Source organism: Ewingella allii (assembly GCF_044430645.1).
Taxonomy (GTDB): Bacteria; Pseudomonadota; Gammaproteobacteria; order Enterobacterales; family Enterobacteriaceae; genus Ewingella; species Ewingella allii.
Genome location: NZ_JAWUDN010000004.1, coordinates 1 through 57,671, shown reverse-complemented (window position 1 = coordinate 57,671; position 57,671 = coordinate 1). Strand labels below are relative to the sequence as shown.

Annotated in this window: 53 protein-coding genes and 1 other RNA gene (1 of these 54 running past the window's edge); 35 read left to right on the top strand and 19 right to left on the bottom strand. The window is 54.5% G+C overall.

Features of this window, described 5'->3' with window-relative positions:
* The 3 genes from gcl to SBO83_RS11020 form a co-directional block, all read left to right on the top strand.
* Positions 1-1,109, top strand: partial view of a glyoxylate carboligase gene (gene gcl, locus SBO83_RS11030; protein WP_396131542.1) — the 3' portion only. Its footprint begins 688 nt before the window's first position; only the last 1,109 of its 1,797 coding nucleotides appear in the window; its start codon lies beyond the left edge, outside the window; its stop codon occupies positions 1,107-1,109.
* Complete coding sequence (hyi, locus tag SBO83_RS11025) at positions 1,106-1,885, top strand: hydroxypyruvate isomerase (RefSeq protein WP_396131541.1); 780 nt, start codon at positions 1,106-1,108, stop codon at positions 1,883-1,885. Before gcl ends, hyi begins: the two co-directional genes overlap by 4 nt.
* 268 nt (positions 1,886-2,153) lie before the next feature.
* A complete protein-coding gene (locus SBO83_RS11020; RefSeq protein WP_396131540.1) occupies positions 2,154-3,422 on the top strand; it encodes an MFS transporter in 1,269 nt (422 codons plus the stop codon).
* A 100-nt stretch (positions 3,423-3,522) separates the two neighbouring features.
* On the opposite strand, the gene allE is transcribed toward SBO83_RS11020, so the two are convergent.
* The 4 genes from allE to allD all read right to left on the bottom strand — a co-directional run bounded on the left by allE (position 3,523) and on the right by allD (position 8,106).
* Positions 3,523-4,311 (bottom strand): (S)-ureidoglycine aminohydrolase, encoded by a 789-nt coding sequence (gene allE / locus SBO83_RS11015; protein ID WP_396131539.1) that lies wholly within the window; start codon positions 4,309-4,311, stop codon positions 3,523-3,525.
* A gap of 54 nt (positions 4,312-4,365) precedes the next feature.
* Positions 4,366-5,649 (bottom strand): MFS transporter, encoded by a 1,284-nt coding sequence (locus tag SBO83_RS11010; RefSeq protein WP_396131538.1) that lies wholly within the window; start codon positions 5,647-5,649, stop codon positions 4,366-4,368.
* Positions 5,646-6,893, bottom strand: coding sequence for an allantoate deiminase (gene allC / locus SBO83_RS11005; protein WP_396131537.1), 1,248 nt, complete (start codon positions 6,891-6,893; stop codon positions 5,646-5,648). Before allC ends, SBO83_RS11010 begins: the two co-directional genes overlap by 4 nt.
* 163 nt (positions 6,894-7,056) lie before the next feature.
* The gene (gene allD, locus SBO83_RS11000; protein ID WP_396131536.1) at positions 7,057-8,106 is read right to left on the bottom strand and encodes an ureidoglycolate dehydrogenase; all 1,050 of its coding nucleotides are present in this window, start codon (positions 8,104-8,106) and stop codon (positions 7,057-7,059) included.
* Positions 8,107-8,474: 368 nt separating this feature from the next.
* On the opposite strand from allD, the gene fdrA reads away from it, so the two are divergent.
* From fdrA to ampH, 6 genes are all read left to right on the top strand, one after another.
* On the top strand, positions 8,475-10,142 hold the full coding sequence (fdrA, locus tag SBO83_RS10995; protein ID WP_396131535.1) for an acyl-CoA synthetase FdrA: 1,668 nt from the start codon (positions 8,475-8,477) through the stop codon (positions 10,140-10,142).
* Between the two features lie 8 nt (positions 10,143-10,150).
* Positions 10,151-11,416, top strand: a complete 1,266-nt coding sequence (locus SBO83_RS10990) for an oxamate carbamoyltransferase subunit AllG family protein (RefSeq protein ID WP_396131534.1) — start codon at positions 10,151-10,153, stop codon at positions 11,414-11,416.
* Between the two features lie 50 nt (positions 11,417-11,466).
* Positions 11,467-12,318 (top strand): DUF2877 domain-containing protein, encoded by an 852-nt coding sequence (locus SBO83_RS10985; protein WP_396131533.1) that lies wholly within the window; start codon positions 11,467-11,469, stop codon positions 12,316-12,318.
* A 44-nt stretch (positions 12,319-12,362) separates the two neighbouring features.
* Positions 12,363-13,271 (top strand): carbamate kinase, encoded by a 909-nt coding sequence (locus tag SBO83_RS10980; protein ID WP_396131532.1) that lies wholly within the window; start codon positions 12,363-12,365, stop codon positions 13,269-13,271.
* A gap of 113 nt (positions 13,272-13,384) precedes the next feature.
* Positions 13,385-14,614, top strand: a complete 1,230-nt coding sequence (locus tag SBO83_RS10975; protein ID WP_396131531.1) for an MFS transporter — start codon at positions 13,385-13,387, stop codon at positions 14,612-14,614.
* A 112-nt stretch (positions 14,615-14,726) separates the two neighbouring features.
* Complete coding sequence (ampH, locus tag SBO83_RS10970; protein WP_396131530.1) at positions 14,727-15,872, top strand: D-alanyl-D-alanine-carboxypeptidase/endopeptidase AmpH; 1,146 nt, start codon at positions 14,727-14,729, stop codon at positions 15,870-15,872.
* 99 nt (positions 15,873-15,971) lie between these two features.
* Here the strand turns inward: ampH and rraB are convergent, their stop codons facing one another.
* The gene (gene rraB, locus SBO83_RS10965) at positions 15,972-16,400 is read right to left on the bottom strand and encodes a ribonuclease E inhibitor RraB (RefSeq protein ID WP_396131529.1); all 429 of its coding nucleotides are present in this window, start codon (positions 16,398-16,400) and stop codon (positions 15,972-15,974) included.
* 163 nt (positions 16,401-16,563) lie between these two features.
* Here rraB and argF point away from each other — a divergent pair, with 163 nt between their 5' ends.
* From argF to SBO83_RS10920, 9 genes are all read left to right on the top strand, one after another.
* Entirely contained in the window at positions 16,564-17,571 is a 1,008-nt protein-coding gene (argF, locus tag SBO83_RS10960) for an ornithine carbamoyltransferase (RefSeq protein ID WP_396131528.1), read from the top strand.
* Positions 17,572-17,761: 190 nt separating this feature from the next.
* Complete coding sequence (locus SBO83_RS10955; protein ID WP_396131527.1) at positions 17,762-19,525, top strand: alpha-amylase family glycosyl hydrolase; 1,764 nt, start codon at positions 17,762-17,764, stop codon at positions 19,523-19,525.
* A gap of 280 nt (positions 19,526-19,805) precedes the next feature.
* Complete coding sequence (gene pyrB, locus SBO83_RS10950; protein WP_353500811.1) at positions 19,806-20,741, top strand: aspartate carbamoyltransferase; 936 nt, start codon at positions 19,806-19,808, stop codon at positions 20,739-20,741.
* An 18-nt stretch (positions 20,742-20,759) separates the two neighbouring features.
* Positions 20,760-21,227 carry an aspartate carbamoyltransferase regulatory subunit gene (gene pyrI, locus SBO83_RS10945; protein WP_396131526.1) on the top strand — a complete coding sequence of 156 codons (468 nt, stop codon included), beginning with the start codon at positions 20,760-20,762 and terminating at the stop codon, positions 21,225-21,227.
* 92 nt (positions 21,228-21,319) lie between these two features.
* The gene (gene ridA / locus SBO83_RS10940; RefSeq protein ID WP_034786820.1) at positions 21,320-21,706 is read left to right on the top strand and encodes a 2-iminobutanoate/2-iminopropanoate deaminase; all 387 of its coding nucleotides are present in this window, start codon (positions 21,320-21,322) and stop codon (positions 21,704-21,706) included.
* A 290-nt stretch (positions 21,707-21,996) separates the two neighbouring features.
* Entirely contained in the window at positions 21,997-23,463 is a 1,467-nt protein-coding gene (locus SBO83_RS10935) for a circularly permuted type 2 ATP-grasp protein (protein ID WP_396131525.1), read from the top strand.
* On the top strand, positions 23,457-24,401 hold the full coding sequence (locus tag SBO83_RS10930) for an alpha-E domain-containing protein (RefSeq protein WP_396131524.1): 945 nt from the start codon (positions 23,457-23,459) through the stop codon (positions 24,399-24,401). The genes SBO83_RS10935 and SBO83_RS10930 overlap by 7 nt, the downstream gene beginning before the upstream one ends.
* Positions 24,401-25,195, top strand: coding sequence for a transglutaminase family protein (locus tag SBO83_RS10925; protein WP_034786809.1), 795 nt, complete (start codon positions 24,401-24,403; stop codon positions 25,193-25,195). The genes SBO83_RS10930 and SBO83_RS10925 overlap by 1 nt, the downstream gene beginning before the upstream one ends.
* Before the next feature lie 28 nt (positions 25,196-25,223).
* The gene (locus tag SBO83_RS10920; RefSeq protein ID WP_396131523.1) at positions 25,224-25,952 is read left to right on the top strand and encodes a peptidase; all 729 of its coding nucleotides are present in this window, start codon (positions 25,224-25,226) and stop codon (positions 25,950-25,952) included.
* A 51-nt stretch (positions 25,953-26,003) separates the two neighbouring features.
* Here SBO83_RS10920 and SBO83_RS10915 read toward each other — a convergent pair whose 3' ends face one another.
* Together SBO83_RS10915 and uxaC are read right to left on the bottom strand one after the other, a co-directional pair.
* Entirely contained in the window at positions 26,004-27,485 is a 1,482-nt protein-coding gene (locus SBO83_RS10915) for a UxaA family hydrolase (RefSeq protein ID WP_396131522.1), read from the bottom strand.
* 32 nt (positions 27,486-27,517) lie between these two features.
* Positions 27,518-28,930, bottom strand: coding sequence for a glucuronate isomerase (gene uxaC / locus SBO83_RS10910; RefSeq protein WP_396131521.1), 1,413 nt, complete (start codon positions 28,928-28,930; stop codon positions 27,518-27,520).
* Between the two features lie 453 nt (positions 28,931-29,383).
* On the opposite strand from uxaC, the gene SBO83_RS10905 reads away from it, so the two are divergent.
* The 10 genes from SBO83_RS10905 (at position 29,384) to SBO83_RS10860 (ending at position 36,812) form a co-directional block, all read left to right on the top strand.
* Complete coding sequence (locus SBO83_RS10905) at positions 29,384-30,676, top strand: D-galactonate transporter (protein WP_396131520.1); 1,293 nt, start codon at positions 29,384-29,386, stop codon at positions 30,674-30,676.
* Between the two features lie 154 nt (positions 30,677-30,830).
* Positions 30,831-31,634: a transcriptional regulator ExuR gene (gene exuR / locus SBO83_RS10900; protein ID WP_353500803.1), complete on the top strand. Its 804-nt coding sequence runs from the start codon at positions 30,831-30,833 to the stop codon at positions 31,632-31,634.
* Between the two features lie 541 nt (positions 31,635-32,175).
* Positions 32,176-32,859, top strand: a complete 684-nt coding sequence (locus SBO83_RS10895; RefSeq protein WP_353500802.1) for a DedA family protein — start codon at positions 32,176-32,178, stop codon at positions 32,857-32,859.
* Positions 32,856-33,242, top strand: a complete 387-nt coding sequence (gene mzrA / locus SBO83_RS10890; RefSeq protein ID WP_353500801.1) for an EnvZ/OmpR regulon moderator MzrA — start codon at positions 32,856-32,858, stop codon at positions 33,240-33,242. Before SBO83_RS10895 ends, mzrA begins: the two co-directional genes overlap by 4 nt.
* Positions 33,243-33,437: 195 nt before the next feature.
* Positions 33,438-33,815, top strand: coding sequence for a DUF1090 domain-containing protein (locus tag SBO83_RS10885; RefSeq protein ID WP_396131519.1), 378 nt, complete (start codon positions 33,438-33,440; stop codon positions 33,813-33,815).
* Between the two features lie 173 nt (positions 33,816-33,988).
* Positions 33,989-34,294 carry a DUF883 family protein gene (locus SBO83_RS10880; RefSeq protein ID WP_396131518.1) on the top strand — a complete coding sequence of 102 codons (306 nt, stop codon included), beginning with the start codon at positions 33,989-33,991 and terminating at the stop codon, positions 34,292-34,294.
* Between the two features lie 2 nt (positions 34,295-34,296).
* On the top strand, positions 34,297-34,701 hold the full coding sequence (locus SBO83_RS10875; protein WP_034786781.1) for a phage holin family protein: 405 nt from the start codon (positions 34,297-34,299) through the stop codon (positions 34,699-34,701).
* Entirely contained in the window at positions 34,698-34,982 is a 285-nt protein-coding gene (locus SBO83_RS10870) for a YqjK-like family protein (RefSeq protein WP_353500798.1), read from the top strand. Before SBO83_RS10875 ends, SBO83_RS10870 begins: the two co-directional genes overlap by 4 nt.
* Before the next feature lie 283 nt (positions 34,983-35,265).
* Entirely contained in the window at positions 35,266-35,658 is a 393-nt protein-coding gene (locus SBO83_RS10865) for a DoxX family membrane protein (protein ID WP_396131517.1), read from the top strand.
* Positions 35,659-35,825: 167 nt separating this feature from the next.
* Positions 35,826-36,812: a glutathione S-transferase C-terminal domain-containing protein gene (locus tag SBO83_RS10860; RefSeq protein ID WP_396131516.1), complete on the top strand. Its 987-nt coding sequence runs from the start codon at positions 35,826-35,828 to the stop codon at positions 36,810-36,812.
* 35 nt (positions 36,813-36,847) lie between these two features.
* Here SBO83_RS10860 and SBO83_RS10855 read toward each other — a convergent pair whose 3' ends face one another.
* On the bottom strand, positions 36,848-37,753 hold the full coding sequence (locus tag SBO83_RS10855; protein ID WP_396131515.1) for a LysR substrate-binding domain-containing protein: 906 nt from the start codon (positions 37,751-37,753) through the stop codon (positions 36,848-36,850).
* A gap of 112 nt (positions 37,754-37,865) precedes the next feature.
* Here SBO83_RS10855 and SBO83_RS10850 point away from each other — a divergent pair, with 112 nt between their 5' ends.
* Positions 37,866-38,570 carry a pirin family protein gene (locus SBO83_RS10850; RefSeq protein ID WP_396131514.1) on the top strand — a complete coding sequence of 235 codons (705 nt, stop codon included), beginning with the start codon at positions 37,866-37,868 and terminating at the stop codon, positions 38,568-38,570.
* 75 nt (positions 38,571-38,645) lie between these two features.
* Here the strand turns inward: SBO83_RS10850 and rnpB are convergent.
* Both rnpB and rsmI read right to left on the bottom strand, forming a co-directional pair.
* Positions 38,646-39,024: RNase P RNA component class A (gene rnpB / locus SBO83_RS10845), an RNA gene on the bottom strand.
* A gap of 25 nt (positions 39,025-39,049) precedes the next feature.
* Positions 39,050-39,919 (bottom strand): 16S rRNA (cytidine(1402)-2'-O)-methyltransferase, encoded by an 870-nt coding sequence (gene rsmI, locus SBO83_RS10840; RefSeq protein ID WP_396131513.1) that lies wholly within the window; start codon positions 39,917-39,919, stop codon positions 39,050-39,052.
* Between the two features lie 62 nt (positions 39,920-39,981).
* On the opposite strand from rsmI, the gene SBO83_RS10835 reads away from it, so the two are divergent.
* From SBO83_RS10835 to dolP, 4 genes are all read left to right on the top strand, one after another.
* Complete coding sequence (locus tag SBO83_RS10835; protein ID WP_396131512.1) at positions 39,982-42,030, top strand: penicillin-binding protein activator; 2,049 nt, start codon at positions 39,982-39,984, stop codon at positions 42,028-42,030.
* Positions 42,031-42,108: 78 nt separating this feature from the next.
* On the top strand, positions 42,109-42,477 hold the full coding sequence (locus SBO83_RS10830) for a YraN family protein (protein ID WP_396131511.1): 369 nt from the start codon (positions 42,109-42,111) through the stop codon (positions 42,475-42,477).
* 63 nt (positions 42,478-42,540) lie between these two features.
* The gene (diaA, locus tag SBO83_RS10825) at positions 42,541-43,131 is read left to right on the top strand and encodes a DnaA initiator-associating protein DiaA (RefSeq protein ID WP_034786756.1); all 591 of its coding nucleotides are present in this window, start codon (positions 42,541-42,543) and stop codon (positions 43,129-43,131) included.
* Between the two features lie 9 nt (positions 43,132-43,140).
* Positions 43,141-43,716, top strand: a complete 576-nt coding sequence (gene dolP / locus SBO83_RS10820; RefSeq protein WP_034786754.1) for a division/outer membrane stress-associated lipid-binding lipoprotein — start codon at positions 43,141-43,143, stop codon at positions 43,714-43,716.
* A 79-nt stretch (positions 43,717-43,795) separates the two neighbouring features.
* On the opposite strand, the gene SBO83_RS10815 is transcribed toward dolP, so the two are convergent.
* From SBO83_RS10815 to pepA, 7 genes are all read right to left on the bottom strand, one after another.
* Positions 43,796-45,235, bottom strand: coding sequence for a 6-phospho-beta-glucosidase (locus SBO83_RS10815; RefSeq protein WP_396131510.1), 1,440 nt, complete (start codon positions 45,233-45,235; stop codon positions 43,796-43,798).
* Between the two features lie 55 nt (positions 45,236-45,290).
* Positions 45,291-46,829, bottom strand: a complete 1,539-nt coding sequence (locus tag SBO83_RS10810; protein WP_396131509.1) for a PTS transporter subunit EIIC — start codon at positions 46,827-46,829, stop codon at positions 45,291-45,293.
* Positions 46,830-47,029: 200 nt separating this feature from the next.
* Positions 47,030-47,782 (bottom strand): SIS domain-containing protein, encoded by a 753-nt coding sequence (locus SBO83_RS10805; RefSeq protein ID WP_396131508.1) that lies wholly within the window; start codon positions 47,780-47,782, stop codon positions 47,030-47,032.
* Between the two features lie 48 nt (positions 47,783-47,830).
* Positions 47,831-48,334 carry a GNAT family N-acetyltransferase gene (locus tag SBO83_RS10800; RefSeq protein WP_353500790.1) on the bottom strand — a complete coding sequence of 168 codons (504 nt, stop codon included), beginning with the start codon at positions 48,332-48,334 and terminating at the stop codon, positions 47,831-47,833.
* A gap of 184 nt (positions 48,335-48,518) precedes the next feature.
* A complete protein-coding gene (locus tag SBO83_RS10795) occupies positions 48,519-51,374 on the bottom strand; it encodes a valine--tRNA ligase (RefSeq protein ID WP_396131507.1) in 2,856 nt (951 codons plus the stop codon).
* Positions 51,375-51,388: 14 nt separating this feature from the next.
* Complete coding sequence (locus SBO83_RS10790) at positions 51,389-51,853, bottom strand: DNA polymerase III subunit chi (RefSeq protein ID WP_034786742.1); 465 nt, start codon at positions 51,851-51,853, stop codon at positions 51,389-51,391.
* Positions 51,854-52,052: 199 nt separating this feature from the next.
* The gene (pepA, locus tag SBO83_RS10785; RefSeq protein WP_353500788.1) at positions 52,053-53,564 is read right to left on the bottom strand and encodes a leucyl aminopeptidase; all 1,512 of its coding nucleotides are present in this window, start codon (positions 53,562-53,564) and stop codon (positions 52,053-52,055) included.
* Positions 53,565-53,841: 277 nt separating this feature from the next.
* Here pepA and lptF point away from each other — a divergent pair, with 277 nt between their 5' ends.
* Both lptF and lptG read left to right on the top strand, forming a co-directional pair.
* Entirely contained in the window at positions 53,842-54,936 is a 1,095-nt protein-coding gene (gene lptF / locus SBO83_RS10780; protein ID WP_353500787.1) for an LPS export ABC transporter permease LptF, read from the top strand.
* Positions 54,936-56,006 carry an LPS export ABC transporter permease LptG gene (gene lptG, locus SBO83_RS10775; protein WP_034786737.1) on the top strand — a complete coding sequence of 357 codons (1,071 nt, stop codon included), beginning with the start codon at positions 54,936-54,938 and terminating at the stop codon, positions 56,004-56,006. The genes lptF and lptG overlap by 1 nt, the downstream gene beginning before the upstream one ends.
* Before the next feature lie 72 nt (positions 56,007-56,078).
* On the opposite strand, the gene mtgA is transcribed toward lptG, so the two are convergent.
* On the bottom strand, positions 56,079-56,810 hold the full coding sequence (gene mtgA, locus SBO83_RS10770) for a monofunctional biosynthetic peptidoglycan transglycosylase (protein ID WP_396131506.1): 732 nt from the start codon (positions 56,808-56,810) through the stop codon (positions 56,079-56,081).
* Entirely contained in the window at positions 56,807-57,460 is a 654-nt protein-coding gene (locus SBO83_RS10765) for a hypothetical protein (RefSeq protein ID WP_396131505.1), read from the bottom strand. Before SBO83_RS10765 ends, mtgA begins: the two co-directional genes overlap by 4 nt.
* Between the last annotated feature and the right edge of the window lie 211 nt (positions 57,461-57,671).

Genomic DNA, 57,671 nt, shown 5'->3' with positions numbered 1-57,671 from the left:
GCAATATTCCGGTGATCCCAACCCTGATGGGCTGGGGGTCGATCCCCGACGATCACCCGCTGATGGCGGGCATGGTCGGGCTGCAAACCTCGCATCGCTACGGCAATGCCACCCTGCTGGCGTCGGATCTGCTGTTCGGCATTGGCAATCGCTGGGCAAATCGCCATACCGGATCGGTGGAGAAATACGTCGCGGATCGCAAAGTGGTGCACATCGACATTGAAGCGACGCAGATTGGTCGGGTGATCTGCCCCGATCTGGGCATTGTGTCGGACGCCCGCGAAGCCCTGCTGATGCTGGTTGAATCGGCTAAACGCCTGTTCGCCAAGGGCGATTTGCCAAACCGCAACGACTGGGTCGCAGAGTGCAACCAGCGCAAAGCAACATTGCTGCGCAAAACCCATTTCGAGGAGATGCCGGTCAAACCGCACCGGGTGTATGAAGAGATGAACCGCGCGTTTGGTGCCGACGCCTGCTACGTGACCACCATCGGCCTGTCGCAAATCGCGGCGGCGCAGACTCTGCACGTGTTCAAACCACGGCACTGGATTAACTGCGGACAGGCTGGCCCGCTGGGCTGGACCCTGCCTGCGGCGCTGGGCGTTCGCGCCGCAGACCCTGCTCGCAAGGTGGTGGCGCTGTCCGGCGATTACGATTTTCAGTTCTTGATTGAGGAGCTGGCGGTCGGCGCACAGTTCAAACTCCCCTACATTCACGTGCTGGTCAATAACGCCTATCTGGGGCTGATTCGTCAGTCGCAGCGCGGCTTCGACATGGATTATTGCGTTCAGCTTTCTTTCGAAAATATCAATAGCAGCGAGCTGGGCGAATACGGCGTTGACCATGTGAAGGTGGTCGAAGGGCTGGGCTGTAAGGCCATTCGCGTATTCAAACCGGAAGAGATTGCCCCGGCGTTTAGGCAGGCTGAAAAGCTAATGAAAGAACATCAGGTGCCGGTTGTGGTAGAAATTATCCTCGAGCGGGTGACCAATATTGCGATGGGCACCGAGCTGGATAATGTCACTGAATTTGAATCGACCACGGCGCTTGCGGCTGAAGCCCCGACCGCCGTGGCGTTTTACGATTACCGCCAAGGAGAGAACTCATGAGTCGCTTTGCCGCCAACCTTTCCATGCTGTTCACCGACGTCGATTTTTTGGCTCGATTCGCTCAGGCCAGGGCCTGCGGGTTCAGCGCCGTGGAGTACATCTCTCCTTATGAATTTCCGCCCGAAGTGATACAGGCCGAGCTGACTCAACACGGCTTATCTCAGGTGCTGTTCAATTTGCCGGTAGGGAACTGGGCCGGGGGCGAGCGCGGCATTGCCTGCTTGCCAGATAGAGTGGACGAGTTCCGCCAAGGGGTAAGTCAGGCGATTCGCTACGCTAAAGCCCTGAACTGCCCGCAGGTGAACTGTCTGGCAGGTAAAGTCCCGGCGGGCAGTGACCCGCAAGTGATAGAAAAAACGCTGGTGACTAACCTGCGTTTTGCCGCCGACGCGCTGGCAAAAGAGAACATTCGGTTACTGATTGAGCCTATCAACAACCTTGATATGCCGGGGTTTTATCTCAACACCAGCCGTCAGGCGCTGGCGCTGATTGAGCAGGTCGGCAGCAAGAATCTCTGGTTGCAGTATGACATTTACCATATGCAAAGGATGGAAGGCGAGCTGATCCAGACCCTGCGCAACCACCTGTTGCAGATCGCGCACATTCAGGTGGCGGACAATCCGGGGCGTCACGAGCCGGGAACCGGCGAGATCAATTTCGACAATATTTTTAGCGCGCTGGATCAGATGGGCTATAGCGGCTGGATCGGCTGTGAATATAACCCGCAGAGCGACACGGCGGCCGGATTATCTTGGCTAAATCATCGACAACGTTAATCAACTCACAAAGAGGATCGCGGGAAAAATATATTATGGCGTTCTGATAGACTTTTAATCGGGACCGGGAATGAGAATTACCTCTCTCCGCTCAGGGTTATTCATTACCCTGAGCGGGAACTCTACAAATAAGACCAGCCTTAATAATAAATTATCAGGATCTTAATCCAAGGAGATAGGTATGGCTGTTTCAGAAACAATCAATGGATCTTCAATTTCACAACAAATTAATAAATCAAAATTGTATCGAAAAGTTGCATGGCGAATCATGCCCATTCTATTAATCAGTTATATTGTGGGTTATTTAGATCGCGTCGGCATCTCCTTCTCTAAATTCCAAATGATGCCGGACATTTTAAATGGCAACATGGCCTTAGCGGAATCGGTATATGGGCTGGGCGCCGGAGTGTTTTTCATCGGCTATATCATTGCCGGGGTGCCGAGCAATATGGTGTTGAGCAAGTACGGCGCGCGAAAAATCATTGCGCTACTGATGGTGATTTGGGGCGGCATCTCGATGCTCAGTGTGTTTATCACCTCTCCCATGCAGTTCTACATCGCTCGATTTTTCCTCGGAATTGCCGAAGCGGGCTTCTATCCCGGCGTCATTCTTTACCTCACTTTGTGGTTCCCCTCGGGCCAGCGCGCCAAAATGACCGCCCTGTTCGTCTGCGGCATTCCCATCAGTAATATCATCGGCGGCCCGCTGTGCGGCTGGATCATTGAGCATATGAATGGCCTGATGCAGATGTCCGGCTGGCAGTGGCTGTTCTTTATCAGCGGCCCGCGCGCGTTGCTGATTGCGCTGGTGATCTTCTTCTTCCTCGACAACACCTATCAAAACGCTAAGTGGCTGACAGATGAGGAGAAAGCCATGATCCACGAGGATATGGATCAGGCCAATCAGCAGCGATTGTTAAACGCTAAAAATGGCATTGTCGCCCACGAATGGACGATGAAAACCATGCTGAAATCCTCGGCGTTCACCAAAATGTGGCTGATCTGCTTCTGTACCGTGATGGGCCAAGGCGGGCTGGCGTTCTGGGTGCCAACCATTATCAAAGATACCGGCGTGAAGTCCGTTTTCGACGTCGGCCTGCTCAGCATGGTGCCTTATATGCTGGCGGTAGTAGCAATGCTGCTGGCGGCGCGCAGCTCCGATAAGCACCGCGAGCGCCGCTGGCACATCGTGGTTCCCTTCTGCATTGCCGCCGTGGCGATGGTGAGCATTGGCGTATTTCAGGACAACAAAAGCATCGTGATGTTCTCACTGTGCATCGCCGTGGCCGCCAGTCTGGTGCCTTCGCCGCTGTTCTGGAGCCTGCCGAATGCCATCTTTACCGGCACCTGCGCGGCGGCGGGCATTGCGCTGATTAACTCCATCGCCAATATCGGCGGCTTTATCTCGCCCTATATCATCGGCTACTTTAAGAATACGACGAACAGTAATCTGGTGGCGATGTGCGTGCTGGCGTCGATGATGATCCTCGGCGCGGTGCTGACGCTAACGGTGCCCGCCAAGATGGTGAATAAGTAGTAACTGATTGTCTTAGCAGAGAAAACGAGAAGCATTAAAAAAGCGCCTGGGTAGTGATCCTCAGGCGCTTTTAGCTATTTAGGTAAAACGAAATGCGGGATTAAAGCTCAGCGTCGCGATGGCAATCTTTAGAGTAGATGTAGCTGAACACCTCGTCCTTGCCCACCGCATACCCCGCCTGCGGGCAGTACGCGCCCATAAAGATGTAGTCGCCTTTCTTCACCGGCACCCAGTCGTTGTCGAGGTTGTACATGCCCGCGCCGCTAAGAATATACGCGCCGTGCTCCTGCACGTGAGTCTCAATGTAGCCATGGCTAGCACCCGGGCTGAAGGACAGAATGTGCATGTTCATGTCAAAACCCAGCTCTTTAGGCAGGAAGTCTTGCAAGATGACGTCACTCATTCCTTCATACTCGATACGTTCGAGCTGGCTGACGTTGCCGCTGACCACATAGGCCTGATGGCCCGCCAATGGCTGATATTTGCGTTTATAGAGGAACAGTTTGCTTGGTTTACCTTCACTATTATTATCGAGATAAAGCTTTACGCCCGCCGGGCAATATAAATATCCGCCGGTTTTAAGTGCGTAAGATTTATCATCCGCCGCCGCCATAATTTCGCCGTCAATGACATAAACGAAAGTTTCTATATCGCCACCGCCAAAACCTTGATGATTACGCCCGCCGTCTAATAAAGTCACCAGATAATCCACAAAGGTCGCGCCTAATTTCGGCGTGGACAGAATGGTAATATCGCAATTCTCAAAACCAGGAATGACGTTTTTAACTAAACCGTCCGGCTCAATTAAGGCATAGTTATGGCGTTTAATAATAGAACGTGAAGATAAGACGTCGGCACGATAACCGGTCTGCTGATTAATATAACCCATGATTTTTCCTTATTTATTCCATAGGCCGATAAGAGATATCGGCCTATATAAAGATTATTGAGATAAAGCCGGTTTAGCGGTCTGATGTTTTTTCATTAATACGTTTACGGTGAAGAACATCAGCGTACCGATAACCAGAATGGCCGCCGAGATATAGAAGCCCATGACCTTCGAGCCGGTATGGTCGGAGATCATCCCGGTCACCAGCGGCGCAATCACCGAAGAAGACATGCCGAAGAAGTTGAAGACGCCGAAGCTGGTGCCGTAGCCCTTTTTCGGCGCGTTGTCGGCGACGAAAGAGATCATGATTGGGTCAACCGCCAGTTTACCGAGCAGGCCGTAGAGGATCAGGCTAATCAGCAGCATGGTGGAATCTGGCGACAGCACGGTGCAGGTCAGCATCACCGCCGCGCAAATCTCAAGGAAGATGATCAGGCTGACTTTCTTATTGCGGAAACGGTCGGACATGCGGCTGAAGAACAGCGCCCCCGGCACCGAGGCGAAGGCCACCAGCGCCGACGAGAAGCCAATGGCGACGCCCTGAAAACCGCGCTCCTGCTGCAAGAATGACGGCAGCCAGGTGACAATCATGTAATAGCCGTAACAGGTGGCGAAATACATCACGTAGGCGGAAATCATCTTCAGGCTGAATAAGCCGCCCGGATTCTGATTGACCTCTTCAACCACCGGCGCGGCGGTCACCGTGGCTGTCGCGACAGGCTGCTGCTTAGGCGTACTTTTGATCACAAAGAAAAACACCAGCGTCATCAGCACCAGCAGGAAGGTGATCATAAACAGCAGCACCTGCCAGTTCATACCGACGCTTTTCACCAGCAGGCTGGAGGCAATCAGGCCAATCCCCATCCCCAGCGCCGAGCCGCTGTTAATGATCGCGGTGGATAAGCCGCGTTTTTCTAACGGAATGCTTTCAGAGGAGAGCGAGTACGCCGAACCATAGTAGGAACCACAGCCCGCCCCGGCGAGCAGGCTACCGGCGTAGATCATGTGCAAGCTGGTGGCGTTACCAATCAGCAGCGTAGCGATGATGAACAGGCAGAAGCCGGGGATCAGCACAATCTTCTTGCCGAACTTATCCACCAAGATCCCGGCGGGGATCTGCATGCCGGTGTAGGCGAAGAAGTAGAAGCTGGCGATCAGCCCCATTTCGGTGTCGGACTGCGCGCCAATGGTGGCCTGAATTTCAGGGAAGATCGGCGTCAGGACGGTGCGGTAGATCCAGATAACCGCCCAGCCGAGGCAGAGCACGACGACGATTTTCTTCCAGTACAGCGGGTCAATGCCGCCCCCGGCTGGCGATGAGGTAGTGCGAGTGGTCATACTGCGCCCCCGTTTTCTTGGTAAGCCAGCTGATACAGCACGTGGGCCAAGGCGCGAACGCCTTCGGCTAAGTCGCTCAGTTCAGTTTTTTCAGCCGGGTTGTGGCTAATACCGGCGATGCTCGGCACAAACAGCATGACGGTCGGTACCCGTGGCGCGAAGATTTGCGAGTCATGCCCCGCCCCACTGTGCATCAGGCGATAGTTCATTTTCTGTGTTTCACACACCGCCGCGACCTGTTTCACCAGCTGCGGGTCCATCGGAATTGGCGCTTCGTCCATCCACAGGTTGATCTCCACCTCAATGCCCATCTCGCCGCAAATGCGTTTCATGTCAGCTTCAATCTCTTGAGTGAAACGCAGCAGCGCCTGTTGATCGGTGTGGCGGCAGTCCATGGTGAAGTGGGTGAAGCCCGGCACCACGTTGACGGTATTGGGTTTCGGTTCAACTTTGCCGAAGGTCAGCACCAGCGGATCGCCCTCTTTGCGCGCCTTTTCAATGGACTCATAGCAGATGCGGCTAAAGGCGTGCACGGTGTCACGGCGGTAGCCCATCGGCGTGGTGCCCGCGTGGTTGGACTCGCCGGTTAAGCGAATGTCGTAACGGCGCTGGCCAACAATGCTGGTGACGACGCCGACGGTTTTGCCTTCGGTTTCCAGCACTTTGCCCTGCTCGATGTGCAACTCGACAAAGGCGCGCAGGTCCTGACGCACCGGCGTGTTTTCCGGGCGGAAGTCGAAACCGGCCTGATGCATGGCATCCACAAAGCCCACGCCCTTGGCGTCTTGGACCTGATGCATGTCGGCGTTATTCGCCAAACCAAAGATGTTTTTGCTGCCCCAGAAGACAAACGGGAAGCGGCTGCCCTCTTCTTCCGCCATGGAGAGCACTTCCAGCGTGCGCAGCGGTTGGCCGTAAGTCTCTTTCAGATAGTTGATCGCCAGAAAAGCGGCTTCTATACCAAACTGGCCGTCGAGGTTGCCGCCGTTCACCACGGTGTCGATGTGTGAGCCTGACATGATGGTCTGCTCGGGGTAGCGGCTGCCTTCGAGGCGCGCCGACAGGTTGCCGACGTGGTCGAAATGGGTCTTCAGCCCGGCACTTTCAAATTTTTCCTGTAGTGCGCGCTGTGCGGCGCACCACTCAGGAGTATAGAGAAGACGCGTCATGCCTCCGGTCGGGTCTGCGCCGATCTGCGAAAGCCATGCGGAGATTTCTTGTATCTGGCGAGGGAAGTTTTGCATATTCCGGTCCTTATTTAATTTCCATATTGAAGGTCATTAATCACGAGGAGGTAGAAATAGAACCGCGAATTACTGGCAGGTTATTAGCCAATAATCCGCGCAAAAGCATTTATTCATTCAAGTGATGTATTTCACTTATTTATAAATAATTAGAATCTATTAATTAACTGGCGAACGGATCTTTGTGGTCGTAAGAACGCAAATAGATTTCATCGGAGATGAGGTAATCGTAAATTTCATCAACAATTTCGATGCCATTGATTTCACTATTACGCTCATTGTTTTCGCTGTTTTGCCCCGGATACATCACCTGACTCACGCCCGGCGCAGGTTTAATGCCATTGAGGTCACTCATCACCTGATTAATATTTTTGCGGAAGCCGTCGATATTAGTAAAAGCGGCAGGATCGATAACAATATGTAGCTGGCCGAGGTTACGGCCTTCGGTCAGGTCGTGATACATGGAACTGACGTTGCGGCCAAACGGCAGACCAAGCAGGATGCCCGCCAGCACGTCCACCATCAGCATCAGGCCATAGCCTTTCGGCCCGGCAATCGGCAGCAGTCCGCTGACGGCGAAAGGATCGGTGGTGTGTTCGCCGTTGGAATCCACGGCCCAGGTGTCAGGGATTTTGGCATTGCGCGAGCGGGCATCCAGCACTTTGCCCCATGCCTGCACCGTGGTTGCCATGTCGAAGGTGATCATATGGCCATCTTCGCCCGGTGCGGCAAAGGCTATTGGGTTGGTACCATAATAGACTTCCGCGCCGCCGTAGGGCACAACCATTGGGTCGGATTGACAGAGTGAAATGCCGATAAGCCCTTGTTTAGCCGCCTGTTGTACGAAGTATGAGAGCGCGCCGCTGTGGCCAATACGGCGGATGCCCACTACCGCCACGCCGTTGTCTTTGGCGATGTCGATAGCGTGCTCCATGGCGATTTTGGCTGCCACGTGCCCCGCGCCGTTATCCCCGTCAAATACGCCGCTGCAAGGTCCGGTTTTCTCAAATCTAAAATCCGGGTTGTTGTTAGTCCCGCCTTTGCTGATACGTTCTGAGTAGTATTCCACCCGAACGGCACCGTGAGAATGTACGCCCCTTGCATCGGCATGGACCAGAACATCCGCCACGATATTGGCCTGTTCTCTTGGCAGTCCCGCCTTGTTGATCTTATTGCTAATTAAAGTGTGGAGCTGTTCCCGGGTGACTTTCATAGATAATCCTTTTGGCTAACCACTGATAGAACCTATTTATGGTCACAATCTATAACCCTCAGACTTTAAAAATGTGATCGGCGACGTTTTTAAACTATTAAATTAAAATTTCATTCACTCACCGTCGAATTATAAAAATTATTTTGATAAAGCCTGTCGGCATTGATTGAGCGATTTTAATAAAGTCTTCTCTTTGCCATGAATATTTCTAACAATCCGCGAAGTGTGACTCACCTCTCCTTGTGACACCCCAGATATTTGTAATTTCCAGCCAGCCATTAAGGGAAATTTTAAATTGAAATTCTTTATCAGGCTTTTCACGAACCGCTTCTCACTAAGCATGAGAAAAAAAGCAAAAGGAAACAGTCATGGTCCACGCTTTTATTAAGAAAGGGAGTTTTCAGGACTCGGTAAGCCTGATGTTGATCTCCCGAAAGCTCAGCGAATTTCCACAGGTAGATGAAATTTCGGTGATGATGGGCACCCCTGCCAACAAATCTCTGCTGGAAGCCACCGGCTTTTGGCACGCCCAGTTCAACGACGCCACGCCAAACGATATTTGTGTCGCTATTAAGGCCGACAGCCAAGACCCAGAGATCACCCAGTTCATCAGCGACGCGCTGGAAGAGGCGCTCAAAGCCATTGCGCAAGGGCAGCAAGGGGGCAAACGCCTGCCAGTCGCCCGCAGCTGGCAGACGGCTCGCCAAAAAGCGCCGGACGCCAATCTGCTGCTGATCTCCATTGCCGGTGAATACGCCGCCGGTCTGGCCGATCAGGCGCTCGACAACGACTGCAACGTGATGATGTTTTCCGACAACGTCTCGCTGGAACATGAGATTGCGCTGAAGAAGAAAGCCAGCAGCAAAAAGCTGATTGTGATGGGGCCGGACTGCGGCACCGCCAATATCGCCGGAGGTCCTTTGGCCTTTGCCAACGTTGCGCCCAAAGGCGTCATCGGCATTATCGGCGCGTCAGGCACCGGCATTCAGGAGCTGACCTCGCAAATCACGCTGGCGGGCCAGGGCGTCTCCCACGCCATTGGCCTCGGCGGGCGCGACCTCTCGGCTGAGGTAGGCGGCATCAGCGCCCTGACGGCGCTGGCGATGCTGGCTAATGACAGCAAAACGCAGGTCATTGCCTTCGTGTCGAAGCCTCCGGCCGAAGCCGTGCGCCGGCGCGTGATGGCCGAAATGCAGGGCATCAATAAGCCGATTGTCGCGCTGTTCCTCGGCACCAAACCGGCCAGCCCGCGTCTGGGCAACGTGTGGCTCGCCAGCACGCTGGACGAAGCCGCGCGCCTCGCCGCCATGTTGGCAAATGTGCAGCAGCAGATAGCCTCCCTGCCAGCCGTGCACGGTAAGAAAATCGCCGGATATTACGCCGGAGGCACCTTGGCCGCCGAGGTTGCCATGCTGCTGGCCGAGCATTTGCAGGTCGCGCCGGACAGCCAGCACCACCACGGCAGCATGCTCGACGCCGAGGGCCATCGAATCATTGATATGGGTGATGATTTCTACACCCAAGGCAAACCCCATCCAATGATTGACCCGTCAACCCGCAACCAGACCATCGCCCAATTGGCGAATCAGCTTGAAACCGGCGTGCTGCTGATTGACGTGGTGATTGGCTTTGGCGCGCAGGCTGACCCGGCAACCTCGCTGGCCGACACGGTTCACGCACTCAAACAGCATCGCGACCCGGCTCACCCGCTGGTGGTGATCGCTACCGTCACCGGCACCGAGCAGGACCCACAACAGCGCAGTCGGCAAATCGACACGCTCACCGCCGCGGGCATCGTGGTGATGAACACCCTACCGGAAGCCGTACTGCTGGCTCATCAACTAATCAGTCCGCCGACCGAAACCGGGCCATTGACGCCTTACCACTTGCTGGATGGCGTCTCTGTTATCAACGCCGGTCTGCGCAGTTTCGCCACTGATTTACAAACCAATCAGGTTCCCGTGGTGCATTACCAATGGGCACCGGTCGCGGGTGGAAATCAGCGTTTAGCAGCCATTCTGAAAAAATTGCACTGAGGGATCACATGACTACAACTATTAATGAAGCCAATGCAGCCGTAATTGCGCGGATCCGCGAAGCCCGTCCACACTGGTGTGACGTCAAACTGGCGCAGGAAGTGGTGCCGGTATTACAGCAAGGTCGCAAGCTACTGCACGCCGGTCCGCCGGTGGTCTGGCAGGATATGAGCGGCCCGGTGCGCGGCGCCTGTATTGGTTGCTGCCTGTTCGAAGGCTGGGCCGAAAATGAGGAGCAGGCGCTGGCCCTGCTGGAAAACGGCGAAATTGAATTTATTCCGTGCCACAGCGTGCGCGCCGTTGGCCCGATGGGCGGCATCACTTCAGCCCATATGCCGATGCTGGTAGTGGAAAACCACACTCACGGCAATCTGGCGTTCTGCAATATGAATGAAGGGATTGGCAAAGTGATGCGTTTCGGCGCGTACGGCCCTGACGTGCAGGAGCGCCTGCGCTGGATGCGCGACACCTTGGCTCCGGTGCTGAAAGAGGTATTGAGCCACATTGATGGCGGCATCGACCTGACCGCCGTGATGGCGCAGGCTATCACCATGGGGGATGAATTCCACCAGCGTAATATCGCCGCCTCCGCGCTGTTAATGCGCCAGCTGGCTCCGAAAATCGCCCAGTTGGATCGCCCGCAAAGCGAGCTGACCAGCGTGCTCTCCTTCCTTGCCATTACCGATCAGTTCTTCCTCAATCTGGCGATGGCCTACTGCAAAGCCGCCATGGACGCCGGGGCCGAAATCAAACAAGGCACTATCGTCACCGCCATGACCCGCAACGGCAAAGATTTTGGTATCAAAATCAGTGGCATGGGCGACCAGTGGTTCACTGCGCCGGTTAACACGCCGGAAGGCCTGTTCTTCTCAGGCTACAGCCAAGCCGACGCCAACCCCGACATCGGCGACAGCGCCATCACTGAAACCTTTGGTATCGGCGGCGCGGCCATGGTCGCAGCGCCGGGCGTGACGCGCTTTGTTGGCGCGGCGGGCGGCATGGGCGCGGCGCTGGACGTCTCTGAAGAGATGGCGGAGATCTTCCTTGAGCGCAACATGATGCTGCAAATCCCGACGTGGGACTTCCAAGGTGCTTGTTTAGGTCTGGACGCTCGCCGCGTGGTGGAAACCGGCATCACGCCGCTGATCAACACCGGGATAGCACACCGCTCGCCGGGCGTCGGTCAGATTGGCGCGGGGACAGTTCGCCCACCGCTCGCCTGCTTCGAAAAAGCCATTGAAGCCTTAGCCGAGAAGCTTGGTATCAGCGCGTAACCCTTCACGCCACTTTGCCCGGCGGAGCCGTCGGGCAATCAGGAGCCACCATGGTTTGCATTGTTCTCTCCTCCAGCGCTCACGCCACCTGCGACTATGGTCCTTTGCGCCGTGCGGGCTTGTTCAACAACGCGATGAACTTTCTTACTCCGCGCCATCAGTTGCTGACGCTGCACCGCAGCGGGCACGGCCTCAGCCCGATGGGATGGGTGGTGGATGAAACGGATTTCGACCTGATTGCTGACCAGCTGCAAGGGGCAGAGCAGCTCCATTTTGATGCCGAAGGCTTATTGATTGATGGCCTGCGGGTGAAAAATATCGGCCCCCAGCACAACTTAACGCTGAGCCAGCCGGGGCTGGTGATCACGCAAACATTGCGTCAAACCCTGCGCTGTTCGCCAGCACAAACTGGCCTGTTTGGCGGGTTAGACATACTGGTTGCTTCACCCGTCGTCGGCGAATTACAGCAAATGCAGCGACAGTTTACGGACTGGCTGCTGGGTGGCGAAGTGGATTGGTCGCCGTTTATCGGCAAGGGGCTGGGCCTTACGCCGAGCAACGACGACACGCTGGTCGGCATGCTGCTGGTCGCCTACTGCGACAGCCGCGTTACTCCCAGCCAGCTGTCACCTTTTTTTGCGCACAGCAAGCCACTGGCCGGGCTGACCACGTTAGTAAGTCATCACTATCTGGCCTACGCGGCACGGGGGATTTTCTCCTCGCCGCTGCTGGCTATCGCCCACGGGCTACTGGCTCCACAGACCTTACTCCCCGCCGTGCGCGACCTGCTGAGTGTCGGCCACTACTCGGGCGCGGACGCGCTGCTGGGCATCTGGCTGGCGGCGCAAACCATTAATCAACTTCACTCAGTCAGCACCTCGCCGCACTTAACGGCCTGCTGAAAGCGTGGTTTTTACTTGTGATTCAACACACTAGAGAACTGAACATGGAAACTTTGGTTATCGCTTTAGGCGGGAATGCCCTGTTGCAACGCGGCGCGGTTCTTTCTGCTGAAAATCAATATAAGAGCATTGCGCTGATTGCCGATGCGATTGGCGAACTAGCCAAGAAATACCGCATTGCCATTGTCCACGGCAATGGTCCGCAGGTCGGGCTACTGGCCTTGCAGAACCTTAACTATCGCGACGTGCCGCCTTATCCGCTGGACATTCTGGTGGCGGAAACCCAAGGGATGATTGGCTATATGCTGGCGCAGAAGCTCTCCGCGTCTCACCCCGAGCAGGCAGTTTCAACCCTGATGACCCGCATTCTGGTGGACGGTGACGATGAAGCTTTCCAGCAGCCAACCAAGTTTATCGGCCCGGTCTATGCGCCGAAGGAAGAGTCGCATCTACGCCAGCAGTATGGCTGGACCATGAAGATGGACGGCGAGCATCTGCGCCGCGTGGTGCCTTCCCCCGAGCCGAAGCAGATCTTGGACATAGAAGCCGTTCACGCGCTGCTGGCGAAAAATCAGGTGGTGATTTGCAGCGGCGGCGGTGGCATTCCGATGGTTGCGACCGAGCAGGGGTTACAGGGCGTAGAGGCGGTGATTGATAAAGATCTCGCCGCGGCGCTGCTGGCCGAGGCGCTGGATGCTGACCATCTGGTGATCCTGACCGACGCCGACGCGGTCTATACCGGCTGGGGTACGCCAAGCCAGCAGGCCATTCGCAGCGCCACGCCGCAGCAATTGGCTCCGCTGGCGGTGCCGGACGGCTCAATGGGGCCGAAGATCATGGCGGTCAGCCGCTTTGTCGAACGCTCGGGTAAAGAGGCGCACATTGGGGCGCTCAAAGACATTGATGCCGTATTGAACGGCAGCGCGGGAACCCTGATCCGCCCCGCTCGCTGATCCACCCTAAACACTGAAGCAGGCTGGTTACAGCCGCAAAAATCAGGCCGGTGGAGAGCGATTTCTCACCGGCCTTTTAACATTGAAGCACTTGACCCTTAGAGGTACACACCATGGAAAAAACCGCCCCTGCCAGCCGATTCCCCTATTGGATCCAGTTGGTGATTATCTTCTTCTTCGGCTGGGTAGTGATCTACGCCGGACGCTCGGTTCTCAGCCCGCTCATGCCGATGATTCAGGACGAATACGGGCTGAATCAGACCGAATTGGGCATCATCAGCAGCCTGTTCTTCTTGGCCTACACCCTGCTACAGGTTCCCGCTGGATTGCTCGGTGACCGGCTGGGCCACAAAAAAGTCTTAGTCACCGGCTTTATGCTATTCGCCGTGTTCATTGCTTCCATCAGCATTTCGCCGGGCTTCTTAGGCTTTATCCTGCTGTGGATGCTGACCGGCGCAGCGCAGGGGGTCTATTACGGCCCGCAGTACGCGCTCTCCTCAGAAGCTATTCCGAAGAAGTGGCTGACGCTCGGCAGCGCGGTGATTGGCAGCGGCATGTCCTTTGGTATTGCGCTGGGCTATCAGCTGTCCAGCGTGTCGGTGAATCATTTCCACACCGGCTGGAAATTACCCTTTGTGATCATCGCCCTGCCGGTGCTGGTGGTGGCGCTGTTGATGCTGTTTGTTATCCATAAACGCCCGCCGGTTGCCGCGCCCGCTGCGGTACAGGCCGCCGACCAAGAGCCGCCGTTCCGCTTTATGGATTTACTGAAAAATCGCAACCTGATCCTCGCTTACATCACCATTTTCTGCTCGATTTACGGCTTCTTCGTGATCATCTCTTGGCTGCCTTACTACTTGCAGCAGGAGCGCGGAATGGACATGGCGCGCGCCAGTAATATTGCGTCGATTGTGCCGTGGATTTCGATTCTCGGGACGCTGATTTTCAGCTACGCCTCGGACAAGCTGGGACGCAGAAAGCCGGTGGTGCTGTGCATGCTGCCGCTCTCGCTGCTGGCGCTGTTCGGCATTGTCTATTCAACCTCGGAAACCATGCTGATTGTCGTGCTGGTGCTGTATGGCTTTATCGGAAAAATCAGCCTGAACCCGATTCTGGTGGCACTGGTCGCGGATAACGCCCCGAAAAAAGCCCTCGGCACCGCCTTCAGCCTGTATAACTTCTTTGGCATGGCGGCTTCGATTTTTGCCCCTTACGTGACCGGCTTTATCGCCGACCGCACGGGCTCACTCAACGCCGGTTTCTACTTCGCGGCGATCATCACGCTGGTGGGAATTGGTGCCATGCTACTGGTGCGCGAAAAACACGTGCCGCATTCGGAATAACCAGATAAAGGAGATTTCTTACAACATTTTGCCAATTGGGCGCTTTTTTCCCATGCCGTTTCAGAAAGTTCGCATTAGTATACAAATTCCGAATGAATACTCTGCCTAGTTGATGGATACCGGTTTGCTGAAAAAAATTTCTCTCTCACTTTTGGCTCTGGCCTTTGCCAGCACGCCGCTGTTGAGCCAGGCGAAAAACGCCCGATTGGCTTCTCAAGTTGTTGATGACTATGCCGAACATATCTTCTACGGCAGCGGCGCGATGGGAATGGCGCTGGTGGTTGTCGATAATAACCAACAAGTTTTCCGCAGCTTTGGCGAAACCCGCCCCGGCTCAGACATTCGTCCACGCGAAGACTCCGTGATTCGAATTGCCTCGCTGACCAAGCTGATGACCAGCGAAGTGCTGGTGAAGCTGTCGCAGCAGGGCACCGTCAAGATTAACGACCCGCTGCGCAAATATTCCGGCGGCAAAGCGGTGCCTTCCTATAGCGGCTCCACGCCAATCACATTGCTCAACCTCGCGACTCACACCAGCGGCCTGCCGCGTGAGCAGCCGGGTGGCGCGCCAAATCGCCCGGTATTTACTTGGCCGACCAAGGCCGATCGCTGGGCGTGGCTGCGAGTCGCCAAAATGACCACGCCTCCGGGCGCGCGTGCGGCTTACTCCAACTTAGCCTTTGACCTGCTGGCTGACGCCTTATCCAACGCGGCGCGCAAACCTTACACCCAGCTGCTGCGCGAACAGATAACCCAGCCGCTGGGTATGGTCGACACCACGCTGACGCCAAACGCCAGCCAATGTGCGCGCCTGATGTCCGGCCTGCGCCCAAGCCCTTGTCTGAATACCACGGCGGCAGCGGGCAGCGGCGGTATCTACTCGACCCCGGCCGACATGGCGCGTTGGATGCGCCAGTTCCTACCTTCCCCACTCGGCAAGCCAAGCCTGACCGCCGAAATGGCGCAGAAGATGTACTTTAAGCGTACTGATTTGGTGTCGCTGAAAGGCATGGACGTGCCGGGCATGGCCGACTCTCTGGGTATGGGTTGGGTGACGATGGCGCCGACGCCGCTGTTACCGCGCATTATTCAGAAAACCGGCGGTGGCGGTGGCTTTATTACTTATGTGGCGATGGTGCCTCAGCGCGGCGTAGGCGTGTTCGTGGTAGTGACGCGCAGCGAGTTAACCAAGTTTAAAAATATGAGTGACGGCGTAAACGATCTGGTTGCGGAGTTAGTGCGTAATAACGAGATTTAAAGCGCGGAATGATTTAAAGCACGGAAGTGCAAGCTGAGCTTATCCTCCCCTTAGTTCAAGGGGAGGATCAAAACCCTATCTTACTGATAGAGTTAGCTATTAATGACGCTTACCGTCATCATCTTCATCAACCAAATCTTCTTCATCACCTTCTTCGCCGTCCTCACCTTCGTCGTCGCCTTCGAAGTAAGTGCCCCAACCGTCGTAATCAACGCCGTGGGCTTCGGCCAGGTCCATCAACTGCTCAACCTGTTTATCAATCAGTTCGGCGTTCAGCGCAATTTCGCTGATCACGTCACAGCACATCACGGTTGAACCGTCTTCTAATTCCAACTCTTCTGCGTCATTAACTTCATAACCCAGTTTGAAAGCGGCAACCGCGGCTTTCTCCAAATCTTCAAACTTATCAGAAGATAAGTGATGTTCGATGGTGTAAAGCGCGTCTGGATCGCTGCCATCATCCAGCAGCTCTTCGATGATTAAGCGGGTCTCTTCACTCTGTTCTTCTAGCAATTCACGATTTGCCATGCCTCTGTCCTCAATCAATGTGACGTTTCTCTAGACCATTTTCACACAGCGCGGGGCCAGCCTCCACTATAAAGTTTTAACGACGGGGTTGTAATTGCATATTCATACATATAAATTGAATTTTAATTCACTAAAGAATGCAAAAGCATTGGAGAGGAACACCATGAGTCTGTTGAGTAAACGTCATTTTCTCAGGTTACTGGATTTTACCCCGTCGGAGATTTCATCCCTTCTCCAGCTCTCCGCCGAGCTGAAAGCCGCTAAGAATAACGGCAGCGAAAAAGCCCATCTGCAAGGGAAAAACATCGCGCTCATCTTCGAAAAAGACTCAACCCGCACCCGATGCTCTTTCGAAGTTGCCGCCTATGATCAGGGTGCTAACGTCACCTACCTCGGCCCAAGTGGCAGCCAAATTGGTCACAAAGAGTCAATGAAAGACACCGCCCGCGTGCTGGGCAGAATGTATGACGGTATTCAATATCGCGGTTTTGGTCAGGATAAAGTCGAGACGCTGGCGGAGTTCTCCGGCGTGCCGGTGTGGAATGGCCTGACGACGGAATTTCACCCGACTCAGCTGCTGGCCGACCTGCTGACCATGCAAGAGCATCTGCCGGGCAAATCTCTGTCACAAATGACGCTGGCCTATCTCGGCGACGCGCGCAACAACATGGGCAATACCCTGCTGGAAGCCGCTGCGCTCTGCGGTTTGGACCTGCGTCTGGTCGCGCCAACCGCCTGCTGGCCTGAAGCCGAGCTGGTGGAAACCTGTAAGAAGCTGGCGCAGGAAAACGGCGGCAACATCACTCTGACCGAAGACATTGCGGCGGGCGTGAAAGGCGCGGATTTCCTCTATACCGACGTTTGGGTATCAATGGGTGAGCCAAAAGAGACGTGGAAACAACGCATTAGCCTGCTGCGTGACTATCAGGTGAATAGCGCCATGCTGGCCCTGACCGGCAACCCGCAGGTGAAATTCCTTCACTGCCTGCCCGCCTTCCATGACGACCAGACTACCCTAGGCCGCCAAATGGCGGAAGAGTACAACCTGCACGGCGGGATGGAAGTGACCGACGAAGTGTTCGAGTCGGCGCACAGCGTGGTGTTCGATCAGGCTGAAAACCGCCTGCACACCATTAAAGCGGTGATGGTCGCCACTCTTGGTTCACTCTGATTCGCCTTCGGCCTGACGCGACAATCCTCGCGCGTCAGGTTATTTCCTCCAGCTTCGCACATACCCTTTTACACAACATTGCAGTTTTTCACGGCTAATCCCCGCCTGAACGCCCCGTTTTCAACTAACCTTTTCATTATGCGCCGCTTCTTTTGCCATCTTCTGGAGTGATAAAGAAAAGGGAAACGATATGAAATCAGTCAATTTGGAATATGTCCTGCGACTGGAAAGTTTACTGAGCCGGATCTATCCCAGAGAACACATTGCCGATTTACTGAAACAGATCCTGCAACTGGCCGAAAAATGGAATTACGGCAAACACCGCACTCAGGATTGGGTCGATGGCACCAACATTTACCTCATCACCTATGGCGACAATATCAGCCACGGCGAGCAGAAACCGCTGGCGACTTTGAACCATTTCGCCGACAAGTATCTGCGTGAAATCATCAGCGATATCCACATCTTACCGATGTATCCCTACAGCTCGGATGATGGTTTTAGCGTCATTGATTATCGCCGGATTGACGAACATCTTGGCGGTTGGCAGGACATCCACCAGCTCTCTTCCCACTTCAACCTGATGTTCGACTGCGTGATCAACCACATCTCGCGATCCAGCGACTGGATGAAGGGCTATCTGCACGACGATCCTTACTACAAAGATTACTTTATCGACTCCAACCCGGAGCTGGATTACAGCCGCGTGGTGCGCCCCCGCGCCCTGCCGCTGCTGACGCCGTTTATCAAAGCCGACGGCACCGAGCTGTATCTGTGGACCACCTTCAGCGAGGATCAGGTCGACATCAATTTCAAAAACCCGCAGGTGCTGCTGGAGAGCATCGACGTGCTGCTGCAATACGCCGCCAGCGGCGGGCAGTCGATTCGCCTCGACGCCATTGGCTACATTTGGAAAGAGGTCGGCACTCGCTGTATCCATATGCCGCAGGCGCACAACATCATCAAAGTGTGGCGCACCATTCTGGATGAAGTGATCCCCGGCACGCGGCTCATCACCGAAACCAACGTGCCGCATCACGAGAACATCAGCTACTTTGGCGAGGGCGACGAAGCCCACATGGTGTATCAGTTCCCACTGCCGCCGCTGACGCTGCACGCCTTTCTGCGTCAGGACACCACCACGCTGACCCAGTGGGCGCAAAGCCTCAACGCCGAGGCGCGCTACCCAGAAACCACCTATTTCAACTTTTTAGCCAGCCACGACGGCATTGGGCTACGCCCGACCGAAACCTTCCTCAGCGACGACGAGCGCAAATACATGGCGCAGGAGACGTTGCGCAAAGAGGGGCGCGTCTCCTACAAGGACAACGGCGACGGCACCCATTCACCCTACGAGTTGAACATCAACTTCCTCAGCGCCCTGACCGAGCCGGATGACGACGTCGACACCAAAGCGCGGAAATTCCTCGCGGCGCAGGCCCTGCTGCTCTCCTTCATCGGCGTGCCGGCCATCTATATTCACAGCCTGCTGGGCAGCGAAAATGACCTCGAGGGTATGCACCAGTCGGGGCTGAATCGCCGCATTAACCGCAAGAAGCTCAAGCTAGACGACGTCGAGGCCGGGCTGGAAAAAACTGACAGCCTAAGCGCGAGAGTGTTTTACGGACTGAGTAATCTTATTAAGCATCGTCGCGCCCATCCGGCCTTCTCGCCACAGGCCGGGCAGCGGGTATTCGATATGGGCAAATCGCTGTTTGCCATGGAGCGCTATGACCCGCTGACGGAAGACAAAATCACCTGCGTGTTCAACATCAGCGACCAAACGCAGGTGGTAAAACTGGCAATTGAAGGCAAGGACTTGATTGCCGATGTGCCGTTTGACGGCCAAACCCGCCTCCAGCCGTGGCAGGTGGTGTGGATCAAGCATAAGCTGAAGGCGCCGGAGCGTCTGGGCCGCATGCGTCGCTGGAGAATGAAAATCTTCAAACGGTAAGTGGGCTGCCAATCGTTTGCTTTTAGAATCGATTCAGGCCGATTTTCGCTTGCAGCACGAAAATCTGCGCGTATAATGCGCCACAATTTGCCGGGAGAACCCATGAACAATTGTCAGGTTTGTGATGTTAAAAAACATGCTCAACACGCCGTACCTGAAGGCAGCCCGCTGCCGTTGTTCTTCCGTTGCATTTCTGAATTATTGAAAGCCCCTCATTGAAGGGGCTTTTTTTTGTCCAGAATTTGAGGTTTAAGAACCGTAACTGCTGAGGAAATACGTCATGGCTAATCCGCTGTACCAAAAACACATCATCTCGATTAACGATCTCAGTCGTGAAGAGTTAGAACTGGTGCTCGACACCGCGGCCAGCCTGAAAGCCAATCCACAGCCCGAACTGTTGAAGCATAAGGTGATTGCCAGCTGCTTCTTCGAAGCCTCGACCCGCACACGCTTATCGTTCGAAACCTCAATCCACCGTCTTGGCGCTTCAGTAGTGGGCTTTGCCGACGGCTCTAATACGTCGCTTGGCAAGAAAGGCGAAACGCTGGCCGACACCATATCGGTGATTGGCACCTACGTGGACGCCATCGTCATGCGCCACCCGCAGGAAGGCGCGGCGCGCTTAGCCACTGAATTCTCCGGCGGCATTCCTATCCTCAACGCCGGCGACGGTGCCAATCAGCACCCGACGCAGACCCTGCTCGACCTGTTCACCATTCGCGAAACTCAGGGTCGTCTCGACAACATCAAGATCGCCATGGTCGGTGACCTGAAATATGGCCGCACCGTCCACTCGCTGGCGCAGGCGCTGGCGAAATTCAAAGGCAACCGCTTCTACTTTATCGCCCCGGACGCGCTGGCGATGCCGGGCTACATTCTTTCCCTGCTGGAAGAGAAAGGCATTGAGTACAGCCTGCATCAGAGCATCGACGAAGTGGTGCCGGAGCTGGATATTCTCTACATGACTCGCGTGCAGAAAGAGCGTCTAGACCCGTCGGAGTACGCCAACGTCAAAGCCCAGTTCATCCTGCGCGCCAATGACCTGGTGAATGCCCAGCCGCACCTGAAAGTACTGCACCCGCTGCCGCGCATCGACGAGATCACCACCGACGTCGATAAAACCCCTTACGCCTGGTACTTCCAGCAAGCCGGTAACGGCATTTATGCGCGCCAGGCCTTGCTGGCACTGGTTCTTAACGCCGACACAGCCCACTAAACTTGAGGAGAAAACAGCATGACTCACGATAATAAACTTCAGGTTGAAGCCATCAAATGCGGCACCGTCATCGACCATATTCCGGCTCAGGTAGGCTTCAAGCTGCTGTCGCTGTTTAAGCTGACCGAAACCGACCAGCGCATCACCATCGGCCTGAACCTGCCGTCGAACGAGCTGGGCCGCAAAGACATTATTAAAATCGAAAACACCTTCCTGACCGAGCAGCAGGTCAACCAGCTGGCGGTCTACGCGCCGAAAGCCACGGTGAACCGCATCGACGATTACGAAGTGGTGAAGAAGCTGACCCCCAGCCTGCCGGACCGTATCGACGGCGTGCTGCGCTGCCCGAACAGCAACTGCATCAGCCGCTCTGAGCCGGTGGCCTCGAGCTTTAGCGTCAAACAGCGCCAGAGCGAAGTGCACCTGCAATGCAAATATTGCGAGAAAGAGTTCGAGCATCAGGTGGTGATGAGCAGCGATGAATAAGCCTTGACCTGATCGGGCGTGATGACTTTTCATCTGCGCCCTTTATACTGTCGGCAAGCTATCCTTCCTTATCACATAAATCAGGAGACACTATGTCCCGCGAAATCAGCACTGAAAATGCACCAGCAGCTATCGGTCCTTACGTTCAGGGCGTTGATCTGGGCAGCATGATCATCACTTCCGGCCAGATCCCGGTTGATCCAAAAACCGGCGCGGTTGCCGATGACATCGCCGCTCAGGCACGTCAGTCTCTGGTCAACGTTCAGGCGATCGTGGAAGCCGCTGGCCTGAAAGTCTCAGACATCGTGAAAACCACTGTTTTCGTTAAAGATCTGAATGACTTCGCCACGGTTAATGCCACTTACGAAGCTTTCTTCACCGAGCACAACGCGCCATTCCCGGCTCGTTCTTGCGTTGAAGTGGCTCGTCTGCCGAAAGACGTGAAAATCGAGATCGAAGCCATCGCCGTTCGTCGTTAATTCGACTTTCGTGCCGTGCAATAGCCAGCCTGCGGGCTGGCTTTTTTATGCCTTTTTTCTGCCCCACTCCCCGCCATATTGTTATTGCCTCATCAGCGACCATACTTAAGACATCTGCCCATTTTCTGCCCTGTATTCAGGCAGCCGCCTTATCTGGCGCACTGAAATAGCGCGAAATAGCCTCTTTCTACTGAGTTTTCTGCGGTTTATGCACGCTGGCATGGTTTATGCCTGATCACTAATGCGTATTGAAAAACAATGAAGCAGCCCGTCCTGTCAGTGAGGTGAACATGATTAATATCGAGCTTTCTGATTCACCCTTTTTTGATGAAATGTTAATGGCGCAGGGGCAACACCGCAACCACTATCAAGCTTACTGGCAATGGTTACAGCAGGCAGATCAACAGGCCGTACAGCGCAAGAAGGAGGAAGCCGCGCTGCTGTTTCACCGGGTGGGGATTACCTTTAATGTTTATGGCGAAGATGACGGCGCGGAGCGGCTGATCCCGTTCGACAGCGTGCCGCGCATCATTCCAGCCAATGAATGGAAGATGTTAGATCTCGGCATTCGCCAGCGCGTTCAGGCACTTAATGCCTTTCTGCATGATATCTATCACGACCAGAAGATCCTTAAGGCGGGCATCGTGCCTGCCGAGCAGGTGCTCGCTAACGAGCAGTACCAGCCCTGCATGCAGGGGGTAGACCTGCATCGCAACACCTATGCGCACATAGCCGGAACCGACATGGTGCGCGGCGGCGATGGCGAATATTACGTGCTGGAAGACAACCTGCGCACGCCGTCCGGCGTCTCTTATATGATGGAAAACCGCAAAATGATGATGCGGCTCTATCCCGAACTGTTCGCCGAGCAGCGCATCGCGCCGGTGTCGCGCTACCCTTCCCACCTGCTGCAAACCCTGCGTGAGAGCACGCCGGTCAATGACCCGACGGTGGTAGTGCTGACGCCGGGGCGTTTCAACAGCGCCTATTTCGAGCACAGCTTCCTCGCCCAGCAGATGGGGGTCGAGCTGGTGGAAAGCGTTGATTTGTTTGTCAAAGATGGCGCGGTCTTTATGCGTACCACCTCCGGCCCGTGCAAAATCGACGTAATTTATCGCCGCATTGATGACGCCTTCCTCGACCCGCTGGCCTTCCGCGCTGACTCCATGCTCGGCGTGCCGGGGCTGCTGTCGGTCTATCGCGCCGGTGGCGTGGTGCTGGCGAACGCTATTGGCACCGGCGTCGCCGACGACAAGTCCATCTACCCTTATGTGCCGGAGATGATCCGCTTCTATCTGGCGGAAGATCCGATCCTGAATAATGTGCCGACGTGGCAGTGCCGAGACGAAAAAGCCCTGAGCTTCGTGCTGGCGAATCTGCAAAAAATGGTGGTGAAAGAGGTTCACGGCGCGGGCGGCTACGGCATGTTGATAGGGCCGACCGCCAGCAAAGCCGAGATAGAACGTTTTCGCGAACTGCTCAGAACTCGCCCGCAGAACTACATCGCGCAGGAAACGCTGGCGCTCTCCACCTGCCCGACCTTCGTCGGTAACGGGCTGGCACCGCGCCATATCGACCTGCGCCCCTTTGCGCTGACCGGCGCGGAAGTCCGTCTGGTGCCCGGAGGCTTGACCCGCGTGGCGCTGGCCGAAGGTTCGCTGGTGGTCAACTCGTCGCAGGGCGGCGGGACCAAAGACACCTGGGTATTAGAGGATGAGCCGGCCAACGGCCAGGTTGCGGAGGACGACCCATGTTAAGCAGAACCGCCAGCGAGCTGTACTGGATGGCGCGCTATCTGGAGCGCGCCGAGAACATTGCCCGCCTGCTAGACGTCACCAACAAGCTGTCGATGATGTCGATTCGCGACAAATCCCAGCTCGAAGATGAGCGGAACGATTTACTGGTGCCGCTGACCCTCACCGGCACCCGCCAGCTGTTCAGCGACAATTATCCGCAGGTCACTATGGGCAACCTGCTCACCTTCTTCGCGCTGGACAGCCTTAACCACAGCAGCATCTTCAGCTGTATGCAGATGGCGTGGAACAACGCCCACGCGGTGCGCGGCAGCCTGTCGTCGGAGGTGTGGGAGAGCATTAACGCCTCGTGGATTGAGATGAAGCAGATCCGCCGTCAAGGCGTGGCGTCGGTCGGCGCAGACGCCTTTTTCGACTGGGTGAAGGAGCGTTCGCACCTGTTTCGGGGGGCTATGTTTGGCACTCTGCTGCGCAGCGACGCGCTCTATTTTATCCGCCTTGGCACCATGCTCGAGCGCGCCGACAGCACGGCGCGGCTGCTGGACGCCAAAAACCAGCTGCTCGATGCCGATGAAGACCCGGTGCGCGAGTATTACCGGATGGACACCCTGCTGCGCGCGGTCAGCGCCCGCGAGGCTTTCCATACTCTTTATAAGCAGCAAATCAGCCGCGAGACCATTGCCGACCTGCTGATCCTGCGCCGCGAACTGCCCCGCTCGCTGCTGGCCTGCGTGGAGATCATGGCCGAACAGCTGGAGCTGATTGGCGGCCGCACCGGCAACTTGCCGCGCCGCTTGGTTCACACTCTGCACGCCGAACTGCGTTTCAGCACCCTCGACGACATTCTTGCGGTGGGCCTGCGCGAATGGCTGGCGCAATTCCTGAGCCAAACCAGTGCCATCGCCGAAAGCATTCACCACACTTATCTGGAGGCCCAATAATGAAGCTTAATGTCAGTCATCAGACGCATTACACCTATGCGCAGCAGGTGAAACGCAGCACTCAGTATCTGCGCCTCACCCCGCAGGACTCCAGTCATCAGAAGATTTTGTCGTGGGATTTAACCCTGCCGGAGTTCGCCACCCGCACGCTGGACGCCTATGGCAACGTGCTGCACGTGCTGACGCTGGACCAGCCGCATCAGGCGATCACCATTGAAGCCAACGGCGTGGTGGAAATTGAAGACAACGTCGAGGATGACAACTGCGGCCATTTATCGCCGCTGGTGTTCCTGCGCACCAGCCCGCTGACCCAGGCCGACGGCGCGATCCGCGACTTCGCCAGCCGCTATTATCGCCCGCAGGCCCAGCATGAAAGCCTGCGCGCCTTAATGGGCGAACTGTTGATGAAAATGCCTTACAGCCCCGGCACCACCACGGTGAAAGACAGCGCCTCGCAGGCGTTTTCCGCCCAACAGGGAGTGTGTCAGGACCACACCCACGTGTTCCTCGCCTGCTGCCGCAGCTTGGGCATCCCGGCGCGCTACGTCAGTGGCTATCTCTACACCGAGGATTCCACCCACGTGGCGATGCACGCCTGGGCCGAAGCCTGGCTCGACGGTCACTGGCAGAGCTTCGACGTGACCAACAACACCTGCCAGCCTAATCAGCATTTGAAACTCGCCATTGGTATCGATTATCTTGATGCGTGCCCGGTGCGTGGCGTCCGGTTAGGCGGAGGGTGCGAAGATATGCATACCGTCGCGGCGGTGCAAATGCTCGATATTCCCCAATGACCCTGACTTACTGAAAAGGTAGATTTCGATGACTTACTGTGTGGCCATGCGCTTGTCCTCTGGTCTGGTTTTTGTCTCAGATTCGCGCACCAATGCCGGGGTGGACCATATCTCCACCTTCCGCAAACTGCATGTTTTTCATCAAAGCGATGAGAGGATGCTGGTTATCCAAAGTGCCGGAAATTTGGCGACCACACAGAGCATCATTAGCCTGCTGCACCGCCGCTGTCTGGACCCCGACCGCGAGAATATGCTCAACGTGGAGTCGATGTACGACGCCGCCAGCCTGCTGGGGGAAACGGTGAGAGAGGTGATCGCCCGCGACAGCGGCGCGAATCAGGGTGGCATGACCGATTTCAGCTGTAACTTACTGTTAGGCGGGCAGATTAAGGGCGAAGGGTTGCGGCTGTTCCACATTTACCCGCAAGGCAATTTCATCGAAGCGACCCACGACACGCCCTATTTTCAGGTGGGAGAAAGCAAGTACGGCAAGCCGATTATCGACCGCGTGCTGACCTACACCACGCCGCTGGAACAGGCCATGCAGTGCGCGCTGATTTCGATGGATTCCACCCTGCGCAGTAATCTGTCGGTGGGCCTGCCGCTGGACGTGATGATCTACCCGACCGACAGTTTCAGCACCGCGCAGCAGTACCGCGTCACGGAGGAACATCCCTATTTCGACATGATCCGTAAAGGCTGGGGGGAAGGTTTGCTGAGCATCTTTGCCCAGTTGCCGCCGCTGAAGCTGGATTGATCAAAAAAGGATCGGCGCTGGCCGATCCTTCTCTCACGTTCTCTCTGACGTTTACAGCGTCACGCCGCTTTTGAAAATCGCCAACTCGCGAAAATCATTCAGCTCGTTCTTGGTCTGCTGGCCGCTGGCAATCTTCACAATCAGATCCACAAAGCTGTCCAGCAGCTGATCCATGCTCACGCCGTGGATCAACTGCCCCGCGTCGAAGTCGATCCAGTGCGGCTTTTTGGCCGCCAGTTCGCTGTTGGTCGCCAGTTTTACCGTCGGCACAAATCCGCCATAAGGCGTGCCACGCCCGGTGCTGAACAGCACCATGTGGCAACCTGCCCCGGCCAGCGCGCTGGTGGCGACGGCGTCATTGCCCGGCGCGCTCAGCAGGTTCAGGCCGTGCGCGGTCAGGCGTTCGCCATACTTCAACACGTCGACAATCTGGCTATGCCCGGCTTTCTGCGTGCAGCCCAGCGACTTCTCCTCAAGGGTGGTGATGCCCCCCGCCTTGTTGCCCGGCGACGGGTTTTCATAAATCGGCTGGTTGTGGGAAATGAAATACTGCTTGAAGTCATTCACCATGCTGACGGTTTTGTCGAAAGTCGCCTCGTCACGGCAGCGGCTCATCAGAATGCGCTCCGCACCGAACATTTCTGGCACTTCGGTCAGCACCGTGGTGCCGCCGTTGGCAATGGTGTAATCCGAAAAACGCCCGAGCAGCGGGTTGGCGGTGATGCCCGACAGCCCATCAGATCCGCCGCACTCTAAGCCGAATTTCAGCTCGCTCAGCTTGCCAGGCTGGCGTTGGTCACTGCGCATCGCGGCATAAAGCTCGTGCAAACGTGCGACGCCCGCCTCAACTTCATCATCGAATTTCTGCAACGCCATAAAGCGCACGCGAGCTTCATCGACTTCTCCCAAGGTGTCGCGGAACACGTCCACCTGATTGTTTTCACAGCCTAAACCAATCACCAGCACCGCGCCGGCGTTGGGGTGACGTACCATGTTCTGCAACATGGTGCGGGTGTTGATATGGTCATCGCCCAGCTGCGAACAGCCCAACTGATGAGTGAACAGGTAGACCCCGTCAATGCCTTGCGCCTGCTGGGTTTCTTTGAGGAAACGCTGCTGAATCTGCTTGGCGATGCCATTCACGCAGCCGACAGTTGGGATCAGCCACAGCTCGTTGCGAATGCCGACCAGCCCGTTTTTGCGGCGATAGATCTGCACCTCGCGATCGCCCTTTTGCGGCGGCACGGCGGCGAACTCCGGCTGGTACTGATAGGCGTCGAGATCGCTGAGGTTGGTTTTAGCATTCTGCGAATGAATGTGTTCTCCGGCGGCGATGTCCACCAGCGCATGACCAATCGGCAAGCCGTACTTGATGATGTGCTCCCCGGCGGCAATCGGGCGCAGCGCGAACTTGTGGCCGCGCACCACCTCTTGCAGCAAAGCAGCGCCAGTGTCGGTAATTTCTCCGCAGGTGAGATCGCGCAGTGCCACGGCGACATTATCAGCAGGGTGAATAGTTATGGTGCTTTGCATAGTCGCCGTGTCAGTCATGCTGTGCGTCACTCTCAGTTAAGCTCAATCGCGAAATAGCTTTTGGCGTTGTCGAAACAGATGTTTTTCACCATGTTGCCAAGCAGCGCGATGTCGTTCGGCGCTTCGCCCTCTTCTACCCAGCGCCCCATCATCTGGCACAGGATGCGGCGGAAGTATTCATGGCGCGTATAGGACAGGAAGCTGCGGCTGTCGGTCAGCATGCCGACGAAGCGGCTGAGCAGCCCCATGTTGGCGAGCTGGATCATTTGGCGCTGCATGCCGTCTTTTTGGTCGTTAAACCACCACGCGGAGCCGAACTGCACTTTGCCCGGAATGCCGTCGCCTTGGAAATTCACCGCCATGGTTGCCAGCACTTCGTTATCGCGCGGGTTCAGGCAGTAAAGAATGGTTTTCGGCAAGCCGCCGTTCATGCCCTGCGCGCCCAGCAGTTTTGACAGCGGCTCGGCCAGTGGCTGGTCATTAATAGAGTCAAAGCCGACGTCGGCACCCAGCAGTTCAAACATGCGGGTGTTGTTATTACGCAGCGCGCCGATGTGGTACTGCTGCACCCAGTTGCGGCGCTGGTATTCAGAAGCGAGGAACAGCAACACGCCGGTTTTAAACTGCGCGCTCTCTTCTTTGCTCGGCAGGCTGCCGCTCAGGCGACGGGACAGAATGCCGTCCAGCGTGGCTTGGTCAGCTTCGGCATATACCACCACGTCCAGCGCGTGGTCAGACACTTTGCAGCCGTGCGCGGCGAAGTGATCCATGCGTTTTTTCAGCGCGTCGCAGACATCGCTAAAACGCGAAATTGAGGTGTCTGAGGTCTGTTCAAGGCGCTTCATGTAATCGTTGAAGCCGGCGGCATCAATGTTGAACGCCTTGTCCGGCCGCCAGCTCGGCAGCACTTTGACGTCAAAATTGCCATCTTCGGCGACGATTTTATGGTGTTCCAGCGAGTCAATCGGGTCATCGGTGGTGCCGACCATTTTCACATTCATCTGCTTCATGATGCCGCGCGCGCTGAAGCTCTTCTGCGCCAACATCTCATTGCCGCGCTCCCAAATTTCATCGGCGGTTTTCGGCGACAGCAGCTTGCCAATAATGCCAAACGGGCGGCGCAGCTCGAGGTGAGTCCAGATATAGAGCGGGTTGCCGAGGGTGTGAGGCACAGTCGCGGCCCAGGCATCAAACTTCTCGCGGTCGCTGGCGTCACCGGTGCACAGGCGCTCGGCCATGCCGTTGGTGCGCATGGCGCGCCACTTGTAGTGATCCCCCTTCAGCCAGATGTCGTAGAGGTTTTTAAACTGATAGTCCTGCGCAATCTGTTCCGGCGGCAGGTGACAGTGATAGTCAAAAATCGGCTGATCTTTCGCATAGTCGTGGTACAGGCGACGTGCGACTTCGGTATCGAGCAGGAAATCTTCAGTTAAAAACTGCGCCATCTTGGGGTTCCTCGCCTTGATGTGAATTTGAGTTATCTCTCTTGATGCAAAGTTATCACACCAATTTAAGCTATCGTCCAGCGCTATTTCTTGCTAAACCCGGCTCGCCAATAGACTGAGAAATAATAAAAAATCTTTAAAATTATTGATATTTAAGGATTTTATCAATTTATATAGCCAGCGCACATTATCCACACTATTCAAATGTGGTTTTGTGATGTCATTCAAATTTTAAATCTGTATGACAAGTTATCGTAATTTTGCCCGAACAAATGTGCCGTCGAGATCCTGCCACCTCGACGGCACCGTTGTTTGGGCATTTTTTAGCGAACCGTTCGCTGGGCAAAAGAAAAAACCAAGAAGCAATAAAGCCGAGGCCCGCCGTAAGGCGGAGCTATTCGCGCCGTGGCCGTATCGAGCCATCGCCGACTACATTGGGTTGGAGAGAACGAAATGGGTAAGATTAAAGGGTTACGCTGGTACATGATCGCACTGGTGACCGTCGGTACTGTTCTGGGGTATTTAACACGTAATGCCATCGCCGTGGCGGCACCGACATTACAAGATCAACTGCATATCACCACACAACAATATTCTTATATTATTGCTGCCTATTCAGCCTGTTACACCATCATGCAGCCCGTGGCGGGCTACGTGCTGGACGTGATGGGCACCAAGGTGGGTTACGCCATGTTTGCCGTTATGTGGGCGCTGTTTTGTATGGCGACGGCGCTGGCCAGCAGCTGGGGCGGCCTGGCTATCGCCCGTGGCGCGGTAGGCATGGCAGAAGCGGCGATGATCCCAGCGGGGCTAAAAGCCAGCAGCGAGTGGTTCCCCGCCAAAGAGCGCTCCATCGCGGTGGGCTACTTCAACGTCGGTTCTTCCATCGGCGGCATGATTGCTCCGCCTCTGGTGGTGTGGGCGATTGTGATGCACAGCTGGCAGATGGCGTTCATCATCACCGGCGTGCTGAGTCTGGTGTGGGCGGTGTGCTGGCTGGTGTTCTACAAGCATCCGAAAGACCAGAAGAAGCTGAGTGAGCCTGAGCGCGAATACATTCTGGGTGGTCAGGAAGCCCAGCATCAAACCTCCAACAGCAAGAAGATGTCGGCGTGGCAGATCCTGCGTAATCGCCAGTTCTGGGGTATCGCGCTGCCGCGTTTTCTGGCTGAACCAGCGTGGGGGACCTTCAACGCGTGGATCCCGTTGTTTATGTTTAAAGCCTATGGCTTCGACCTCAAGCATATTGCGATGTTTGCGTGGATGCCGATGCTGTTCGCCGATTTGGGCTGCATTGTAGGGGGCTATCTGCCGCCTTTGTTCCAGAAATACTTCAAGGTGAACCTGATTGTCTCGCGCAAACTGGTGGTGACCATGGGCGCGCTGCTGATGATTGGTCCGGGGATGATTGGCCTGTTCGCCAGCCCTTACGCGGCCATCGCCCTGTTGTGCGTCGGCGGCTTTGCCCACCAGTCGCTGTCCGGCGCGCTGATCACCCTCTCCTCTGACGTGTTTGGCCGTAACGAAGTGGCGACCGCCAATGGTTTAACCGGCATGGCCGCGTGGACCGCCAGCACGCTGTTCGCCTTAGTAGTAGGCGCGCTGGCAGACACTCTGGGCTTCAGCCCGCTGTTTGCCGCGCTGTCGGTATTTGACCTGCTCGGCGCGATAGTTATCTGGACTGTATTGCAAAATCGCTCGGCGGTAGAGCCTGTTCCGCAGCCGTTGCAACCCGCGAAAGTCTAAACTTCGCGCCAACCGGCATGTCTTGAATCAGGCATGCCGGTTTTCACTTGAGTTGCACGGTGCAACGCCCTGCACTTCCCCGTATACTGGTATAACAAGTTTTGAACGCTAGACCCGCGCAATTCAAATTATCAGAGCGATGAAGAGTAAAATCATGGAACCCACTGAAACCAGACGTCTTTATCAACAACTGGCCGCGACGCTCAAGGAGCGTATTGAGGGTGGCGTTTATCCGGTCGGTGAGAAATTGCCCGCCGAACGTCTGATTTCGGAAGAGATGAATGTCAGCCGCACCGTGGTGCGCGAAGCTATCATCATGCTCGAAGTAGAAGGCTACGTGGAGGTGCGCAAAGGCTCGGGCATTCACGTGATGTCCAACCAGCAGAAGCATCTGGTGGTGGCGGGCAGCGGCGGTACCGGCCTTGATTTTGGCGCGGCAGGCCCCTTTGAGCTGCTTCAGGCGCGCCAGCTGATTGAAAGCAATATCGCGGAGTTTGCAGCGACTCAGGTCACCAAGCAGGACATTATCCGGCTGATGGAGATCCAAGAGCAGGCGCGGCTTGAAGACCGTTTTCGCGATTCAGAATGGGATTTGAAATTTCACATTCAGGTGGCGCAATCCACCCAAAATAGCGCCATGGCGACCATCGTCGAGAAGATGTGGAGCCAGCGTCGGCAGAACCCTTACTGGCGCAAGCTGCACGAACATATTGATGAGAAATCGATCGAAGGCTGGTGTGAGGATCACGATAAAATTTTGAAGGCGCTAATCCGTCGCGACCCGCACGCCGCCAAGCTGGCGATGTGGCAACATCTGGAAAACACCAAGCAGATGCTGTTCCGCGCCACCAGCGATGACTTTGAATTCAACGTTGATCGCTATATGTACTCAGAAAACCCGGTGGTGCATCTCGATTCACCACCACTCAATGTCCCTACTCCGCTAAACAACAAATAGTGCCTCTTATAGCAGGCCGATTTCTCGACCTGCTTTCATCAATTTCTTCTGAATAATCCTCCCCATTTGTCAGAAAAATAAGCCTCTACCTGTCAGCCATTGTCGAGTTGTGTCAGCCAGTGTAAAAGCGCGCCCCGTATGGCGTTGCGAACTTAAACCAATGCGCTCAAGCAGGTATATTTACCTGTCTCAAAGGTGGTTGTTTTGTTACAGTTAGACGACTTTTATTACCTAAGCGCCGAGCGATAAAATGCGCTTAATGCGAGGAATCGTCCAAAATACCCGCATAAAGACTAAGGAAAATAAAGGTTACAACGTTTTTTTTGCACTTAAGATGCATTTGATTGCCAGTGATCAATCGGCCTTTTGTATCAATTCCTATACTGCATGTATCAATACTCACGGCGTTTTGGGCTTTTTGCCCCGAATGCAGCGCCAGGGAAAGGCGTACTTCTCGGTCTGAAAGTCTCGCGTTGAGCATGCTTGCTCCGTAGTCGATTCAGGCGGGTTAACTGAAAACGATGGAGTTTCGCAAAAGTACATGGAAATCATTAGTTCGCTTATCGATGCCTTATGGCAACAAGATTATGAAACTCTGGCCAACCCTTCGCTGGTCTGGACGTTATATACCGTTTTATTTTTGATTATCTTCCTCGAAAACGGTCTGCTGCCCGCCGCCTTCCTGCCTGGCGACAGCTTATTAATTTTAGTCGGCGTATTGATTGCCAAAGACGCCATGAATTTCCCGCTGACCATCGTGCTGCTGACCACTGCCGCCAGCCTCGGCTGCTGGCTGAGTTATATTCAGGGCAAGTGGCTGGGAAATACGCGAATAGTGCAAGGCTGGCTGGCGCATCTCCCCGTGCAGTATCACGAGCGCGCGCACAACCTGTTCCACCGCCACGGCCTTTCGGCACTGCTGGTGGGCCGCTTTCTGGCCTTCGTCAGAACCTTATTACCGACCATCGCGGGCCTGTCCGGGCTGAGCAACGCGCGTTTCCAGTTCTTCAATTGGATGAGCGGCCTGCTGTGGATCTTAATCTTGACCACCCTCGGCTATTTCTTGGGTAAGACTCCGCTGTTCCTGAAGTACGAAGATCAGCTGATGAACTGCCTGATGCTGTTGCCGGTGGTGCTGCTGGTGGGTGGCCTTGGCGGCTCATTGCTGCTGCTGTGGCGTAAAAAGCAGGCCGATCGTCAGAATAAGGGCGATAAGGCACCGTGAAAATCAAACCGATTAAACGCTCAATCCTGTGGCCTATCACCTTGCTGACGCTGGTGTTGGTGGCGATTGTGATTGGATTTGCCGTCGCCCGCATGCCGCAGAACACTAACGCCCTGCAGATTCGCCCAGTGCGGGCCGGCGTGGCGCTGCCAGATGGCTTTTATGTTTACCAAAGCCTGAACCAGCGCGGCATTCGCATTCAGAGCATCACGCCGGTGCAGGACGGGCTGATCGTCGAACTGGACTCACTGGAGCAGCGCGAACTGGCAGAACACGCCTTGATGGATATCTTACCGCTGGGCTTCTCCATCCAACGCTGCGATCCGCCACAATCCCAGCTCTGGGTGCATAAAATTACCCGCGACCAGCTCAAATTAGGTTAACCCTCTCGCGCTTTCGGAATCCTCCCCTAAGCGCATCTATTATCTGCTGTTATAATTAGTCCCACTGTATTGAAAAATTATCTGTGCCAAGACGGCGCATTTTTTCTATCGACCCATTTCGATAAGACGTTTTTCAGTGCTTTACCTACGGAAGAAATGCACCAGCGTTTCACAATGACTAAGGAAGACACCCTCATGAATCTGCGTTTATCCGCGCTGTTCGCTATACCACTTTTCGCATTTTCTGCCGCGTCTTTCGCTGCTTCGCAGCCACAGACTTGCGCCGCTAAACAACAGCAAATCAAGACCCAACTTGATTACGCACATCAGCACAACAATAAAGACCAGATCGCTGGCCTGCAAAAAGCCTTGAGCGAAAACCAAGCGCACTGCACGGACTCTGGTCTCAAAGCCGAATACGAAAAACATGTTGCTGAAAAGAAAGAAAAAGTTCAGGAACGTGAGCAAGAGCTGAAAGAAGCCCAAGCCACGGGCGACAGCAAAAAGATCGAGAAGAAACAGCACAAGCTGGACGAAGCACAATCTGAATTGAAAGAAGCACAGGGCCAATAATTAGCCCTGTCAGACCGATTTTCCCCGTTCATAGCGGTGAAATGGCGTTATCTGACTCAGGCTTAACCTTAAATCGGGGGCTTTAGTCCTTAAATCAGGTGCCTAAGTTGCGATAACCCAGATATCCGCTATGTTAAAAGTTCGCATCAGTTAACGTATGGAGTGATACAAACATGGCTAAGAACACCACCTCAGAAAATCTGCGCGCGGAACTTAAATCGTTGGCTGATACCTTGGAAGAAGTTCTTCAAACTTCCACCGATAAGCCAAAAGCAGAGTTAGATAAGCTGCGCGGCAAGGCAGAAAGCCTGCTGAAAGACACCCGCTCTCGCCTGAGTGATACTGGCGATAAGCTGGTCCATCATTCGAAAGAAATCGCAGGTCGTGCTGATGATTACGTGCATGACAAACCTTGGACTGGCGTTGGTATTGGTGCTGCCGTCGGCGTAGTTATTGGCGTTCTGCTAGCCCGCCGTTAATTATGGCTGAACCGATAAAGACTCCGCCACAAGGACCGGGCAAAGGGATACTTGATACGGCGCAACGCATTGTCACCGTTTTGGTTGGCATGGTTGAAACGCGTGTCAGACTGGCCGTCATTGAGCTGGAAGAGGAAAAGGCCAATATTTTCCAACTCTTGCTGATGGCGGGCATCACCCTCATCTTTACCGCTTTCGGTTTAATGAGCCTGTTGGTTGTGCTGTTCTGGGCAATCGACCCGGCTTATCGACTTGTTGCAATGGGCACCACCACCGGCGTTTTACTGTTCCTGGCGGTGGTATTAGGTCTCTGGACGCTGTCAAAAGCGAAACGTTCAACTTTGTTGAGCATGACGCGTAAACAGCTGGATATTGACCGTTCATTGCTGGAAAAGGATGACCAATGAGCACACCTGACCGCGTTATCGAGAAAGTAAAACTGCTGCGTAAAATCGAGCGCCAACGCGCTGAGTTGTCTGCGGGCCGCCTAGAATGGCTCGAAGCAACCGCAAAAGTAGATCGCGGCTGGGTGAAGTTTATTGATATGCGTAAGTATCTGGTGCTGGGTTCCAGCGTTCTGGCAATTTACGGCATCCGACATCCAAGTAAAGTGGTTCGCTGGTCGCGTCGCGCCTTTGGTATTTGGGGCACCGTACAGCTTTTCCGCCGTAACTTTATAAAGCCGTAGCGCTAATTTATTGATTAAAATCGACTAATTCTTTTTTAATCAACTCGCAACGCGCTCCCCCACGGGCCAGTCCGGAGTTTCTCCGACTGGCCCGTTTCTTTAAGTTCCCGCCGCGCTGTTCAATTTATTTGATAATAATAGACAGTTTTACTTGCTAACAACTGTTCAACTTTCCCCTTACTATCCCATCATCAACCAGACGCGGTAACGGTTGGGGATAATACCCGGACGTGCCGTTAATATTATTGTCGCCCAATTTGGGCAACATTTTTCGGAGTCGAAAATGACCAAAGTTAACAATACCGTCCTGCTTATCGCTCGTATCTTAATGCCGATTCTGTTCATCACTGCGGGCTGGGGCAAGATCACCAACTACGCAGGAACCGGTGCTTACATGAGCTCAATGGGTGTGCCATCTTTCCTGCTGCCACTGACCATTTTGCTTGAGTTCGGCGGCGGCTTGGCCATTCTGTTCGGCTTCCTGACTCGTACCACAGCGTTTATCACTGCAATCTTCACTATCCTGACTGCACTGATTTTCCACACGGATTTTGCTGTTGCCGTAAACCAGATGATGTTCATGAAAAACCTGTCTATCGCTGGTGGCTTCTTTGCCCTGTTCGTATCGGGTCCAGGCGCAATCAGCATCGACCGCCTGATCAAGAAAAACTGGTAACAGTTCGCACATAAGAATGTGCCGCTATACTCAATAGACTGATGGGCGATGTGATTATTCACCTCGCCCTTTTTATTTCTTATCTGCACATCTCCCCAGCATGATTCGCGTTGCATCAATGCAGTACACCAAGATTCAGCACGAAGGATGATGGGAAAGGAGGGATCATGGGACAACTCGTCGAAGGCAAATGGCATGACGTTTGGTATGACACCAAATCTACCGGCGGCCATTTCAAACGCACTGAATCGCAATTTCGCAATTGGGTGACCCCCAACGGCGAGGCAGGGCCGCACGGCAAAGGCGGATTCGCCGCCGAGCCGAATCGCTATCACCTTTATGTCTCCCTCGCCTGTCCCTGGGCGCACCGCACCTTACTGATGCGCGCCCTGAAAGGCTTGGATAAGCTGATTCCAGTTTCCGTGGTGCATCCGCTGATGCTGGAGAATGGCTGGACATTCGCCACCGACTTCCCTGCCGCGACCGGCGATGACCTTTACCACCTGAACTTCGCCTATGAAATCTATCTGCGGGCGCAGAAGGACTACACCGGGCGCGTCACCGTGCCTATCCTGTGGGACAAAAAGCTGCAAACCATCGTCAGCAATGAATCGGCGGACATCATCCGTATGTTCAACAGCGCGTTTGATGCCCAAGGCGCGCGCGCTGGGGATTACTACCCGGAAAACCTGCGCCCGGCCATTGATGAAGTGAATGAGTGGGTCTATCCGCTGATTAACAACGGCGTCTATAAAGCGGGTTTTGCTACCTCGCAGGAAGCCTATGACGAGGCGGTAAAAGGGGTATTTGAAGGGCTAGACCGAGCCGAAGCCCTGCTGGAGAAACATCGCTACCTGACCGGCAACCAGCTAACCGAGGCCGATTTGCGCCTGTGGACCACACTGGTGCGCTTCGATCCGGTGTACGTCACGCACTTTAAGTGCGACCGCTATCGCATTAGTGATTACCCGAACCTCTACGGCTTCCTGCGCGACATCTACCAAATGCCGGGCATTGCCGAAACCGTGGACTTCGCGCACATCCGCAATCATTACTACCGCAGCCACGCAACCATCAATCCGCACGGGGTGATCTCCACCGGCCCGGCGCAGGATTTAGATGCCGAGCACGGCCGCGACCTGCGTTTCAGCTAAGCCGCATGCTTCCCCTCTGGCGAGGGGGAGCAAGACTAGTTGGCGTCGCGGGTGGCAAGCAGCTTGGCGATTTCCCGCAGGAACCACGCCTTGGCTTCACCCATGCTGTCGCGGCGCCATGCCATGATGATTTCCGCCTCGCGGTTGTACTCCGCGCTCACCACCCGCAGACGCCCCTCGGCGATATCTTTTTCCACCATAGGATAAGGCATCGTCGCCACACCCAAACCTGCCAACAGCGCCTGACGCTTCTCTTCAATGGTACTGACGGTTAAACGCTGCTGTTTATCCAGCAGCTGCACGGTGAGGGTCGGGCGCTCGCGGGCGGTATCCGCCACCGCGATGCCGCGATATTTCACCCGGCTGACTTCCGACAGCGGCTCGGCTTCCAGATGAATTGGGTGATCCGGCGCGGCGACATAGACACTCATCAGCTTATAGAGCTTGCGGCTGTTGATTTCAGACGATGAGCGGAAGTGCATATCCGGCGCGATAACAATGTCGGCGCGGCCCTGCTCAAGACGCTCCCAGGCGCCGGCTAGCACTTCGGTTATCAGCGACACCTGCGTGTTGGCTTTTAGCGCCAGCTTTTCAATTAACGGGAACAGCTGGGTAGCGGGAACCAGCGCTTCACAAACGATGGTAATTTGGGTTTCCCAACCGCGCGCCAGCGCTTCGGCGTCTACGGTAAGTTTATCAGCGGCTTCGAGCAAAACGCGGCCGCGTTCGAGCAGCATGCGGCCAACGTTGGTGAATTTTGTCCGATGACCTGAACGGTCAAATAGCACCACGTCCAGCTCTTCCTCCAGCTTCTGCATGGTGTAGCTCAATGCAGAAGGCACGCGGCCTAGCTCGTCTGCCGCCGCCGCAAAGCTGCCGCGCCGGTCGATGGCATCCATGACCCTGAGTGCTTCAAGTGTGAGTGCGCGATCCTTAGCCATGGGGTTCTCTGTCAGGAAATTTGAATATACCGACCAGATTAACTGGCTAACAATCAGTCGTCCAGACGCTTACCATTTAAGTATGGAATTTTTTTAACTGAGCCAGACCGCAATGATTAAGAGCAGAACTGCAAAAGAGTGCGGCACAGCTGACTTTGGTTGGCTTCAGGCGCGCTATACCTTTTCATTTGGGCACTATTTTGACCCAAAACTTATGGGCTACGCGTCACTGCGCGTTCTCAATCAGGAAGTGCTGGCGCCGGGTGCCAGCTTCCAGCCACGCACCTACCCGCAGGTGGATATCCTGAATTTAGTGCTGCAAGGCAGCGCGGAGTACCGCGATGCCGAGGGCAACAGCGTTCGCGTCAACGAGGGCGAAGCCGTGCTGCTTTCCACCCAGACCAACGTGGCCTACAGCGAGCTGAACCTGAGTTCAACCCAGCCGCTGACTCGCATGCAGCTGTGGCTGGACGCCTGCCCGCAGCATGAGAATCCGCTGATCCAGCAGATTAAGGTCGGCCAACAGCCGCACCTGCTGTTGGCATCGCCAGACGGCGAGCAAGGCAGCTTACAGCTGCGCCAGCAGGTGTGGATCCATCATATAGAGCTGGGCGAAGGCGAGAGCATTAGCTTGCCGATACGCGGCACGCGGGCCTATTTGCAATCGATTCACGGCCGCATCGACGCCCTGGGCGCAGAGAGTCAAGAAAAGCAGAAGCTGGTGTGCGGCGACGGCGCGTTTATCCAAGGTGAGTCAGAAATCAGCCTGACCGCCAGCACCCCGCTGCGCGCCCTGCTGATCGACCTGCCGGTGTGACGCAATAAGCTTCACCTAGAAACGCTATAAATGAAGAAGGCCCGTGCAACTTGCGTTACACGGGCCTTTTCGTATTGGAGGAGTTGACCGTTAAGCCGGGTTCTGTCGTGGACAGTCATTCATCTAGGCCAGCAATCGCTCACTGGCTCAAGCAGCCTACCCGGGTTCAGTACGGGCCGTACCATGTGAACCCCTATTTGGCCTTGCTCCGGGTGGAGTTTACCATGCCACGAACTGTTGCCAGCCGCGCGGTGCGCTCTTACCGCACCCTTTCACCCTTACCTGATCCCACTTGCGTGGGCCATCGGCGGTTTGCTCTCTGTTGCACTTGTCGTAAGCTCGCGCTTCCCAGGCGTTACCTGGCACCCTGCCCTATGGAGCCCGGACTTTCCTCCCCTTCATCTGTCTCCCCCGAAAGGGACGGCAACGAAGCGGCGACTGTCTGGTCAACTCCGGCGCGGATGATAGGCCATAATGGCCTACTTGTCACCCTCTTGCTGGTCGAGTGCGTATTTATACAACGCATTCTTCTTCACGCCATGGATCTCGGCGGCCAGCGAGGCGGCCTTTTTCAGCGGTAACTCTTTTTGTAGCAGCGCCAGCGTGCGCAGTGCCTCAGCCGGTAAGGCTTCGGCATCTACTTTATGGCCTTCGACAATCAGCACCATTTCGCCACGTTTGCGGGTTTCATCTTCTTTTACCCAGTCGAGCAGCGCGCCCACGGCGTCACCACGGATATTTTCCCAGGTTTTAGTGATTTCGCGCGCCAGCACGACATAGCGATCTGGCCCCCAGACTTCCACCATATCTTGCAGGCTGTCGAGCAGGCGGTGAGTGGATTCGTAGAAGATCAGGGTTCGAGGCTCTTCAATCAGTGCCTGAAGGGCATCTTTTCGTGATTTTGTTTTCGCAGGCAGAAAACCCTCGTAACAGAATTTATCCGAAGGCAAACCGGCGGCGCTCAGCGCTGCAATCGCCGCACAGGCCCCCGGCAAAGGAACCACACGAATACCGGCTTCACGGCAGCGACGCACCAGATGGTAGCCGGGGTCGTTAATCAGCGGCGTTCCGGCATCGGAAACTAACGCAATGCTTTGACCACTCTGCAATTTTGCTAATAAATGCTCGGCTTTTTGCTGCTCATTATGGTCATGCAACGGGTACATTTTGGCGCTAATGGCGAAGTGTTGCAGCAGTAATCCGGTATGGCGGGTATCCTCCGCCGCAATCAAATCTACGCTGCTGAGCACCGCCAATGCACGCTGGGTAATGTCCCCTAAATTGCCGATTGGTGTCGGTACGATGTACAGCGTTGATGCAGAAATATCTGCTTGATCGTGTTGATTCATTGTTTCATCCGGATTGCCGATTTAATATTGAGCATCTTGAAAAAAACATCACTGGAAACTGAATGCCTTCCTCAACTACTTTTCGTACCCGCACGGGACGTTTGATCCCTGCCGTTATCGTGGCGATGCTTCTCGCCAGTTGTTCGAGCCAGGCACCGCAAGCGCCGACTGAAACAGTTCAGGCGAAAGCGACGGGCAGCTCAGACTATTATCTACAGCAAGCCCAGCAAAGCGGTGATGATACCAAGGCTGACTGGCAATTACTTGCAGTTCGTGCCCTGTTGCGCGAAGGCAAAGTGCCTCAGGCAGCCGATCAGCTGGCCAAATTGCCGCAAAACCTGACCGCCGTGCAGGCGCAGGAGCAGCAATTGGTTAGCGCCGAAGTGCAGGTCGCACAGCAGAATTACCCAGCGGCGGCCACCACGCTGAGCAAAATCGATCCATCCAACCTCAACAGCGACCAGCAGGCGCGTTTCTATCAGGCGCAAATCGACGCCAGCCAAGGCCGCACCAGCCTCGGCCTGCTGCGTGCCTATATCGCTCAGGAGCCGCTGTTACAGGGTAAACCTCATCAGAACAACATTGACGCCACCTGGGCCGCGCTGACTCAGATGACGCCGCAGGACGTTAGCAACATCACCATCAATGCGAATGAAAACACCCTGCAAGGCTGGCTCGACCTGCTCAGCGTCTGGCAGAGCAACAAGCAAGACCCTGACCTGCTGAAAGCCGGTATTAAAGACTGGCAGCGCCGCTATCCGGTGAACCCGGCGGCTAAGAGCCTGCCGACTCAGTTAAACAGCGTGTTGAACTTCCAACCTTCTTCTACGGAGAAGATTGCCCTGTTCCTGCCGATGAGCGGCGCGGCGCAGGTGTATGGTAATGCCATTCAGCAAGGCTTCAACGCGGCGATGAACGGATTACCTTCTGCTCAGCCTGCGGCGCAGCAGCAGCCAGCAGCAGATCCAAACGCGGCACCAGCCTCAGCTCCGGTTGACCCGAATGCCGCCGTTAGCCCTTCTGCCCAGCAGGACGGCGCGGATCAAGAGCAGCAGGCAGCCACTACTGCTGCAGCTCCGGCTACCCCACAGCCAACCACGCCGGCTAACCCAAGTGCTCAGGTGAAAGTGTATGACACCAGCACCCAGCCAATCCCAGCCTTGCTCGCGCAGGCTCAGCAAGATGGCGCGACTATCGTCGTCGGCCCATTGCTGAAGGATCAGGTCAACGGTTTGGGGGCAGATCAAACGCCATTAAACGTTTTAGCGCTGAATCAGCCAGAAACTGAGAAAAGCAGCCCGAATATCTGTTACTTTGCGCTCTCTCCGGAAGACGAAGCTCAGGATGCCGCGCGCCACATGTGGCAACAGCATCGTCAGGCTCCGCTGCTGCTGGTGCCACGTGGTAACTTCGGCGACCGTATCGCTCAGGCTTTTGCCGATGAGTGGCAGAAACAGGGTGGACAAACGGTGCTGAAACAGGGCCTTGGCTCTTATGCAGAACTGAAATCCACCATCCGCAGCGGCATTCGTCTGACCGGCACGCCGGTGTCGAGCAGCGCGCAAGCGGCGGCGACCGCGCCTCAAGGCGTGACCATTGGCGGCATCACCATCCCGGCACCACCAACCGATGACCAGATCACTCAGGCCACCGGCGGCGGCGCATCGGGTAATGTAGATTCGGTGTATATCGTGGCGACGCAGGACGAGCTGACGCTGATTAAGCCGATGATTGATTTGGCGGTCAGCGGCCGCAATAAGCCATCTGTCTACGCCAGTTCGCGCAGCTATCAGGCAGGTGCAGGCCCGGATTACCGTCTGGAGATGGAAGGCGTGCAGTTCAGCGATATTCCTCTGCTGGCGGGCACCAACCCGGCGTTGATGCAGCAGGCTACCGGTCAGTTCAAAAATGACTACTCGCTGGTGCGCCTCTACGCAATGGGTATCGACGCATGGGACTTGGCAAACCACTTCTCACAAATGCGCCAGATCCCGGGCTTCCAGATTAGTGGCAAAACCGGCCAGCTGAGTGCGAATCAAAACTGCGTGATCCATCGCAAAATGCCGTGGTTGCAGTACAGTAAAGGCGCGCTGGTGCCGGTTTCTTCTTAAATCATAGGCTTAAGACAAAGCTGAAAGCGTGAACGGGGTATCGGATTTACCCCGTTTTTTAAGTACAAGGATGTATAGATGTTAGGAAAAAACGCGACAACGCGCGAACGTGGCGCAGACTATGAAGTCTTCGCCCGGCGTTATCTCGAAAAAGCCGGGTTAATTTTCGTCGAGGCCAACGTGGCTTGCCGACAGGGTGAAATTGACCTAATCATGCGCGACCAGCAAACCATCGTGTTTGTTGAGGTGCGCTACCGTCGCAACGCCTTATTTGGCGGAGCCGCGGCCAGCGTGACGCATCAAAAACAGCGGCGTTTATTACAAGCCGCCTCTTTTTGGCTTGCACTAAGAAATGCGAGCTTTGACACATCATCTTGCCGTTTTGATGTTTTAGCCATCACGGGTAGCCAGATAGAATGGCTGCGTGATGCATTCAATGCGGATTAAGATTGTTTTGAGACTGACGCCTGCCATAGCGCAGCCGACATTTTACTGACTGGACTAAATCACGTGCTGGATAGAATCAAAGCCTGCTTTACTGAAAGTATTCAAACCCAGATTGCCGCCGCAGAAGCCCTGCCCGATGCGATTTCCCGCGCAGCAATGACGCTGGTGCAATCACTGCTTAACGGTAACAAGATACTGTGCTGCGGTAATGGTACTTCTGCTGCGAATGCCCAGCATTTTTCAGCCAGCCTAATTAATCGCTTTGAAACTGAACGTCCAAGCTTACCCGCAATCTCACTATGTGCGGATAACATCGTGCTGACGGCTATCGCTAACGATCGCCTGCATGAAGAAATCTACGCCAAACAGGTTCGCGCGCTGGGGCAGGCTGGAGACGTTTTACTGGCTATTTCCACCCGCGGTAACAGCCGTGATATTGTCAAAGCGGTTGAAGCAGCAGTGACCCGCGACATGACCATCGTCGCACTGACAGGGTATGACGGCGGTGAGTTGGCCGGTCTATTAGGGCCTCACGATGTTGAGATCCGTATTCCGTCCCATCGCAGCGCACGTATTCAGGAAATGCATATGCTCACAGTGAACTGCCTCTGTGACCTGATTGATAACACGCTGTTCCCTCACCAGGACGATTAAGGAGATCCAATGAAGGCGAGTCCTCTCTTTGCAGTATTGTTAAGCGCCCTACTATTACAAGGCTGCGTAGCGGCCGCCGTTGTTGGCGTCGCGGGCGTGGCAACGAAAACCACCACCGATCCACGTACCGTGGGTACTCAGGTGGATGACGGCACGCTGGAAGCTCGCGTGTCTAACGCCATTAGCAAAGATAAACAGCTTAAAGATGAAGCTCGCATTGTGGCGACCGCCTATCAGGGCAAAGTCTTGCTAACCGGCCAGACGCCAACGCCAGATATGGCCGCGCGCGCGAAGCAAATCACCATGGGTGTTGACGGCGCGAGCGAAGTCTACAACGAGATTCGTACCGGCAAGCCTGTCTCTATGGGCACTGCATCGATGGACACGTGGATCACCACCAAAGTCCGTTCGCAGATCCTGACCAGCGACTCGGTGAAATCTTCCAATGTGAAAGTGACCACTGAAAACGGCGAAGTCTTCTTGTTGGGTCTGGTGACTCAGGAAGAGGGGAAATCGGCGGCGAGCATTGCAGCCGGTGTGAGTGGTGTGAAACACGTCACCACTGCCTTTACCTACGTGAAGTAAATCATTTCGCTCATAACATTCAGGCCCTTAACGGGCCTGAATTCTTTTTGACTTTCAACAATTTGCTACAAAACTTGCCTTAAAGCACTTCGCCATTGCTGCTAATCACTTTCTTATACCAGTCAAAGCTCTGCTTGCGCGAACGCGCCATGGTTCCGCTGCCGTCATCGTTTTTATCGACGTGGATAAAACCGTAGCGCTTGCTGTACTCGCCGGTGGTGAAGGACACGCAGTCGATGCAGCCCCAAGGGGTGTAGCCCATCAGGTCAACGCCGTCTTCGAACACCGCTTTCTTCATCTGCTCAATATGTGCTTTCAGGTAGGCGATACGGTAATCATCGTGGATCATGCCGTCTGGAGAAGCCTTATCGATGGCGCCAAAGCCGTTTTCGACGATGAACAGTGGCTTCTGGTAACGCTCGTACAGCACGCTCAGCGAGTAGCGCAGGCCCACTGGGTCAATCTGCCAGCCCCAGTCGGACGCCTTGACGTGCGGGTTCGGCACGCTGCCGGCAAAGCCAGACAGGCCGTTGTCATCGCTCGGGTTATGCGCCGACACCGCGTTACTCATGTAATAGCTCAGCCCCATGTAATCCGCGCAGCCTTCGCGCAGGGCTTGTTCGTCGCCCTCTTCCATCTTGATGTTAAAGCCGCGACGCTCCCACTCTTTAAGAATGTAGGACGGGTAGTAGCCGCGCATGTGCACATCGCCAAACAGGAAGCGCTCGCGCATGGACTCCACCGCGTACATCACGTCGTCCGGATGGCAGGAGAATGGATACAGCGGCACCATGGCCACCATGCAGCCAATCTGGAAGTCAGGGTTGATGGCATGACCGAGCTTCACCACTTTGGCACTGGCCACGAACTGGTGGTGTAGCACCTGATACATGGTCTCTTCCGGGTTTTCGTGTTCGGTGAACACTACGCCGGAGCAGCAATAGCCGAACAGCGGGTACTTCCAGTTGCGCTGGTTGTTGATCTCGTTGAAGGTCATCCAGTACTTCACTTTGTGCTTATAACGCTCCAGCACCACTTCACTGAACTTCACAAAGAAATCCACCACTTTGCGGTTTTTCCAGCCGCCGTACTCTTTTACGAGATGCCACGGCATCTCGAAGTGAGACAGGGTGATCACCGGCTCGATGCCGTGCTTGAGCAGCTCGTCAAACATGTCGTCGTAGAATTGCAGGCCAGCTTCGTTTGGCTGGGCCTCATCACCATTGGGGAAGATGCGGGTCCAGGCAATCGAGGTGCGGAAGCATTTGAAGCCCATCTCAGCAAATAGCGCGATGTCTTCTTTATAGTGCGAGTAAAAATCGACGGCTTCATGGTTCGGATAGCGATAACCTTCAAGCACGCCATCGGTTCTCACGCGATCCACGCCGTGCGAGCCACCGGAAAGCACATCGGCGATACTTACGCCTTTACCGCCCTTATCCCAGCCACCTTCAACCTGATGCGCGGCTACGGCACCGCCCCATAAAAAATCTTTCGGTAATTGCTGGCTGCTACTCATACAAATTCTCCCTTATTCAGGGCGGGAAGCTCCCGCCCAATCTACAAAATACTGATTAAGCCTGATTCAACTGGGCCTGTGGCGCCGTCGCGTCAGTCGCTTTAGCACTGCTTTTCGGTTGGCTTTCCACTTCATCTTTAAAGCCGACCAGATAGGTGAACAGCGCGCCGAGCACGAACGCCACGGTGATAGAAAGCAGGAAGCCGAGGAACTGCGGCATGTGGCCTTCTTTGAAGAACACCGGCAGCACCGCGATGCCCGGCAGGCAGTAACTCCATGAAACGGCATTGAATGAGCCTGCAATCGCGCCGCCAATCCCGCCCGCAGCACAGCTGCACAGGAAAGGTTTTTTCAGGCGCAGCGCCACACCATAGATAGCCGGTTCGGTGATCCCAAACAGCCCGGTTACGCCCGCTGACAGTGAAATACCTTTCATTTCACGGCTACGGGTTTTCAGGTAAACGCCGAACATGGTGCCGGTCATAGCGAATACCGCAGAAGCCTGCAGGCCAGTGAAGGTGTCATAACCCAAGGTCGCGTAGTTGCCGACGGTAACCGGCGTAATGCCCCAGTGAACGCCAAGGGTGACTAACGGCTGCCAGAAGGCACCCACCACGAAGCCTGCCACGGTCGGGCTGAGATGATACAGGTAGTTATAAACGCCACCGATCGCGCCGCCAATCAGGTTGCCAATCGGGCCAAACACCAGCAGGGTCATCGGCACCATAATCGCGATACAGAACATCGGGGTGAACAGGTTGCGGATCACCACTGGCAGGATTTTATTGAAGAAACGCTCAACGTAGGACATCGCCCAAACCATCAGAATGATGGGGATAACTGACGCGGTGTAGCTGAGGTATTTCACCGGAATGCCGAGGAAGTCCAGCGTCGGCGCGGAGAGCGGAATGCCCACGAGATTGGTCAGAGCATTGGCGATTTCCGGGTTGCTAACGGCTTCACGCATCAATTGCTGCATCGCAGGGTCCGCAGAGTTGATAGTAGTGATTTTGAACGCCGTCACCATGTTCATGTAGTCAGGGCTGATCAGCGCACAGGCGGTGATAACAGCGGTGAATGGATGAACGTTGAATTTTTTAGCCGCCGTAAAGGCGATCATCACTGGCAGGAAGGTGAATGCCGTCCACGACACAAAGTTCAGGATGCGGTAAGTGCCGCTGCTGGAGTCCATAATGCCGACGGCGGCCAGGAAGGAGATGATCCCCTGTAAAATACCGCAGGCCGCGAGTTGGTAAAGGAATGGCGTGAAAATACTCGAAATGACGTCCATCACCCGGCTGACAATGCCAACATTCGGCGCGGAGACCGGGGCATTTTCGTCAACGGTGATCAGTCGCAGAACCTGTTTATAAGCATCGCTGACGTGGTTGCCGATCACCACCTGCATCTGCCCGCCCGCTTCGATAACGGTAATAACGCCTTTAACGCGTTTTAATTCCTCTTTATCGACGATGCTATTATCTTTCAAAATAAAGCGTAATCGGGTTGCGCAATGTGTGACGCTAATCACATTATTATCGCCGCCAATATATTTTACGACTTCCTGAGCAGTTTGAGCGTAATCAATCGCCATTATTGTTCTCCTAATACCCGTGGTATTTGGCGCTTTGGCTGCCTAGCTGAAACGTCAATCACTGCGGGTATAACTTTTGGCACGAGAGGTGAGATTATTATTTTTATACTTCGGACGGGAGTTTAACAAAAAAGAATTTGAAGTCACGATATAACAAAGCGGGTTATTTGGTAGATGTTACATATTTAAAACACCCTGTTTTATTTAGGGCGCCTGATAATATTTTCATTAATTAGCGGCGGCAGTTTTTTGCCGATAGTTTCGATAATATACAAAACTGGGATCTGCGTCGTAATATTGTAGTGGCCTTCGAGCAGAATTGGTGGCATGTGGTAAGAGATGTTGAGGTCCGCCATGCGGGCCAGCGTGGAGCTTTCGCTGTTGGTCAGGCTAATAATTTTGCAATTCTGCAAACTGAACTGGCTGGCAATGCGGATGATCTCTTCTGTCTCGCCAGAAACCGAGAAAATAATCGCGATGGCATCCTGATACATATCGCTATTAATTGGGTAATAAGGGTCATCAATATAAGTGCTGAACTTACCAATATTAGAAAAAAAGCGCGCGCTATATTTACCCAAAGCGCCCGACGTGCCAATGCCCACAAATATAATTCTGCGGGTGGAAGCAATTTGCGCAGCGGCTTTACCTAATAACTCATCAAACTCGCTATTATTAATACTTTTAAAGTAACTAATAATCTCACTAATACCGAAAGAGACCGGCGGCTTTTCATCACGTTCAAGATATAACTTAAAGCGAATACGGAATTCTGAATATCCGTCGCAATTCATTTTCTTGCAAAAACGCAGCACGGTGGTGGTTGAAACGCCCGCAGCATCAGCGAGTTCACGGATAGTCATATACATGACTTTATCCGTGTTTTTAATGATGGTGTTATACACCATCAATTCTAATTCGTTCAGCGTCGAAATTTCTTTATAAGTGAACATACTGATGCCTGTGCCAAAGTTAGCCGATCCAAACTTAATCGTGCCTGATTATAGCAGTTTAAGCATGGTAACTTCACAATCAGTATGACCTGTATTGCCTAATGGTCCGTCAATATGCACAAAACCTAAGTGCTCATATAAAGCCACGGCCTGCGTCAGGCTGCCGGTGGTTTCTAAATAGCAGCGTGCAAAGCCTTGGGTGCGGGCAAAATCTAATGCCTGTAAGGCTAATTTCTTGGCTAAACCTTTCCCGCGCAATGCCGAGTGGAAATACATTTTCTGTAATTCACACAAATCATCTTCTGCGCCCTGTAGAGGTGCGACCCCGCCGCCGCCCGCGATCTGCCCATCCAGCTCCACCACCCAATATGCGCAGCGCGGTTGGCTGTAATTTTCATATAAATGGTCAAGGTTGGGATCCGCCACCGTATAGCCTTTGTCGGCGGTCAGGCCGAATTCGGCAGAGACTTGGCGGATAACATTCGCAATAGCGGCATTGTCTTCAGGACGTATCAGACGCACCTGCAAGTTGAGGGGTGTGGCGGTAGACATAAGACTCACTCAATATGATGATAAAAACACAATCAGTCCGAATTAATACCACCTAACCGCGCAATGATGCAACGCCGGGGCCACGGATGCCGTTTTAAAATACGCAATAAATTTAGCTTGCGCCGCTGCAACAAAAAAGGCCGCGTGAGCGGCCTTTTGCATAACATCACTTAGACACGATGTCTTACAGCGCGGCGATAGTCGCTTTCTGCTCAGCCAGCTTAACTTTGGCTTCGCCACAGGCAACCAGGCGTTCACGCTCTTTAGCAACAACCGCTTCTGGAGCACGAGCCACGAAGCCTTCGTTGGAGAGCTTGCCTTCGATTGACGCGATTTCGCCGTCAATCTTCGCCATCTCTTTATCCAAACGCGCCAGCTCAGCGGCTTTGTCGATAAGACCGGCCATTGGGATCAGCAACTCAGCGCCGTCCACCAGCTTGGTCATAGAAATCGGGCCTTTATCGCCCGCAGGCAGCACGGTGATGGACTCAAGACGTGCCAGCGAGGAGATGAAGTTCAGGTTCTGCTCAACGCGACGCTGTGCATCTGCACTTGCTCCGCGCAGCAGCAGCTCCAGAGGTTTGCCCGGAGAGAGGTTCATCTCGGCGCGAACGTTACGGATAGCGATGATAGCCTGCTTGATCCACTCGAGGTCGGCCAGCGCGCTTTCGTCAGCCTTAGCCGCGTCATACTCCGGGAAAGGTTGCAGCATGATAGTTTCAGCTGTGATGCCTTTCAGCGTTTTAACGCGCTGCCAGATGGTTTCTGTAATGAATGGAATGATCGGATGCGCCAGGCGCAGCAGGCCTTCCAGCACTTCAACCAGCGTATGACGGGTGCCGCGCAGCTGTGCTTCGCTGCCGCCATTCATTACCGGCTTGGTGAGTTCCAGATACCAGTCGCAGAACTGGTTCCAGGTGAATTCATACAGAATGCTGGCCGCTAAGTCGAAGCGGTAGCCGTCCATTGCGTCACGGTAAGCTTTCACTGTGCGGTTGTATTCAGCCAGGATCCAACGGTCTGCCAGAGACAGCTCAAGCTCGCCGCCGTTCAAGCCGCAATCTTGATCTTCTGTGTTCATCAGCACGAAGCGGCTAGCGTTCCACAGCTTATTACAGAAGTTGCGATAACCCTCGAGACGCTTCATGTCCCAGTTGATATCACGGCCGGTTGAAGCCAGCGCGGCCAGTGTGAAGCGCAGGGCATCAGTACCGTGCGGCTCGATGCCGTTCGGGAACTGCTTCTCGGTGCGCTTGCGGATTTTCTCCGCCAGCTGTGGCTGCATCATGTTACCGGTACGTTTTTCCAGCAGGTCTTCCAGCGAAATGCCGTCAATCATATCCAATGGATCGATTACGTTACCTTTCGACTTAGACATCTTCTGCCCTTCGTCGTCGCGGATAAGCCCGGTCATGTAGACCGTGTGGAATGGAACCTGCGGCTTGCCGTTTTCATCTTTCACGAAGTGCATGGTCATCATGATCATGCGCGCGATCCAGAAGAAGATGATGTCGAAGCCGCTGACCACGACGCTAGACGGGTGGAAAGCTTTCAGATCGGCAGTCTGGTTCGGCCAGCCCAGCGTGGAGAAGGTCCACAGGCCAGAAGAGAACCAGGTGTCGAGCACGTCTTCGTCTTGGGTCAGCACAATGTCTGCGCCCAGATTGTTTTCGCTGCGCACTTCAGCTTCGTCGCGGCCAACGTAAACGTTACCTTCCGCGTCGTACCACGCAGGGATACGGTGGCCCCACCACAGCTGACGGGAAATACACCAGTCCTGAATGTCGCGCATCCAGCTGAAATACATATTTTCGTACTGCTTAGGCACGAACTGGATCTCACCCTGCTCAACGGCTTCTACCGCCACTTTCGCCAGCGGGGCCGTGCGCACATACCATTGGTCGGTCAGCATTGGCTCGATAACCACGCCACCGCGATCGCCATAAGGCACGGTCAGGTCGTGAGGTTTGATCTCTTCCAGCAGGCCAGCTTCGTCGAAAGCAGCAACTACGGCTTTACGCGCGGCAAAACGCTCAAGGCCACGGAAGGCTTCTGGGATCTCATTGCTGCACGCGTCGCTCTCTTCACCGTTAGTGTCGAAAACTTCGGCTGTCTGGCGAACATCACCATCGAAGGTCAGGATGTTGATCATCGGCAAGCCGTGACGTTTACCCACTTCGTAGTCGTTAAAGTCGTGGGCTGGCGTGATTTTCACGCAGCCGGTGCCTTTTTCCATATCGGCGTGTTCATCACCCACGATAGGAATACGACGGCCAACCAGCGGCAGAATAATCTCTTTGCCAATCAAATCTTTGTAGCGCGGATCTTCTGGATTAACGGCCACGCCGGTATCACCCAGCATGGTTTCCGGACGCGTCGTCGCCACCACCAGATAGTCGTTACCTTCGGCCGTTTTCGCGCCGTCAGCCAGCGGATAACGCAGGTGCCACATGGAACCTTTGGATTCGCGGTTTTCAACTTCCAGATCAGAGATTGCAGTACGCAGTTTCGGGTCCCAGTTCACCAGACGTTTGCCACGGTAAATCAGGTCCTCTTTGTACAGGCGCACAAAGACTTCGCGCACGGCGTCAGACAGGCCATCATCCATGGTGAAGCGCTCGCGCTCCCAGTCCACGGAGTCGCCCAGACGGCGCATCTGGCGAGTAATGGTGCCACCGGATTCGGCTTTCCACTCCCAGATTTTGTCGATGAAAGCATCGCGACCGTAGTCGTGGCGAGTTTTACCTTCTTCGGCAGCAATTTTGCGTTCAACCACCATCTGCGTTGCGATACCCGCATGGTCAGTACCCGCCTGCCACAGCGTGTTTTTACCCTGCATACGCTGATAGCGGATCATGGCGTCCATGATGGTTTGCTGGAAAGCGTGACCCATGTGCAAGCTACCGGTGACGTTCGGCGGCGGGATCATGATGGCAAAGCTTTCTTTACTGGTGTCGCCATGCGGCTTGAAATAGCCCTGTTCTTCCCAGTGCTCGTAAAGCGGTTGCTCGATATCTTGCGGGTTATATGTCTTATCCATTTCGCTTCGTTTTTTTAGTCGGTCGATGTAGTGACAGACGGCGGCGTGGCCGTGGTCAAGGTAAAGCCAACGCTGCGATACGCTTTATAGCGATCGCGCGCCAACTGTTTTAGGGAATCTTCGTATGGTACGAAGTCTACCACTTCATGGAAAGCAGTAGCAAAATCTGCAAACTGGGGCAGCAGGCTTATCAAGAGATCGCGCGGCGCGTTACCGCGTTTTCCTGGCCAGCATAGCTCAACCGGCGCACCAAATTTTGGGCCTTCGCCGGCCAAATTGTGCGGCACGAACTGGCTTGGGTCGCGCTGCCATAAGGCTTCATCCAGACGTTCTGCCTGCTGTTGATCTTCACATGCCAGCAAAACGCGTTTCCCGGCGCGACAGCGTTCGGCGGCAATCTGACAGGCCAGCGCTTCGTGCGAGCTAAGGCCGGTGTCGCCATCGGGCGTATCGAGCAGAAAAAAAGTGGCTTGTTTCATCAGTTATCCAGTGCATTTAACCAAAATAAATCAGGCCGGAATTAACCGACCTGATCCCCTTCATCCTTCAAGCTGTCTCTGCGTTGGCTGCCTTCATTCACCCTAGTCACTTACTTGATGTAAGCTCCCAGGGATTCATTCAGTTGCCGCCTTGATACAGCTCGAATGATTTTGGGTATCGCTAGGGTGTATGGGGAGATCAATCGTCGCCATCAAGCCCTGCGCGGTTCAACAAGAACTGAGACAGGAGAGCGACAGGACGGCCCGTGGCGCCTTTGTTCTTACCTGAACGCCATGCCGTACCGGCGATGTCCAGATGGGCCCAGCTGTATTTACGGGTAAAGCGCGACAGGAAGCAGCCTGCGGTGATAGCACCACCCGGACGGCCACCGATATTCGCCATATCAGCAAAGTTGGAATCCAGCTGCTCGTAATACTCGTCGGCCAGCGGCAAACGCCACGCGCGGTCACCCGACTGCTCGGACGCGCCAATCAGCTCATGGGCCAGCGGATTGTGGTTCGACAGCAAACCGGTGATGTGATGACCCAATGCGATCACGCATGCGCCGGTCAGGGTCGCCACGTCGATCACCAGCTCAGGGTCGAAACGCTCGACGTAGGTCAGGGCGTCGCACAACACCAGGCGGCCTTCGGCATCGGTATTGAGCACTTCTACCGTCTGGCCGGACATCGTGGTCAGAATGTCGCCCGGACGGAATGCCTGACCACCCGGCATGTTTTCACAGCCCGCCAACACGCCAATCACGTTCAACGGCAGGTTGAGTTCGGCCACCACGCGCATCGCACCATAAACTGCTGCGGCACCACACATGTCGTACTTCATCTCATCCATATCAGCCGCAGGCTTAATGGAGATACCGCCGGAGTCGAAGGTCAAACCTTTACCGACGAGCACGATAGGCTTAGCGTCTGGATTCGGATTGCCTTTATATTCCATCACGGACATCAAGGATTCGTTTTTAGAACCATGTCCCACCGCCAGATAGGCATTCATGCCCAGCTCTTTCATCTGTTGTTCGCCGATGACGCGGGTGGTGATGTTGGTGCTAAACGCATCTGCCAGTTGGCGAGCCTGAGAAGCCAGGTAAGCCGCGTTACAGATGTTTGGTGGCATGTTGCTGAGGTCTTTGGCAGCTTTGATACCCGCCGCCACGGCCAGACCGTGCTGAATAGCGCGCTCGCCGCTGGTCAATTCGCGGCGCGTTGGCACGTTGAAGACCATCTTACGCAGCGGACGGCGCGGCTCGGTTTTGTTGCTTTTCAGCTGATCGAAGGTGTAAAGCGACTCTTTGGAGGTTTCGACCGCCTGACGCACTTTCCAATAGGTATTACGCCCTTTGACATGCAATTCGGTCAGGAAACAGACGGCTTCCATCGAACCTGTATCGTTCAGGGTGTTGATGGTTTTTTGGATCACCTGTTTGTACTGGCGCTCATCAAGCTCGCGCTCTTTCCCGCAACCGATCAACAGGATGCGTTCGGAAAGAATGTTCGGAACATGATGCAGCAGCAGAGTTTGGCCGACTTTACCCTCGAGTTCGCCACGGCGGAGCAAGGCGCTGATGTAGCCATCACTGATTTTGTCGAGCTGTTCGGCAATAGGTGACAAGCGGCGAGGTTCAAAAACGCCGACTACAATACAGGCACTGCGCTGTTTTTCCGGGCTACCGCTTTTTACACTGAACTCCATGCACTCTCCTGAATCTTAAAGACAACGGCGGGGGCTGCGGCTAGAATGAATAGGCCGGAGACATCTCCCGTCACTGTGTTAACGACCTGTGTTAACCTGAACGGCGTTAGTTTTTATTTTGGCGGCTATAAGCATGTTCCTATAGGACACCCCAATTCTCGGTGTTGTAATACTATTTTAGCTGTGAAGGTTGCCATATGATGAGAATAAATGGCGGATTAGCGATGAAACTATCGATTTTCCTGCAAAAAGACAAGTTATCACAGGCGTATTAAGCGTGATCATCATTAGATATCTGGTTAGGGAAACCTTCAAGAGCCAAATCGCAATTCTCTTTATCCTGCTGCTGATCTTCTTTTGTCAGAAGTTAGTCAGGGTTCTGGGCGCGGCGGTTGATGGCGATATCCCAACAAATTTAGTCCTTTCTCTGCTGGGCTTAGGCGTGCCGGAAATGGCACAGCTCATCTTGCCTTTAAGTCTGTTCCTCGGCTTATTGATGACATTGGGCAAACTTTATACAGACAGTGAAATCACTGTTATGCACGCCTGCGGCCTTGGTAAACGTTCATTAATCCTTGCTGCGCTATGTCTGGCTTTATTTACCTCTGTTTTTGCAGGTATCAACGCCTTCTGGGTCAGCCCTTGGTCATCCAAGCATCAAGACGAAGTGTTAGCCGAAGCGAAAGCCAACCCAAGCATGGCGGCCATGGTCGAAGGCCAGTTCCAACAGGCTCAGGACGGTAACGCCGTGCTGTTCGTTGGTAACGTGAAAGGTAAAGAATTCCACAACGTGTTCCTGGCGCAGCTGCGTCCGAACGGCAATCAGCGCCCGTCGGTAGTGGTCGCGGATAAAGGCCATATGGAACAGCGCCCGGACGGCTCACAGATGGTGACGCTGGACCAAGGCACGCGCTACGAAGGTACCGCCCTGCTGCGTGACTTCCGTATCACTGATTTCGTCAATTATCTGGCGGTCATTGGTCATCAGGCGGTTGCGCTCGACACCAGCGATTCCGACCAGATGTCGATGCAACAGCTGTGGCACTCAGATTTGCCCGAGGCGCGTTCTGAATTCCACTGGCGTCTGACGCTGGTTGCTTCCGTGTTCATCATGGCGTTACTGGTGGTGCCACTCAGCGTGGTCAACCCGCGCCAGGGCCGCGTGCTCAGTATGCTGCCAGCCATCATGCTGTATTTGATTTTCTTCCTGCTGCAAAGCTCTCTGCGCTCTAACGGTGCGAAAGACAAACTGGACCCAATGATATGGATGTGGGTGACCAACCTCGCCTACTTCTTATTAGCACTGGTGCTGAACATGTGGGACACGTTGCCGATGCGTAAGATTCGCGCGCGCTTGAGAGGGAGAGCCTGATGTTTGGAGTATTAGACCGCTATATCGGCCGCACGATCTTCAACACCATCATGATGACGCTGTTCATGCTGGTGTCGCTGTCGGGCATCATCAAATTCGTCGACCAGCTGCGTAAAGTCGGTCAGGGTGGCTATTCTGCGGCGGGCGCGGGCCTCTATACCCTGCTCAGCGTGCCAAAAGATATCGAGATCTTCTTCCCGATGGCGGCCCTGTTAGGCGCACTGTTGGGCTTGGGCACCTTGGCAACTCGTAGTGAACTGGTGGTTATGCAGGCTTCGGGCTTCACCCGTATGCAAATTGCTTCTTCCGTGATGAAGACGGCCATTCCGCTGGTCCTGCTAACCATGGCAATCGGCGAATGGGTGGCGCCGCAGGGCGAGCAGATGGCGAGAAACTACCGCGCACAGCAAATGTACGGCGGTTCGTTGCTCTCCACCCAGAGCGGCCTGTGGGCGAAAGATGGCAAAGACTTTATCTTTATCGAACGTGTCGCGGGTGACAATGAAATCACCGGCGTGAACATCTACCACTTCGATAACAACAATAAGCTGCAGTCCGTTCGCTATGCTTCTTCCGCGTCATTTGAAAATGGCACCTGGAAACTGTCGCAGGTGGATGAGTCTATCCTCACCGACGGCAAGCAGATCACCGGCTCGCAAACCCTGACTGGCGAATGGAAAACCAATCTGACGCCAGACAAGCTGGGCGTGGTGGCTTTAGACCCTGACGCGCTGTCGATTAGCGGCTTGCACAACTATGTGAAATACCTGCAGCAGAGCGGGCAAGAGGCCAAGCGTTATCAGCTCAATATGTGGAGTAAGATTTTCTCGCCACTGTCAGTCGCGGTAATGATGTTGATGGCCCTGTCGTTCATCTTCGGGCCGCTGCGCAGCGTGCCTATGGGCGTGCGCGTGGTGACGGGGATCTGCTTCGGCTTCCTGTTCTACGTGATGGACCAGATTTTCGGCCCATTAAGCTTGGTGTACAGCATTCCGCCGATCCTTGGCGCTATCCTGCCGAGCGCGCTGTTCCTGTTTATCAGTATCTATCTGCTACTCAAGAAACGCTAAGTGTTACCCGGCCCCTCCCCTCTCTTTTACGGGGGATGGGCCGGAAGAGGTCTCTTCTTTGCTAACTGCTGATTAACGCAAGTTATGCTCTTTCAAGAAAGCATCCCCGCCCAGTTGTCCCATCTGCCGTAAAATCCACTGCTGCCTGCGCAGCACATAAGCCGAAGGCGCATTGACCTTGAACAGATGAGGGTTAGGCAGCACTGCGGCCAATAGCGCCGCCTGTGAGGCTGTCAGCCTGCTGGCAGGCTTATGGAAGAAGTGCTGAGCCGCCTCTTCCACGCCAAACACGCCGTCGCCAAACTCAACAATATTCAGATAAACGGTGAGAATGCGGCGTTTGCTCCAGACGGTTTCTATACCTACCGTCAAACCGGCTTCCAGCCCCTTGCGCACCCAACTGCGACCATCCCACAAAAACAGATTTTTGGCAGTTTGCTGAGAAAGCGTCGATGCGCCACGGATCCTGGCGTTTTCCTGATCGCTTTTGGAGAGCACGGATTGAATGGCATCGACGTCAAAACCCCAGTGTTCAGGGAATTTCTGATCCTCTGCGGCCATGACTGCTAGCGCCATTGGCGACGATATTTCGCTCATCGGTACCCAGTCAGAATGTGACACATAGCCGAAATCCCCGGACAGCCATGCCGAAATCTGCCTTTCGACCATCACAGCAGAAAAGGGAACGGGCAAAAAGGAAAACAGCACGATGCCTGCAATCCATACACCGATAACAAAAATTACCAGTCGTTTTAACCATTTTAAGGGGGCTCGAAACAGAGCCATTCCAGACGATTTCCTCATTCACTCCATTCCATGACACATCTGACCAACTTATCAATCCCCAGAGCCGCTTGAGTGTCAGAATCTTCTGACAAGCCCCCCGGAGTGCTAACAATCCGCATTTCCATATTGACCACAATATCATCCGCCGGACAGAAAACCGGCTCGGCACCAATTGCATCAAGGAGTTCCGCCCGATCGGCATCTTTTCCTAAGGTAACTCTTATTGATGTATCAAAGAGTTTCGGCGCTAACAATGATGACTGACTGACAAAGCCAATAGGTTTACGTTTCTTATGTATTTTATCCACCAATGTGAACAGTTGTTCATCGATCTTGTAATCGCTTCCATCTTGCTCGAAGGTGGTTAACTGACTAACTACTCCAAATCCGCCACTAAAAATCAGCGCGCTGAGCTGTTCAGGAACCGATTCCTTGAGTGAAATTATTTCATAATCATCAAAATATGAGGATTTTTTTTCTTTAGCGGTAAAGCTAACGTTACACTTTCCAATAAGTTCTTTAATAACAGCGAGTTCAGAGGCATTAGCAACAATAAACAGCGCCTTATCTGTATATTTTCCCACCGACAAAACGGTCATAAAAGCGTCTGAAAACTCTGTTCCATTAGAAAAATCGCGACTACAAAGGAAAACACCCACAACCTGCATTTGTATTCTCCTAAAAATCCTGCGATAAAGACTTGTAGTTTTGTATAGACAAAGACTAATCTACATCACAGTTTTTAATGAATCTTGTAACAGTAACGCTTATATTTGTTATGTTGATTCATAGAATATGTATTAGGGGGCAGTTTGGATATCGAAAATTATTGTACGTTAAGGTTATTTTTTGTACCTCTGAGCTATGGTAAAGCTTGAC

Excerpts from the sequence above, each read along its gene's own strand:
- hyi (WP_396131541.1), top strand. The coding sequence starts at position 1,106 with ATGAGTCGCTTTGCCGCCAACCTTTCCATGCTGTTCACCGACGTCGAT.
- SBO83_RS11020 (WP_396131540.1), top strand. The coding sequence starts at position 2,154 with ATGCCCATTCTATTAATCAGTTATATTGTGGGTTATTTAGATCGCGTC.
- allE (WP_396131539.1), bottom strand. The coding sequence starts at position 4,311 with ATGGGTTATATTAATCAGCAGACCGGTTATCGTGCCGACGTCTTATCT.
- SBO83_RS11010 (WP_396131538.1), bottom strand. The coding sequence starts at position 5,649 with ATGACCACTCGCACTACCTCATCGCCAGCCGGGGGCGGCATTGACCCG.
- allC (WP_396131537.1), bottom strand. The coding sequence starts at position 6,893 with ATGCAAAACTTCCCTCGCCAGATACAAGAAATCTCCGCATGGCTTTCG.
- allD (WP_396131536.1), bottom strand. The coding sequence starts at position 8,106 with ATGAAAGTCACCCGGGAACAGCTCCACACTTTAATTAGCAATAAGATC.
- fdrA (WP_396131535.1), top strand. The coding sequence starts at position 8,475 with ATGGTCCACGCTTTTATTAAGAAAGGGAGTTTTCAGGACTCGGTAAGC.
- SBO83_RS10990 (WP_396131534.1), top strand. The coding sequence starts at position 10,151 with ATGACTACAACTATTAATGAAGCCAATGCAGCCGTAATTGCGCGGATC.
- SBO83_RS10985 (WP_396131533.1), top strand. The coding sequence starts at position 11,467 with ATGGTTTGCATTGTTCTCTCCTCCAGCGCTCACGCCACCTGCGACTAT.
- SBO83_RS10980 (WP_396131532.1), top strand. The coding sequence starts at position 12,363 with ATGGAAACTTTGGTTATCGCTTTAGGCGGGAATGCCCTGTTGCAACGC.
- SBO83_RS10975 (WP_396131531.1), top strand. The coding sequence starts at position 13,385 with ATGGAAAAAACCGCCCCTGCCAGCCGATTCCCCTATTGGATCCAGTTG.
- ampH (WP_396131530.1), top strand. The coding sequence starts at position 14,727 with ATGGATACCGGTTTGCTGAAAAAAATTTCTCTCTCACTTTTGGCTCTG.
- rraB (WP_396131529.1), bottom strand. The coding sequence starts at position 16,400 with ATGGCAAATCGTGAATTGCTAGAAGAACAGAGTGAAGAGACCCGCTTA.
- argF (WP_396131528.1), top strand. The coding sequence starts at position 16,564 with ATGAGTCTGTTGAGTAAACGTCATTTTCTCAGGTTACTGGATTTTACC.
- SBO83_RS10955 (WP_396131527.1), top strand. The coding sequence starts at position 17,762 with ATGAAATCAGTCAATTTGGAATATGTCCTGCGACTGGAAAGTTTACTG.
- pyrB (WP_353500811.1), top strand. The coding sequence starts at position 19,806 with ATGGCTAATCCGCTGTACCAAAAACACATCATCTCGATTAACGATCTC.
- pyrI (WP_396131526.1), top strand. The coding sequence starts at position 20,760 with ATGACTCACGATAATAAACTTCAGGTTGAAGCCATCAAATGCGGCACC.
- ridA (WP_034786820.1), top strand. The coding sequence starts at position 21,320 with ATGTCCCGCGAAATCAGCACTGAAAATGCACCAGCAGCTATCGGTCCT.
- SBO83_RS10935 (WP_396131525.1), top strand. The coding sequence starts at position 21,997 with ATGATTAATATCGAGCTTTCTGATTCACCCTTTTTTGATGAAATGTTA.
- SBO83_RS10930 (WP_396131524.1), top strand. The coding sequence starts at position 23,457 with ATGTTAAGCAGAACCGCCAGCGAGCTGTACTGGATGGCGCGCTATCTG.
- SBO83_RS10925 (WP_034786809.1), top strand. The coding sequence starts at position 24,401 with ATGAAGCTTAATGTCAGTCATCAGACGCATTACACCTATGCGCAGCAG.
- SBO83_RS10920 (WP_396131523.1), top strand. The coding sequence starts at position 25,224 with ATGACTTACTGTGTGGCCATGCGCTTGTCCTCTGGTCTGGTTTTTGTC.
- SBO83_RS10915 (WP_396131522.1), bottom strand. The coding sequence starts at position 27,485 with ATGCAAAGCACCATAACTATTCACCCTGCTGATAATGTCGCCGTGGCA.
- uxaC (WP_396131521.1), bottom strand. The coding sequence starts at position 28,930 with ATGGCGCAGTTTTTAACTGAAGATTTCCTGCTCGATACCGAAGTCGCA.
- SBO83_RS10905 (WP_396131520.1), top strand. The coding sequence starts at position 29,384 with ATGGGTAAGATTAAAGGGTTACGCTGGTACATGATCGCACTGGTGACC.
- exuR (WP_353500803.1), top strand. The coding sequence starts at position 30,831 with ATGGAACCCACTGAAACCAGACGTCTTTATCAACAACTGGCCGCGACG.
- SBO83_RS10895 (WP_353500802.1), top strand. The coding sequence starts at position 32,176 with ATGGAAATCATTAGTTCGCTTATCGATGCCTTATGGCAACAAGATTAT.
- SBO83_RS10885 (WP_396131519.1), top strand. The coding sequence starts at position 33,438 with ATGAATCTGCGTTTATCCGCGCTGTTCGCTATACCACTTTTCGCATTT.
- SBO83_RS10880 (WP_396131518.1), top strand. The coding sequence starts at position 33,989 with ATGGCTAAGAACACCACCTCAGAAAATCTGCGCGCGGAACTTAAATCG.
- SBO83_RS10875 (WP_034786781.1), top strand. The coding sequence starts at position 34,297 with ATGGCTGAACCGATAAAGACTCCGCCACAAGGACCGGGCAAAGGGATA.
- SBO83_RS10870 (WP_353500798.1), top strand. The coding sequence starts at position 34,698 with ATGAGCACACCTGACCGCGTTATCGAGAAAGTAAAACTGCTGCGTAAA.
- SBO83_RS10865 (WP_396131517.1), top strand. The coding sequence starts at position 35,266 with ATGACCAAAGTTAACAATACCGTCCTGCTTATCGCTCGTATCTTAATG.
- SBO83_RS10860 (WP_396131516.1), top strand. The coding sequence starts at position 35,826 with ATGGGACAACTCGTCGAAGGCAAATGGCATGACGTTTGGTATGACACC.
- SBO83_RS10855 (WP_396131515.1), bottom strand. The coding sequence starts at position 37,753 with ATGGCTAAGGATCGCGCACTCACACTTGAAGCACTCAGGGTCATGGAT.
- SBO83_RS10850 (WP_396131514.1), top strand. The coding sequence starts at position 37,866 with ATGATTAAGAGCAGAACTGCAAAAGAGTGCGGCACAGCTGACTTTGGT.
- rsmI (WP_396131513.1), bottom strand. The coding sequence starts at position 39,919 with ATGAATCAACACGATCAAGCAGATATTTCTGCATCAACGCTGTACATC.
- SBO83_RS10835 (WP_396131512.1), top strand. The coding sequence starts at position 39,982 with ATGCCTTCCTCAACTACTTTTCGTACCCGCACGGGACGTTTGATCCCT.
- SBO83_RS10830 (WP_396131511.1), top strand. The coding sequence starts at position 42,109 with ATGTTAGGAAAAAACGCGACAACGCGCGAACGTGGCGCAGACTATGAA.
- dolP (WP_034786754.1), top strand. The coding sequence starts at position 43,141 with ATGAAGGCGAGTCCTCTCTTTGCAGTATTGTTAAGCGCCCTACTATTA.
- SBO83_RS10815 (WP_396131510.1), bottom strand. The coding sequence starts at position 45,235 with ATGAGTAGCAGCCAGCAATTACCGAAAGATTTTTTATGGGGCGGTGCC.
- SBO83_RS10810 (WP_396131509.1), bottom strand. The coding sequence starts at position 46,829 with ATGGCGATTGATTACGCTCAAACTGCTCAGGAAGTCGTAAAATATATT.
- SBO83_RS10805 (WP_396131508.1), bottom strand. The coding sequence starts at position 47,782 with ATGTTCACTTATAAAGAAATTTCGACGCTGAACGAATTAGAATTGATG.
- SBO83_RS10800 (WP_353500790.1), bottom strand. The coding sequence starts at position 48,334 with ATGTCTACCGCCACACCCCTCAACTTGCAGGTGCGTCTGATACGTCCT.
- SBO83_RS10795 (WP_396131507.1), bottom strand. The coding sequence starts at position 51,374 with ATGGATAAGACATATAACCCGCAAGATATCGAGCAACCGCTTTACGAG.
- SBO83_RS10790 (WP_034786742.1), bottom strand. The coding sequence starts at position 51,853 with ATGAAACAAGCCACTTTTTTTCTGCTCGATACGCCCGATGGCGACACC.
- pepA (WP_353500788.1), bottom strand. The coding sequence starts at position 53,564 with ATGGAGTTCAGTGTAAAAAGCGGTAGCCCGGAAAAACAGCGCAGTGCC.
- lptG (WP_034786737.1), top strand. The coding sequence starts at position 54,936 with ATGTTTGGAGTATTAGACCGCTATATCGGCCGCACGATCTTCAACACC.
- mtgA (WP_396131506.1), bottom strand. The coding sequence starts at position 56,810 with ATGAGGAAATCGTCTGGAATGGCTCTGTTTCGAGCCCCCTTAAAATGG.
- SBO83_RS10765 (WP_396131505.1), bottom strand. The coding sequence starts at position 57,460 with ATGCAGGTTGTGGGTGTTTTCCTTTGTAGTCGCGATTTTTCTAATGGA.